At 35.3% G+C, this 57,671-nt stretch carries 46 protein-coding genes and 1 pseudogene (2 of these 47 cut by a window edge); 3 read left to right on the top strand and 44 right to left on the bottom strand.

Annotated features, from left to right (window positions below; all coding sequences use genetic code 11):
* Positions 1-448, bottom strand: partial view of an ABC transporter substrate-binding protein gene (locus tag ABG79_RS03885; protein WP_057977329.1) — the 5' end (the start) only. It extends 785 nt beyond the left edge of the window; only the first 448 of its 1,233 coding nucleotides appear in the window; the start codon lies at positions 446-448; its stop codon lies beyond the left edge, outside the window.
* Between the two features lie 182 nt (positions 449-630).
* Here ABG79_RS03885 and ABG79_RS03880 point away from each other — a divergent pair, with 182 nt between their 5' ends.
* A complete protein-coding gene (locus tag ABG79_RS03880; protein ID WP_057977327.1) occupies positions 631-1,320 on the top strand; it encodes a TVP38/TMEM64 family protein in 690 nt (229 codons plus the stop codon).
* Positions 1,321-1,347: 27 nt separating this feature from the next.
* On the opposite strand, the gene ABG79_RS03875 is transcribed toward ABG79_RS03880, so the two are convergent.
* From ABG79_RS03875 to ABG79_RS12675, 27 genes and pseudogenes are all read right to left on the bottom strand, one after another.
* On the bottom strand, positions 1,348-2,058 hold the full coding sequence (locus ABG79_RS03875) for an ABC transporter ATP-binding protein (RefSeq protein WP_057977325.1): 711 nt from the start codon (positions 2,056-2,058) through the stop codon (positions 1,348-1,350).
* On the bottom strand, positions 2,051-2,848 hold the full coding sequence (locus ABG79_RS03870; RefSeq protein WP_057977323.1) for an ABC transporter ATP-binding protein: 798 nt from the start codon (positions 2,846-2,848) through the stop codon (positions 2,051-2,053). The genes ABG79_RS03875 and ABG79_RS03870 overlap by 8 nt, the downstream gene beginning before the upstream one ends.
* A gap of 1 nt (position 2,849) precedes the next feature.
* The gene (locus tag ABG79_RS03865; protein ID WP_057977322.1) at positions 2,850-3,728 is read right to left on the bottom strand and encodes a branched-chain amino acid ABC transporter permease; all 879 of its coding nucleotides are present in this window, start codon (positions 3,726-3,728) and stop codon (positions 2,850-2,852) included.
* A 12-nt stretch (positions 3,729-3,740) separates the two neighbouring features.
* On the bottom strand, positions 3,741-4,619 hold the full coding sequence (locus ABG79_RS03860; RefSeq protein ID WP_057977320.1) for a branched-chain amino acid ABC transporter permease: 879 nt from the start codon (positions 4,617-4,619) through the stop codon (positions 3,741-3,743).
* Between the two features lie 45 nt (positions 4,620-4,664).
* A complete protein-coding gene (locus ABG79_RS03855) occupies positions 4,665-5,816 on the bottom strand; it encodes an ABC transporter substrate-binding protein (RefSeq protein WP_057977318.1) in 1,152 nt (383 codons plus the stop codon).
* 159 nt (positions 5,817-5,975) lie between these two features.
* A complete protein-coding gene (gene argH / locus ABG79_RS03850) occupies positions 5,976-7,292 on the bottom strand; it encodes an argininosuccinate lyase (protein ID WP_057977316.1) in 1,317 nt (438 codons plus the stop codon).
* On the bottom strand, positions 7,273-8,511 hold the full coding sequence (locus tag ABG79_RS03845; protein ID WP_057977314.1) for an argininosuccinate synthase: 1,239 nt from the start codon (positions 8,509-8,511) through the stop codon (positions 7,273-7,275). Before ABG79_RS03845 ends, argH begins: the two co-directional genes overlap by 20 nt.
* Before the next feature lie 211 nt (positions 8,512-8,722).
* The gene (locus tag ABG79_RS03840) at positions 8,723-9,595 is read right to left on the bottom strand and encodes a polysaccharide deacetylase family protein (RefSeq protein WP_057977312.1); all 873 of its coding nucleotides are present in this window, start codon (positions 9,593-9,595) and stop codon (positions 8,723-8,725) included.
* Positions 9,592-10,314: a WecB/TagA/CpsF family glycosyltransferase gene (locus ABG79_RS03835; protein ID WP_200956792.1), complete on the bottom strand. Its 723-nt coding sequence runs from the start codon at positions 10,312-10,314 to the stop codon at positions 9,592-9,594. Before ABG79_RS03835 ends, ABG79_RS03840 begins: the two co-directional genes overlap by 4 nt.
* 119 nt (positions 10,315-10,433) lie before the next feature.
* The gene (locus ABG79_RS03830) at positions 10,434-11,561 is read right to left on the bottom strand and encodes a glycosyltransferase family 4 protein (RefSeq protein WP_057977310.1); all 1,128 of its coding nucleotides are present in this window, start codon (positions 11,559-11,561) and stop codon (positions 10,434-10,436) included.
* A gap of 198 nt (positions 11,562-11,759) precedes the next feature.
* The gene (locus ABG79_RS03825) at positions 11,760-13,085 is read right to left on the bottom strand and encodes a nucleotide sugar dehydrogenase (RefSeq protein WP_057977308.1); all 1,326 of its coding nucleotides are present in this window, start codon (positions 13,083-13,085) and stop codon (positions 11,760-11,762) included.
* On the bottom strand, positions 13,085-14,296 hold the full coding sequence (locus ABG79_RS03820; protein ID WP_057977306.1) for an O-antigen ligase family protein: 1,212 nt from the start codon (positions 14,294-14,296) through the stop codon (positions 13,085-13,087). Before ABG79_RS03820 ends, ABG79_RS03825 begins: the two co-directional genes overlap by 1 nt.
* Before the next feature lie 13 nt (positions 14,297-14,309).
* A complete protein-coding gene (locus ABG79_RS03815) occupies positions 14,310-15,590 on the bottom strand; it encodes an oligosaccharide repeat unit polymerase (protein WP_057977304.1) in 1,281 nt (426 codons plus the stop codon).
* Positions 15,587-16,294 (bottom strand): leucine-rich repeat domain-containing protein, encoded by a 708-nt coding sequence (locus tag ABG79_RS03810; protein ID WP_057977302.1) that lies wholly within the window; start codon positions 16,292-16,294, stop codon positions 15,587-15,589. The genes ABG79_RS03815 and ABG79_RS03810 overlap by 4 nt, the downstream gene beginning before the upstream one ends.
* Positions 16,284-17,402, bottom strand: coding sequence for a glycosyltransferase family 4 protein (locus ABG79_RS03805; protein ID WP_242859304.1), 1,119 nt, complete (start codon positions 17,400-17,402; stop codon positions 16,284-16,286). Before ABG79_RS03805 ends, ABG79_RS03810 begins: the two co-directional genes overlap by 11 nt.
* A 42-nt stretch (positions 17,403-17,444) precedes the next feature.
* Positions 17,445-18,989: a murein biosynthesis integral membrane protein MurJ gene (murJ, locus tag ABG79_RS03800; RefSeq protein ID WP_057977487.1), complete on the bottom strand. Its 1,545-nt coding sequence runs from the start codon at positions 18,987-18,989 to the stop codon at positions 17,445-17,447.
* An 11-nt stretch (positions 18,990-19,000) separates the two neighbouring features.
* Complete coding sequence (locus tag ABG79_RS03795; RefSeq protein ID WP_057977300.1) at positions 19,001-20,119, bottom strand: DegT/DnrJ/EryC1/StrS family aminotransferase; 1,119 nt, start codon at positions 20,117-20,119, stop codon at positions 19,001-19,003.
* Positions 20,120-20,130: 11 nt separating this feature from the next.
* Positions 20,131-20,769, bottom strand: coding sequence for an acetyltransferase (locus ABG79_RS03790; RefSeq protein WP_057977297.1), 639 nt, complete (start codon positions 20,767-20,769; stop codon positions 20,131-20,133).
* Positions 20,770-20,777: 8 nt separating this feature from the next.
* On the bottom strand, positions 20,778-21,398 hold the full coding sequence (locus ABG79_RS03785; protein ID WP_152978201.1) for a sugar transferase: 621 nt from the start codon (positions 21,396-21,398) through the stop codon (positions 20,778-20,780).
* A 50-nt stretch (positions 21,399-21,448) separates the two neighbouring features.
* Entirely contained in the window at positions 21,449-22,678 is a 1,230-nt protein-coding gene (locus ABG79_RS03780; RefSeq protein WP_057977295.1) for a glycosyltransferase family 4 protein, read from the bottom strand.
* Between the two features lie 3 nt (positions 22,679-22,681).
* Entirely contained in the window at positions 22,682-23,743 is a 1,062-nt protein-coding gene (gene wecB, locus ABG79_RS03775) for a non-hydrolyzing UDP-N-acetylglucosamine 2-epimerase (protein ID WP_057977293.1), read from the bottom strand.
* Between the two features lie 68 nt (positions 23,744-23,811).
* Positions 23,812-24,552 carry an acyltransferase gene (locus ABG79_RS03770; RefSeq protein WP_057977290.1) on the bottom strand — a complete coding sequence of 247 codons (741 nt, stop codon included), beginning with the start codon at positions 24,550-24,552 and terminating at the stop codon, positions 23,812-23,814.
* Between the two features lie 151 nt (positions 24,553-24,703).
* On the bottom strand, positions 24,704-25,795 hold the full coding sequence (locus ABG79_RS03765) for a Gfo/Idh/MocA family protein (RefSeq protein WP_057977484.1): 1,092 nt from the start codon (positions 25,793-25,795) through the stop codon (positions 24,704-24,706).
* Between the two features lie 111 nt (positions 25,796-25,906).
* Positions 25,907-27,223 (bottom strand): nucleotide sugar dehydrogenase, encoded by a 1,317-nt coding sequence (locus tag ABG79_RS03760; RefSeq protein ID WP_057977289.1) that lies wholly within the window; start codon positions 27,221-27,223, stop codon positions 25,907-25,909.
* Between the two features lie 169 nt (positions 27,224-27,392).
* The gene (locus tag ABG79_RS03755; RefSeq protein WP_057977287.1) at positions 27,393-28,490 is read right to left on the bottom strand and encodes a DegT/DnrJ/EryC1/StrS family aminotransferase; all 1,098 of its coding nucleotides are present in this window, start codon (positions 28,488-28,490) and stop codon (positions 27,393-27,395) included.
* A 57-nt stretch (positions 28,491-28,547) separates the two neighbouring features.
* Positions 28,548-30,377: a polysaccharide biosynthesis protein gene (locus tag ABG79_RS03750; RefSeq protein ID WP_057977285.1), complete on the bottom strand. Its 1,830-nt coding sequence runs from the start codon at positions 30,375-30,377 to the stop codon at positions 28,548-28,550.
* A 318-nt stretch (positions 30,378-30,695) separates the two neighbouring features.
* Positions 30,696-31,126, bottom strand: a pseudogene (locus ABG79_RS12675) (DNA methyltransferase); the annotation flags it as partial.
* Between the two features lie 531 nt (positions 31,127-31,657).
* Here ABG79_RS12675 and ABG79_RS03740 point away from each other — a divergent pair.
* Positions 31,658-32,077 carry a hypothetical protein gene (locus ABG79_RS03740; RefSeq protein WP_057977281.1) on the top strand — a complete coding sequence of 140 codons (420 nt, stop codon included), beginning with the start codon at positions 31,658-31,660 and terminating at the stop codon, positions 32,075-32,077.
* 415 nt (positions 32,078-32,492) lie between these two features.
* Here ABG79_RS03740 and ABG79_RS03735 read toward each other — a convergent pair whose 3' ends face one another.
* The 11 genes from ABG79_RS03735 to ABG79_RS03685 form a co-directional block, all read right to left on the bottom strand.
* On the bottom strand, positions 32,493-34,727 hold the full coding sequence (locus ABG79_RS03735; protein WP_057977279.1) for a SpoIID/LytB domain-containing protein: 2,235 nt from the start codon (positions 34,725-34,727) through the stop codon (positions 32,493-32,495).
* Positions 34,728-34,823: 96 nt separating this feature from the next.
* Positions 34,824-35,759: a hypothetical protein gene (locus ABG79_RS03730; protein WP_057977277.1), complete on the bottom strand. Its 936-nt coding sequence runs from the start codon at positions 35,757-35,759 to the stop codon at positions 34,824-34,826.
* A 58-nt stretch (positions 35,760-35,817) separates the two neighbouring features.
* Positions 35,818-36,591 (bottom strand): hypothetical protein, encoded by a 774-nt coding sequence (locus ABG79_RS03725; RefSeq protein WP_057977275.1) that lies wholly within the window; start codon positions 36,589-36,591, stop codon positions 35,818-35,820.
* Positions 36,592-36,759: 168 nt separating this feature from the next.
* Complete coding sequence (locus ABG79_RS03720) at positions 36,760-38,463, bottom strand: phospho-sugar mutase (protein WP_057977273.1); 1,704 nt, start codon at positions 38,461-38,463, stop codon at positions 36,760-36,762.
* Between the two features lie 127 nt (positions 38,464-38,590).
* Complete coding sequence (gene galU / locus ABG79_RS03715) at positions 38,591-39,451, bottom strand: UTP--glucose-1-phosphate uridylyltransferase GalU (protein WP_057977271.1); 861 nt, start codon at positions 39,449-39,451, stop codon at positions 38,591-38,593.
* A 201-nt stretch (positions 39,452-39,652) separates the two neighbouring features.
* On the bottom strand, positions 39,653-40,705 hold the full coding sequence (locus ABG79_RS03710; protein WP_057977269.1) for a tetratricopeptide repeat protein: 1,053 nt from the start codon (positions 40,703-40,705) through the stop codon (positions 39,653-39,655).
* A gap of 243 nt (positions 40,706-40,948) precedes the next feature.
* Complete coding sequence (locus ABG79_RS03705) at positions 40,949-41,557, bottom strand: 50S ribosomal protein L25 (RefSeq protein ID WP_057977266.1); 609 nt, start codon at positions 41,555-41,557, stop codon at positions 40,949-40,951.
* Positions 41,558-41,838: 281 nt separating this feature from the next.
* Entirely contained in the window at positions 41,839-43,146 is a 1,308-nt protein-coding gene (locus ABG79_RS03700) for a TIGR02679 family protein (protein WP_057977264.1), read from the bottom strand.
* A gap of 16 nt (positions 43,147-43,162) precedes the next feature.
* On the bottom strand, positions 43,163-47,233 hold the full coding sequence (locus ABG79_RS03695) for a TIGR02680 family protein (protein ID WP_083490322.1): 4,071 nt from the start codon (positions 47,231-47,233) through the stop codon (positions 43,163-43,165).
* On the bottom strand, positions 47,220-48,386 hold the full coding sequence (locus ABG79_RS03690; protein ID WP_057977262.1) for a TIGR02678 family protein: 1,167 nt from the start codon (positions 48,384-48,386) through the stop codon (positions 47,220-47,222). Before ABG79_RS03690 ends, ABG79_RS03695 begins: the two co-directional genes overlap by 14 nt.
* 11 nt (positions 48,387-48,397) lie before the next feature.
* The gene (locus tag ABG79_RS03685) at positions 48,398-49,879 is read right to left on the bottom strand and encodes a TIGR02677 family protein (protein WP_057977260.1); all 1,482 of its coding nucleotides are present in this window, start codon (positions 49,877-49,879) and stop codon (positions 48,398-48,400) included.
* A 489-nt stretch (positions 49,880-50,368) separates the two neighbouring features.
* Here ABG79_RS03685 and ABG79_RS03680 point away from each other — a divergent pair, with 489 nt between their 5' ends.
* Entirely contained in the window at positions 50,369-51,835 is a 1,467-nt protein-coding gene (locus ABG79_RS03680) for an aminotransferase class I/II-fold pyridoxal phosphate-dependent enzyme (RefSeq protein ID WP_057977258.1), read from the top strand.
* Positions 51,836-51,853: 18 nt separating this feature from the next.
* Here the strand turns inward: ABG79_RS03680 and ABG79_RS03675 are convergent, their stop codons facing one another.
* The 5 genes from ABG79_RS03675 to ABG79_RS03655 form a co-directional block, all read right to left on the bottom strand.
* A complete protein-coding gene (locus ABG79_RS03675; RefSeq protein ID WP_057977256.1) occupies positions 51,854-52,678 on the bottom strand; it encodes a hypothetical protein in 825 nt (274 codons plus the stop codon).
* A 139-nt stretch (positions 52,679-52,817) separates the two neighbouring features.
* Entirely contained in the window at positions 52,818-53,471 is a 654-nt protein-coding gene (locus tag ABG79_RS03670; protein WP_057977254.1) for an MgtC/SapB family protein, read from the bottom strand.
* A 305-nt stretch (positions 53,472-53,776) separates the two neighbouring features.
* Positions 53,777-54,691, bottom strand: coding sequence for a transposase (locus ABG79_RS03665; protein ID WP_057977252.1), 915 nt, complete (start codon positions 54,689-54,691; stop codon positions 53,777-53,779).
* A 374-nt stretch (positions 54,692-55,065) separates the two neighbouring features.
* A complete protein-coding gene (locus ABG79_RS03660; protein WP_242859303.1) occupies positions 55,066-56,778 on the bottom strand; it encodes an NADH-dependent [FeFe] hydrogenase, group A6 in 1,713 nt (570 codons plus the stop codon).
* A protein-coding gene (locus ABG79_RS03655) for a complex I 51 kDa subunit family protein (protein ID WP_057977250.1) crosses the window boundary here: on the bottom strand, positions 56,771-57,671 show its 3' portion. Its footprint extends 395 nt past the window's final position; 901 of the gene's 1,296 nt are visible here — the last part of the coding sequence; its start codon lies off the right edge, out of view — the gene reads right to left on this strand; its stop codon occupies positions 56,771-56,773. Before ABG79_RS03655 ends, ABG79_RS03660 begins: the two co-directional genes overlap by 8 nt.

The following is a 57,671-nucleotide window of genomic DNA, read 5'->3' as shown; positions in this document are numbered from 1 at the left end:
AGTCAAAATTAACTTCTTTTGATTCCTTGTCAATATATCTTTGAAAATTTGGCAATTTATTTGTGAAGGGCCCAAATAAGAGTCCATTTTGCTTTGCTGAATAAAAATTCTCTCCATTTATCCAGACAATATCTATAGTTCCTTTATCAACATTAAATTGTTTTTCATTCAACATTTTGCTTAAAATATCTTCAATGTTCATAGGAACGCGTTTTAAATTAATATCATATTTTTGCTTTAGCTCTTTAGCAACATAATTATCTATCCACTTATTTATTCTGTCATCTCCTCCCCAGCCATAAAATGCAACTGTTGTTCCCTTAGATGATTTTATTATAGCATCCCAATCTTTAGAAAGCACGTAATCAGTTTTGCTTATTTTTTTAGAACAAGCTGCAAAATTAATCAAGTTTAATAAAATAAGCATAAAAACAAATATTTTTTTCATAAAGGTCCTCCTCAAATTAATTTTTCTGCAAATAAATTATATATTATATTTAAAGATTAAGTTAAACATATAGTTTTTTTCTGTCAAATAATGTTAAGTTATCGAAAAATTGAATAATATCGCAAATGAAAATATGATATCATTTAAATGTTATAAAAAGTTTAAAAACGGGGGTCTAAATAATGCAAAACAAAAATGAAACTTATTTTAAAATTGCACTTATTTTTATTTGTATTTTAATTTACTTACTTGTTTCACCTTTCAAATCATCTATTGATAAGGCATTTAGCGTTCTAAAGACCGTAAATGTAGATGCAGCCAAAGAATATATTTTGTCATTTGGTATTTGGGCACCTATAGTTTCATTTATGCTTATGATTCTTCAATCCGTAGCAGCTCCACTGCCTGCGTTTATTATAACATTTGCCAACGCAGGTTTATTTGGATGGGTTAAGGGAGCAATTTTATCGTGGTCAAGTGCAATGGCCGGTGCGGCACTTTGTTTTATTATAGCAAGATTTTATGGTAGAAGTGTAGTTGAAAAGCTGACAAGTAAATATGCACTTGAAAGTGTAGATGTTTTCTTTGAAAAGTATGGGAAATATGCGATATTAGTAGCAAGACTTCTCCCCTTTGTTTCATTTGATATAGTCAGCTACGCAGCCGGCCTTACTTCAATGAGCTTCTGGTCCTTCTTTTGGGCAACGGGACTTGGTCAGCTTCCTGCAACTATTGTATATTCTTACATAGGTGGAATGCTTACTGGAAGCTTAAAAATGTTTGTAACGGGACTATTGCTTTTGTTTGCAATTAGCACAATTATTTTTATGCTTAAAAAGATATGGAATGAAAAGAATAAACAGATGCATTAATAATTAAGGCTGCCATAAAAGCAGCCTTTAACTTATTTTTTTACCTAAATATGCTTCCTGAACCTTAGGATTTGAAGCAATTTCCTTTGCATCTCCCTCAAGTGTTATTTTGCCCTGTTCTAGAACATAGGCTCTATCAGAAATTTGAAGCGCTTTAAAAGCGTTTTGTTCAACAAGAAGTATTGTGTTCCCCATTCTTTTTAAGTCAAGTATTATGTTAAAAATTGTATCTACTAAAAGAGGTGCAAGCCCAAGGGATGGTTCGTCCAGTAAAACTATTTCCGGCCTTCCCATTAACGCTCTTCCAATAGCCAGCATCTGCTGCTCTCCTCCTGATAGCGTTCCTGCAAATTGCTTTTCCCTTTCCAACAATCTTGGAAATATATCAAAAACCTTTTGCAAATCCTCTTCTATTTCCTTTTTATCCTTTCTTAAATAAGCTCCCAAAAGCAAATTATCCTTTACAGTAAGATTTGCAAATACAAGCCTTCCCTCCGGAACTTGACAAATACCCTTAGCAACAATTTTATGTGGACTTAAGTTTAGTTTTTCATCTTTGTAGGTAATTTCACCTTCCTTAGGTTTAATTATTCCTGAAATTGTATTTAGCAAAGTTGATTTTCCTGCCCCATTTGAGCCTATTATCGATACAATTTCTCCCTTATTAACAACTATGTCTACGCCCTTTAGGGCATGAATACCTCCATAATAGACGTTAACATTTTTTACGTTAAGCATTATTAGCACCCCCTAAGTAAGCCTCTTTTACCTTTGTGTTTTCCTGTATTTCCTTAGGAGTTCCTTCGGCAAGTTTACAACCAAAGTTCAGAACTACTATTTTATCGCATGTCCCCATAACTAAATCCATATGATGCTCTATCAGTAAAACAGTTAAATTAAACTTTTTTCTAATAAAATATATTAATTCAGTCAATTTTTCTGTTTCATCAGGATTCATGCCTGCTGCCGGTTCGTCTAAAAGAAGTAGTTTGGGGTTTAATGCAAGTGCCCTTGCAATCTCAAGCCTTCTTTGAAGACCATATGGAAGGTTGTTGGCAATGAAGTCTTTTCTATCCGAAAGTCCCATAATTTCCATCAACTCTGTTGCCTGCTCCTTCAGTGCCCTTTCCTCTTTAAAAAATCTTGTGTTTCCAAAAATTTTTTCAGGCAAAAACCCAAAAATCATACTTTCTGCAATATTGTAATTTGCATTATACTGGCATGCAGTTAAAATATTTTCATAAACAGAAAGCTTTTTAAAAAGCCTAATATTTTGAAACGTTCTTGTAATTCCAGCATCCGCTATCTTGTATGTTTCTTTGTTTTCTATGTGGTTACCATCAAAAACAATACTTCCTGACGAAACCTTGTATACTCCAGTTATCAGATTGAATATAGTGGTCTTGCCTGCTCCATTAGGACCAATAAGTCCTGTAATACTATCTTTTTCAACTGTAAAATTTACATCATTAACAGCTACTATGCCTCCAAATTGTTTAGTTAGTCCGTTTATCTCAAGTAGTGCCATATTAATTTTCCCCCCTTGCCTTCGAAACACTGCGTTTAAACAATCCTTTTAAGAAGTTAAAGCTCAATTCCTTACCCCCAAACAAACCCTCCGGCCTTGCTGTTATAATAAATACAACTATTATTCCGTATACAACCAACCTCCAATTTGCAAAACTTCTCAAAATCTCAGGCAAAGCAATTAAAATTAGTGTTCCGACTACACTTCCTGTAATGCTCCCTAACCCTCCAAAAATGACTATAATAGTAAGTTCAGTGGACCTGACAAGACTGAACATCTTAGGCTGCAAAAAACCTAAGTAGGTTGCTAATAGCCCGCCTCCCAGCCCAGCATAAAAGGCACTTATAATTAATGACATCATCTTATGCTTGAATACATTAATACCGATAACGCTCGAAGCAAGCTCCTCTTCCCTAACTGCAATCATATTTCTGCCATGCCTTGAATTTACGATGTTTCTTAACAATATTACTGCTATAATATCGATTATTACAACTGTAGTTAATGTAGTCTTCAAAGGAAGACCAGGCCATCCTCTTGCTCCTCCGAAATATTGAACATTATCCAGAATAAGCCTTATAGCCTCACCAAATCCCAAAGTTGCAATGCAGAAATAATCACCCTTCAAATTTAAAGTAAGCTTACCTATAATGAAGCTGGCAAGAGCAGCAAATAATCCTCCAATAATTAAAGATGGAATAAGAGGCAGGTTCAGCTTAACCATCATAAAAGCCGTAGTATATCCTCCAATAGCCATAAATCCAGCATGTCCAAATGAAAATAACCCTGTAAAACCTGTTAAAAGCGAGAGACCAAGCACAGGTAAAAGATAAATACCTGCAAGAGTTAATATTCCCTTAATATAATACCAGCTAAGCATGACAAGCCCTCCTTATGCCTTATCCTCAGTAACTTTGCCCATAAGTCCCATTGGTCTTACTATGAGGATAAATATCAGTAGTGCAAATGCAATCAAATCTCTATACTGCGAAGAAATATAACCGGAAGTAATTGTTTCAATAATTCCTAATAAAATTGAACCAATAACAGCCCCTTGAATGCTGCCAAGTCCTCCAAATACAGCTGCTATAAATGATTTCAATGTTATATTCCCTATCTGGGGATAAACGGTGTATTTCATTCCAAACAAAACCCCAGCAAGCCCTGCTAAAAATCCGCCAAGTCCAAAAACTATTAGAATAATCATGTCGGTATTTATTCCCATAAGTGCGCTTGCCCTCATATTGTATGCCGTTGCCTGTATAGCCTTTCCTATCTTTGTAAAATCGATAAGATAAATTAAGAAGGCAAGGCAAACAGCAGAAATAACAAACATCATTAAATCGATTCTCCCTATGGCCATACTACCCAATTTAATCGGCTGAACTGAAAAAACTTCAGGATATGTTTTAAAATTTGGACCAATAGTTGCAATTACAATGTTTTCAAGGAATATGGATACACCCATTGCTGAAATAATAAAGTATAGAAATGGGGCTCTTCTATTTCTTAATGGTCTATAAGCAACTCTTTCTACAAGAACTGCTAAAATAGCAGCAGCAATTCCTGAAGCAATAAAAGCTACTGAGAAAGGAAATTTGTAAAGAGTCATAAAGAAAAAACCAAAATAAGCCCCAAACATTATTACTCCGCCGTGGGCAAAATTTGAAAAGTTCATAATGCTATAAACAAGCGAATAGCCAACTGCCATTAAAGCATAGACACTTCCTATAGACAATCCATTAATTAACTGTTGTAAAAAATTAAGCATCTCAATCCCTCCACAACTTAGGAAAGGTGGGAATAAACCCACCTGTTATTGAACTTGATATTTTTCTATGAACTTCAACGCTCCATTTTCAATCTTAATTATAGCTGCATCCTTGCCCTCAGGATTGTGCGAATCCTTCCCAATTTTTAGTTTTCCAGTGATACCCACTATATCAACAGTTTCAAGTGCATCCTTAATCTTTTCCCCTTCAAAGCTATTTGCCTTCTTTATTGCCTCTACTAGCATAGAACAAGCATCATATGCTAAATATCCATTAAGCTCAGGGTCTTTACCAAATTTTTCTTTATATTTATTCTTAAAATCCTGAACTGTTGGGTCATTATAATCAAGATGGTTAACATAATATGAACCTTCAATAGCATCCTTAGCCATTGAAATAAGCTGATCTGATGTCCATCCGTCACCACCTATAAATGTGGCCTTAATTCCAAGCTCCCTTGCCTGCTTAGCTGAAAGAGCAACCTCTTTAAAGAAATAGGGCATAAATATAACATCTGGATTAGCGTCCTTAATCTTTGTCAATTGTGCTCTAAAGTCCACATCACCACTCTTAAAACCTTCCTTAGCAACAATCTTTCCGCCCTTTTTAGTAAATGTTTCCTCAAAATATTGCGTTAATCCTTGTGAATAGTCGTCGCCTACATCATAAAGTATTGCTGCTTTGTTAAACTTTAATACGTCAATTGCATATCCTGCAGCAACCGCGCCTTGATAAGGGTCAATAAAGCAAACTCTGAAATTATAAGGTTTAACTTTGCCATCTACAACCGTTACCTTAGGATTAGTAGCAACAGTTGCAATATCAGGAACCTTCATTTCTTCAAGAACAGAGGAAATAGGAATAGCTTGTCCACTTGAATTTGGTCCGATTATTGCAATAACCTTGTCCTGTCCTGTTAATCTTCTTACTGCGTTAACAGCTTCAGTTCCATCTCCTCTTGTGTCATATTTTACAACTTCAATCTTCTTGCCTAACAAACCTCCATTGTTGTTTATTTCTTCAAAGAACATCTCAACAGCGCTTGATTCAGATATCCCCCAAACTGCTTGGTCGCCAGTTAGTGAACCTATCCAGCCTACCTTTACTACATCTGAACTTGCTTGTTTTCCCGAACAACCTGAAAATAAGCTGATAATTAATAATACTGATAGCATTAAAGAGACTAACTTTTTCATGTGACCCCTCCTTAAAATTGTATAAATTTACTATATCATTTTGTGCAACTTTTTTCAATATTCTAAATTGTCATAATTTTATAAACTTTTGTCGATAAATAATTTAATTTATTTTATTTTAAAGATTTATCGTCGAAATCGGAATGAATTTGCTGTAAACTACAGCATAGCTTTCTTAATTCCTTTGTTTACAATATTAAAATAGTCAATATATGGATATATATCATTATCAAAAAGTTCGCTAAATTTTTTTAGTTCTTCAATTGAAAGTTCATGAATGTTTCTATTTTTTTCTTCGCAAAATAAAACTATCCTTCCAACTATTTCATGTGCGCTTCTAAAAGCAACTCCCTTTTTAACAAGATAATCTGCAACTTCAGTAGCATTAATAAACCCTTTATTCAAGCTAATTAGCATTTCATCCTTATTAACTTTTAAAGTTTCAATAACGCCCTTCATAACCCTGATACAAGCAATGACAGTATCAATTGCATCAAATACAGGTTCCTTATCCTCTTGCATATCCTTGTTATATGCAAGAGGAAGAGCCTTCATAGTCGTTAACAATGCTACCAAATCTCCATATACTCTTCCCGTTTTACCTCTAATAAGCTCAAGGCTGTCCGGGTTTTTCTTTTGTGGCATTATGCTGCTTCCAGTTGAATATTGGTCATTTATTGTAATAAACCTAAACTGATTGCTGCTATAAATTATTAAATCTTCGCACAATCTGCTCAAGTGCATCATAAGTATTGAGAGCGCAGCTAAAACTTCAATTACAAAATCCCTATCCGAAACTCCATCTATAAAATTGTCTACGGGTTTTATAAACCCTAAAATATCACTTGTATATTCCATATCGATATCATGTGTTGTTCCTGCAAGGGCACATGAACCAAGTGGATTTTTATCCATATTGTCTATAGCATTAATAAGTCTTTTTTTATCTCTTTGAAGCATGCTGTTATATGCCGATAGATAATACTTAAATGTAATTATTTGTGCAGGCTGCAAATGAGTAAATCCTGGCATAAGATAAGGATTTTCAGCGCCCTTTTTACTCAAAGCAACTCTTAATGCTTCGATATAGTCTATAACATTATTACACGCATTTTTTAAATATAATCTCATATCAAGTGCTACCTGGTCATTTCTGCTTCGAGCAGTATGAATCTTTTTACCCAAATCTCCAAGTTTTTGAACAAGGAAATTTTCAACAAATGTATGAACATCTTCAAAGTCTCCATCAACTTCTATTTGACATGACCTTATTTGCTTTATTAATTCGTTTAAAGACTCATCGATTAGGCCAAACTCATCGTCACTGAATACTCCAATTTTTTTTAGCATCCTTGCATGGGCTATGCTTCCTTTAATATCTTCAAAAATCAACCTTTTATCGAAACCAAAGGACGAGTTAAATTCCTTCATCAATTCATTTTGGTCTTTGTTGAATCTACCACCCCAAAGTTTCATTTTCTATCATTCCCGCCTTCATTAATGAATTTATCTTAATTGGTAATCCAAATAAATTGATGAATCCTTCTGCATCCTTATGGCTATATATTTCACTGAATCCAAATGAAGAAATATTTTTATCATAAAGGGCATATTTACTATTAACACCTGCAACCTTTATGTTGCCTTTATAAAGCTTTAGTTTGACCTTTCCACTAACGTTCTCCTGTGTTGCTTCAATAAAAGCATCTAGTGCTTCCCTCAGTTTTGTAAACCATAGTCCATTATATACAACTTCTGCATATTTATGCGATATTAGTTCTTTATAATGAAATGTTTCCTTATCAAGCGTTATTGCCTCAAGGCTCCTGTGGGCCTCATAAAGAATAGTTCCTGCAGGCGTTTCATATACACCTCTTGATTTCATACCTACTAATCTGTTTTCGACTATATCAATGACTCCAATTCCATTCTCTCCACCTATTCTGTTCAATGTTTCAATAAGTTCGACAGGCTCTAATTCTTTTCCGTCAACCTTTTTTGGAATACCCTTTTCGAAGTCAATCTCTATATAAGTTGGAGAATCCTTTGCTCTTTCTGGTGGAGTCACTGTGTCATACATATCATCGTTATGTTCGTTCCAAAGGTCTTCTAAGTCCCCGCCTTCATGGCTTGTATGCCATAGATTTTTATCCACAGAATAAATTTTTTGCTTTGTAACTGGAACTTCTATGCCTTTGCTGTTCGCATAATCGATTGCATCTTCCCTTGACTTAATATTCCATATTCTCCACGGCGCAATTATTTTTATCTTCGGGTCAAGTGCAGCTATACCAAGTTCAAATCTAACCTGATCGTTGCCCTTTCCTGTGCAGCCATGACAGATAATATCCGCCCCTTCCATATGGGCAATCTCAACAAGTTTAACAGCCATTATGGGTCTTGCGAATGATGTTCCAAGAAGATACTTCCCTTCATACAAAGCTCTTGCCTTAACAGCCTTAAAAAGATACTCTGATACAAAATCCTTTTTAACATCCTCAATATAAACCTTGGATGCTCCGCTCTTTAAAGCCTTTTCCTTAACCTTTTCCATATCATCCCCTTGGCCAACATCAATGCAAACAGCTACAATCTCACTGTTGTAATTTTCCTTTAGCCATGGAATGATTATTGAAGTGTCCAGACCTCCTGAATATGCAAGTATTATCTTCCCATCTAAATTCCCCCTTTTGATTGTTTTTTATAATTATACATATTAATTTATAATTATGCAATAGTTGTGAAATAATTTTTTTTTAAGATTGTGTAATATTCGAACATCTTAAGCCCATCTCAACAAATAAAAAAAGACTAGCACCTTTTGATGCTAATCCCCTTGCCTAAACATTATTCCACACCTCATCATCAATGTCATTATCCCAAAAATCAATACTCGATTAACTCTATTACTTTAAGCTCCCATATTTCAAAATTTCATTAAGCACCTCCTTGCTGCTCAAATCGCTATATCCAGCAGGAAGCCTATACAATTTATTCGACTTGGAGGCTAATACATTAGCTGCTCTTTCCGTCGTCACAAAATACTTAAATCCTGCCTTTTTAGCTTCATCTATGACCTTTTTATTATAATGGCCAAAAGGAAAACAAAGTGTATCTGATTCTATACCAAATTCATCCTTTAATATTTTTCTTGATTCAACAAGGTCATTATAAATTCTATTTTCAAAATCATTTTGCCTTTCAATAGTCTTTTTAACAGGGTCGTAGGCTCGATATGCAAGTTTGCTTCTTTTGTCCAAATTTTCATTTATGTAAATATAATCATGGCTCGCGTGGGTGTGGGATTGAATTTCAACTAAACCCGTTGAAATAACATCCTTTATTTCCTCTGTGTTCATAGAAATACTATCCTTTGTAGCATTGTTTTTAATTCTTGATGTTATTACAAAATTTACAGTTGGAATGCGATATTTTTTTATTATTGGCATTGCATGTTTATAAAAACCCTTTAATCCATCGTCAAATGTAATTAAAACAGCATTTGCTGGAATTTTGCCCTTGCCATTAATAGCATCTATCGTCTGCCTTAAAGAAACAAAGTTAAAACCTTTTTCCCTTAATAGCATAATATCGGACTCAAATCTTTCTGGTGTTATTGTAAGCCTTGTTAATTTTTGCGGGCTGACATTATGATATGTTAAAACTATAATCTTATTTCTATAATATATTTTTTCTGACTTTGCATTAACACAATTTAAGTTAGAACTGAAAAGAAGCAAAATAATAAAAAAAATTACCAGACATTTAGACTTGCTCATTTTTTAAACCTCTCTTTTAATACCCTGTATAAAAATACTGGTAAAACACCCATTCTTTTATATCTCCAAGGTTCTTTTATCAATCTATATAGCCACTCTAATCCGCAACTTCTCATAAACTTAGGCGCCCTTTTGATGTTTCCAGACAAAACATCTAAACTGCCTCCAATTCCCATATATAACGAAACATTTAGCTTTTCCATATTATTCCTTATCCAATATTCCTGCTTTGGACTTCCCATAGCAACAAATAAAATATCTGGTTTTTTCTCGATTATATCCTTTATTACTTCTGCTTCATCCTTATAATATCCATCTCTTACTCCGACCACATTTAAGCCTTTAAACCTTTTCTTTAGCACCTCTACTGCAGTCTCAGCAACTCCCGGCTTAGCACCTAAGAAGTAAACACCATATCCCTTTTCAGCCGCCCTTTTGCAGATATTTACCATCAAATCAATTCCAGTAACTCTGCTTCTTATCCTGCCTCCGTTCAATATCGAAGCTATAACCACTCCAACCCCATCTGCAATTTGAAGGGCTGCACTATTTAAAAGCTCTTTTAAATTGCTATCCTCCTGCGCCTTCATAATCTTTTCAGGGTTTATCGCAACGATAAAAGAAGGTTCCTTTTCCAATATGATTCTATCCACCTCAACTAAGACTTGTCCCATATTCAAAGGACATACATCAACTCCTAGATAATTCTCCTTCAACATCCTAATCCTCCTGAGTGACATTCACTTGATTTCTTGACTTCTTGAGTTGTTTGTCAATTTAGCCAAGCTATTAAGCTATAACAAGTTTAACAGAGCACCCCTAAGTTTCGCCTTACAATTTATCTACCGTTGCCTGTTCTACCAGCACCTTCAATCTTCACATAAATATCCCTATACTGCTTAGCAAATTTCTCGACTGAATAATTTTCCTTCGCCTTTTCATGAAGCCTTTGTCCAAACTGCTGGCACTTTAAATCATCCCTCAAAAGACTCAATATCTTTTCTGCAAGTTCTTCCACTTCTCCATAGTTAACTAAATATCCATTAACTCCATCTTCTATCAATTTTGATACTCCTCCTACATCCGTCGCCACAACAGTCTTTTTATACTTTGCAGCCTCTAATATGCTTAATGGGAAGCTCTCGCTCTGGGATGTTAAAACTGTAAAATTTGAAACCGCCAAATATTCATCTGGTTTATGAAACCCAAGAAACCTTAATCTATGCAAAATATTTAATTCCTTGCTATAATTTAAAAGTTCACTTTTGAAAGAACCGTCCCCAATCAACAAAAATACAACATCGTCGTATTCCTTTAAAACAAGTTTAATAGCATCAAACAAAAACTTATGTCCCTTAATGGGATGAAGCCTCGCAACCATTGTTATAATTTTAGAGTCATTTCTGATTTTATATTTTTTCAAAATATTTTTCCTGTTTGATTTCAACAAAACATTGTTAAAGTCAATCCCATTATATACGACAAATATTCTATTCTCATCAAATCTTCTTTCAACAAGCATTTTTTTAAATTCATCCGACACAGCTATGTAATAGTCAAAATACCTTAAAACCATTTTATTTATATTTGAAAACACCAATGTCTTAAAAAAATTGCCTTCGTAATCCTTCATATAGTCGCTGTGAATTGTAGTAACAAAAGGAACTTTCAACTTTTGTCTTAAAAAATACGCCAAAAAATTTGCCCTTGCACCATGGCAATTAACTAATCTTACCTCTTCCTCTTTGCAAATCCTTACAATATCGTCAACAACCTTTAAATCAAATCTATTCTTCTGCTCAATCAGTCTTATATCAAGCCCCATCTCAATAGCTTCCCTATAAAGCTTACCATCCATAAGACATATTATAATATGCTCATCACATTCAGAATTTGAAACCAGACTCAAAAGATGAACCCTCGAACCTCCAACTTCCCCTCCACTTATAATATGCATAACTTTCATATATTTGTGCCAGCCTCCTGACTTTTATATATACTAAAATATTTATACCACAACAAATACTCATTAGCAACTATTGAGTGACATTCACTTGATTTCTTGACTTCTTGAGTTGTTTGTCAATTTGGACAAACATTTATCAACCAATCTTAGTATTCGATAATTAATGAAGTAAAACTTAATCTTAAGTGCCTGGCACCATTAAATAGTTCTATATAATATACCTTTTTCCTCAAAAAGGTCCTTTTTCCCCTCAAACAAATTTTTAGCGTCAAATATTACAGTGTTTTTGTTCAGCATTTTAATAAAATCTTCAACATCTATCTCGTCAAATTCCTTTTGTCTTGCAAGAACCATTATTCCATCTGCCCCATTTACAGCTTCCTCTAAAGTTCCAACTTTAAAATTATACTCTGTAACAACTGCAGGGTCGTATGCCAAAACCTGTGCCCCGCGGTTTCTTAAAATTTTAATTATCTCAATTGGTGGGCTGATTCTGTCATCGTTTGAATAATCCTTCATCGCTATTCCCAAAACTGCAACTTTTGCGTTTTCTAAACTCTTAAAAGACCTGTTTAACAGTTTCTCGAATATATTGACCATAACTACTGGTAAATTTGCATTTTTCTCGCGCGCCAGCTTCAATATATCAAGCTGCACGTCTAAATCCTTCGCCTTTGGCTCAAGATAATGATAGGCATTTGGGATGCAATACCCACCAACACCCGGACCCGGAGTTAGTAGATTAACCCTTTTATGCGTATTTGCAACCTTTATAACCTCAAAAATATTGATTCCCAAAGCCTCTGTAAACCTTGCAAACTCCTGCACCATCGCAATATTTACATCCCTTTGAACATTTTCAAAAACCTTTGCCGTCTCAACAACCTTCATGCTGCTGGCAATATGCACATCTGCCTTGCACACAACTTCCAACAGTTCTTTCGCCAATTCTGCACTTGCTTCATTTATTCCAGCAACAACCGTTGGCATATAAGCAAACTCCTCAAACGCCTTTCCCTCAGCAATTCTCTCAGATGAATATGCAAGGTAGAAATCCACCCCTGCCCTCATACCCGATTCCTTTTCAAGAATCGGAAGCAGAATATCCTCAGTCGTTCCTGGAATTACTGTGCTTCTTATTACAACTAAATCTTCCCTTTTCAAATTTCTGCCTATCAATGTGCAGCATTCAATAAGGTCCGTCAAATCGTGTTTCCCATCCCTTATTGGAATACCAACAGTTACAACTATATTGTTGCAGTTCTTTATAGCCCCTACTGCATCGCTGGTGGCTCTAAACCTTCCAACTTCAAGCTGTTCCTTCAAAATTTCCTGAATACTTCTGCCTTCAAATCCTTCCTTATGATGAGTTATTCCTTTATTTATTTCAACAACCAAACTTTCAACTACATCAACTCCATATACATCGCAGCCCCTCATAGCAAAGCTAAGTGAAAGAGGCAGCCCTACAAACCCTTGTCCAAATACCGCAACCCTTTTGAATCTTTCATCCACTCTATCCATCAAATCGCCTCCTTTGTTTCAAGAACAAACGCCTTAAAAATTAATGCCGTTAAAAGCCACGCAAAAACATTAAGCTGTGGTATAAACATCAAATTGTTGAAATTGTTCTGGAATAGATACGCAACCCAAAAACCTATTAAACTTAGAGCGTATACCTTATACCTTTTCGTTCCTTTATATACCTTAATTACCATATAAAACAACATCAAATAAATCAAGATAAAAACCAATCCACCGAATATTCCCATCTCAGCAAACATCTTTAGAAAAGAATTATGCGGACTCCAAAGTTCCTTCCTGACAAACAAAGCTGGATATCTTTCTATATATTCAGGGTAAAAATATCTGTAATTGCCGTTCCCAACGCCCAGCCAAAAATGTTCCTTAAACATCATATAAGCTGTTTTCCAGAGCTTAAACCTTGCGTCCTTTGCTATCTTCTCAACAGAGAGCATCGTAACAAATCTTTTTCTGGTAAAAGGATGTGCCATCAAAGGAATAATAAACGCAGGTAAAGAGAGTATAAACTTCTTATTAATCAACAATAGTATTACAAAAAGTCCTGCCAAAAACGCCAACCAGGAACTTCTGTTTAAACTGAAAAGCAAATTAAATATAAATAGCCCTAAAAACAAACTATCATTCAGGCTTATCCTTCTTTTATTTATCATTTCAACGATTGGATAGAAAATCACAATATTAACTGCTGCCCCCCAATAATTAGGGTTTACAAAAGTTGAATTCAGCCTGATATTCCTATTTACAGTATATGGCGAAAGTCCAAACACAAACTGAACTACTCCATAAGCTGCGGCTAACAACATAGCAATAAAGAACAAATTAAATGTCCTATTAATAGTCTTCTCATCAGCTATAATATAAGTAAAATAAAATAAAAATACATATTCAAAAAATCTCATACTCTCGCTTATAGCAGCACCTTTATTTACAGCTACAAAAAATGAAACCGCATTAAGCACCAAAAATATAAAAACAATTATGCTAAAAAATTGTATATTCCTATTCCTTAACTTAATATTCTCTAATCCATCCTCAAAAATAACATTTAAAATGCCGAACAGTATTAAAAATGAAGCAATAATAAAGTCAGCCGAAAGGGGTAAAATAGATATCTTTACCTTTAACGGCAATATTGGCACAAGCAAAACAAAAACATATAAAGTTATATTAAAAAGCTTCTTAAAAATCATAATTGCACCCTCTTTAGTCTCTAAAACTTTTAAGGAATAGGACGCTCATAATCATAGCAATTAAAAGTCCGTGTGTTTTCAATGTCGTCAAAAGCGAAGAATTAACAAGCGCTAAGAATGAACTGAATGAAATAAGAACAACGAATTTTCTGTTTACGTTATTTTCGCTGAAATATTCAAAAGCTAATAGTATCAGCGCCAGTATAATTGCAAACAAAACAATTCCAATAAAACCTAAATGCGAATAAGCATTTGCAATAAAATTAACATTAGCTGACATCTTTGGTTCATGATAAACATATCTTGATATAATAAATGGACTGTCCAAACTGTATATATTTTCGACAAACCTTTTCAAGAAACTGCTTGATAAATAAAGCTTTGGGTGAGATTTAAAAAATTCATAATAAACAAAGCTCAATGACTGAGGAACAAAAAAAGCTCTTCTAATCCCTACAGACATTACAAAATTATTTTTCCATAACAAAACAAAAGTAATGAATAAATTAAGTGCAGGCAGCATGAAATTCATAAGTCCACCCGAATAAATTAAAAAAACAAACAAATTGATTAATAGTGAAAACAAATAGAACTTTGAGCCGTTTATTGTAAATATCAAAAGCTGAACTGTTAGTGGAATAATCAATAAGTAATACTTTTTTATCTTTGTTATATATGCAATACTTGTTGGAATTACTACAAGTGCTGACCATTGAAGTATATATTTGAAATATGTTGGTATCTTCTCCCTTGATTCATATCTTATATTATACACTTCGTCAAGATTAATTAAATAATACAGCGAATGCCCATATTTTAAGTATGCAAAAATATTAACTATAAGAAAAACAGCAAACACAAATAACAGTATATATTCATAATTAAATCTTGTATTTTTTTCTCTTTTTGTTGAGAAAAAGTATTTGTAAGCTATAAAAAACAATTCAAGTATCAAAAACGCAGTCACAACCATATAAAAGTATTGTCTGTAATTATTCGACATCCAGTAAAAAACAGTAAATGGAACGAACAATAATACATATAGTATAAATGAATACGTTAAATAAATACTGTCGCTTATATCGTAATATAAATATAAAGCCCCTAAAGATACAGTAAATACTATTGCTTCAATAAGTTTAAAATAATTCAATGAAAGCGAATAACCTACCTGGTAGGTATAGTCCTGATAAATATAAAAATAAAAATAATAGCTGTAACAAAGCAGTATAAAATAGATTGCTAAGTTAAAAATATATGCTTTTCGTATCCTCAGCCTCTCTAAAAGCATCATTTGTTCCCCCAGTCAAGAAGTAGTTTAACTTTCAATTTTTCCACAGCACTAAAATCCTTTATATTATTCTGTGAAACATCTATCTCCTTTAAATTTATTAACTTCTCAAATCCTAGTATATTTTGAATCCTGTTGCTCGATAGATTCAATATCTCCAAATTTTTTAAACTGCTTATTTCACTAACATCAGTAATATTATTATTAGCTAAATCAAGCTTCTTCAATGTTTTTACATTCCCAATCCCCTTTATATCGCTTATATTATTTTCAAAGGCTATAAGCTCCTCTAACTTAGGCAGATTTGTTAATCCTTCTAAGCTTGAAATCTCATTATAGGCAACATTAATTTTTTTCAAACCCTTGAAATACCTCAGGTCAATAAGCGTTGTTATCCCTTGGTATCTCAAATCAAGTTCCGTAATTCCTCTAACATCCTTTGCAAAAATAATCCCCTGGTCTTTTCCAAGGTAAATTCTAATAACCCTTTCTAAATTTTTATCCTTAAACATAATAGGATTAATTCCATCTTCTCCTGCATCTGCTTCTAATTTAAATTTATTAGTATAATTTGCACCTGCTCTATACCTTTCAGGATATATTAAAGTTAAGGCAGCGTTATAAACAAAAATAGCAGCATAAATCGCAACAGCAACCTTAAAATATTTGCTTTTAATAATCTTTTCAATATTATACTTAACTTCCAACCATTTCACCTTCTATCTGTCTGTAAATAATAAGAAGCTTTCTTTCATTTATTTCCCAGTTATATTTTTCAACAGTTGCCCTGTATCCATTTTCGCCCATTTTAATTGCAATTTCTCTGTTATCAATCAAATAATCAATAGCCTCTGCAATATCTTTAGGTTCAACAGGATTAACCACAACGCCGCATCTTTCAGCTTCAACAATACTCGCCATCATAGGAAAATCGCTTGCAATAACTGCAGTTTTGCTCATCATATATTCAAAAAGCTTGATTGGCTCAGAATTTACATATCTCCAATTCTTAGGCTGCAAAAGGACAAACCCTGCATAAGCCTTCTTTAAATACTCTATAACCTCTTTATGCCCTATCCTTCCAGTAAACTCAACATCTTTTTCCTTTAAATTGTTAGCGACATAATCCATTACTCTGTCTTCGGTTTCCTTATCCCTAAAATTACCTATAAACAGATATTTAGCGTCTTTTTTAGAAAGCTTAATGGCCTCTAATGTTTTTAATATCCCCCTATCCTCTGATAGCCCACCAGCATAAACAAACACTGGTTTCTCGCTGTATGTTTTATTGATTTCCCCCTCTAAAACAGGGTAGTTTGTTATAAGCTCAACACTATTATTATACTCTTTAAACTTATTAACCAGAATATCATTAACCGTCACTATATAATCTGCATGTATTGCAATGCTCTTTTCGTAAATATAAATCATTTTTTTTGCAATTTCAAAAAGACCTCCGAAATGCTCAGCAAATGCCTCAGGATAATATTCGTGGGAATCGAATATTATTTTTTTGCCAAACCTTTTCTTTAATTTGACTGCAACCTGAAATGAATCGGGCTCATGGGCATGATAAATATCTGCATTTACTTCCTTTGCAATATTAAACATATCCCTCATGGGTCTTAATCTGTCATACCACGACCTTCTCTTTTTAAAGCACCTGACCTTTATGCCGTCCTCTGTTACAAAATCCTTATCACCAGGTGCTATCAAATAAATATCATCATAGTATTTCTTCAAAGAAAGTATTTCCTTATAATAAATCCTGTTGTCAAAAATATTATGACTTGAAGTTAACATGCAAATTCTCATAAAACCACCACCTTAAAATAAGTTAACTGACAGTCAGTTAACTTATTTAGCTCTTTTTCTTTTAAGTATCATATTTAAAGCATCGTCAAGTTCCTCAAGCTTTAAAACTATTAGCGATATAAAATATACAAAAATACCCGTCAAAACTGCTATTCCTAAAGTTAAAACCATTCCAATTAAACCAGTAAAAATAAATTTTAGTCCTATCTCTACTCCCTTAACAGCAAATCCCATCATAAAGGCTGATAAACTTATCTTTAATAGGGCTATTAAAATTTTTCTCCCTTGGACTCCATTAATCCTTCTGCTAAGCGCCATTCCAAGCAAAATGCTTGTCAATATCGCCGACATAGATGTTGCAAGGGCAAGTCCTCCAATTCCAAGATAACGAACGAATAAAAGGTTTAAAGTAATATTCAAAGCAACTCCAAATATTCCATTAATCATAGGAGTCTTAGTATCGTTAAGTCCATAAAATGCTCTGTTAAAAATGTCCCTGACTCCATAAAAAGGAAGTCCTAACAGCAAAAATGCTAACGCATATGCTGTAAGATTTACAGAATCCTCATTAAAAAGACCTCTTTTAAAGAAAATAGTCAATACATCATATCTTAATACAAAAAGCCCTACAGCTGCTGGAACCATTATAAGTAGTATGCTTGTTATTCCTTTGTGAATAAAAACCTTCATATTGTCATAGGCTTTGTTTGCACCTTCCCTTGATATTGCAGGGTATATAACCATAATAATCGATGCAACAAAGACGCCATAGAGCATGCTGTTAACGTTTATAGCAAAATTATATGCTGAAATATTCCCATTAGGAAGGCTGGACGCCATAGTCTTATCCACAATCGAGTTTATTTGATTCACAGTTGTCCCAATCAAAATAGGAAGGATAAGATACAGCATCTCCTTGACCCTTGTGTCCTTTAAATCTATAAAAAATTTATATTTATAATCGTGCTTTAAAAGATAAGGTATTTGTATGACAAACTGCATAGTATATCCAATTAATGTTGCTACAGAAAGACCATAAATACCATATTTTGCACCTAAAATAAGATACAAAATAATCGGCAGATCAAGCGCAATGCCGACCATTGCAGGTGCTTTAAACTCGTTTAAACTCTGCAGAATCGACATAAACCCAGCCGTCATACTCAATGCCAGGACATTAAACATGCTAATCCTTGTCAGAGCCACTGTTAAATTAAACTTTTCACCTGAAAAACCGTGGGCAATAACCCTTACAATTTGAGGCGAAAGCAGAAATCCAACTCCAAAAATAATAATTGAAATCAGGAATAATATATTCATAATGTTATTGGCAAACTGAATCATGTCCTCTTTGCCCCTTTGTGTCAGGCTTCTGCTTAGTATGGGGATAAAGGTAGTGTTTACAGCAGCACCAATAACTGAATATATAATAAGTGGAATTGTAAGCGACACAACATATGCATCGCTCTGCATTGTAGTTCCAAAGCTGCTTGCTAAAAGCATAGTTCTAAAAAAACCTAAAACTTTACTCATGATAGTTATAAACATAACTATACCTGCAGCCTTTGCTAAATTAACACCCTTCATTCTTCCCTCCATCACCTTTTGCAAATTCTTACTGCTTCTTGTAATTTTTCTGCTACATAGTTTGCTTCTTCATCGGATAAATCGTTGTAGAATGGAAGTGCAACGCATCTTCTTCCAGCATCAGCTGTTATTGGGTAATCCTCTTCTTTATAACCAAACATCTCCACCATATATGGTTGAACATGTATAGGCGTAAAATATGGTCTGCAGCCTATACCATTTTGTTTTAAATATTCCATAACCTTATCTCTGTCAATATCCCTTGCAAGCTGAACAACATATACAAAGTAGCTCATTACATCAACCTTAGGGTCGATATATGGAACTTCAACTCCATCTATTTTGCTAAGAATCTCATCATATCTTTTAGCAACCTTTAATCTCTTTTGTATTATCTCATCAAGCCTATCCATTTGAACGCTTCCTAAAACTGCGTTAATTTCGCTCATTCTATAGTTATACCCTAATCTTTCGTGATGCAACCAAAAACCAGTTATCGCCCTTCCTTGGCTCCTTAAGCTCTGGGCAATTTCTGCTACTTTTTGATTGTTTGTAACTATTATCCCGCCTTCTCCAGTTGTAATCTGCTTATTAGGGTAAAACGCAAATGCAGCAGCGTCAGCAAGGCTTCCCGCTCTAACTCCATCGTAAACTGAGCCTAGCGCTTCACAGCTATCTTCGATTAAATAGAGATTATGCTTATCCGCAATTTCTCTTAGCCTCTTCATATTAATAGGCTGACCAAAAACATCTACCGCTAAAATTGCCTTTGTTTTTGGTGTTATTTTCGACTCAATCTCCTCGATATTCATATTGAATGTCTTAGGGTCAATGTCTACAAAAACTGGCTTTGCCCCCTCCATAATAAAACAGTTAACCGAGGCTACAAAGCTGTATGGAGTAGTTATTACCTCATCGCCATTTCCAATTCCAAGTGCCTTAACAATAAGATTAAGCGCACTTGTTCCGCTGTTAACAGCAACTGCATACTTAACTCCAGTGTAATCTGCAATCTTTCTCTCAAACTCCTCTATCTTTGGACCTATGCTCAAAATTCCTGATTTCATGACCTCAACAACTGCGTCTATTTCCCTTTGTGTTATATCTGGTTTTGCAAGCTGAACCTTCATATTAAGCCTCCTCATTTATACTTTATCACCCTTGCAGGCACTCCAACAGCAACAGCATTATCCTCAACGTCCCTTATAACTGTCGACCCTGCCCCAACGGTTACGTTCTTTCCAATATTTATGCCGGGTATAATATTAGCACCTGTTCCTACATGGCTGTAATCTCCAATTGCAACATTTCCAGCAAGGTGAGCCCCCGGGGATATGTGAACATAATCCCCCAATACATTGTCATGTTCAACAACCGCCGAAGTGTTTATTATAACAGCCTTACCAATCCTTGCACTATTGTTTATTACAGCACATGCCATAACTACCGTTCCATCTTCAATAGTTACGTTTCCTCCAATTACTGCTGTAGGGTGAATGGCTGTAAAAAGGTTGATTCCTAAACTCTCCAGCCTTTTAACAACCCTCTCCCTTGTAAAATTATCTCCAATCGCTGGAACTGCGAATATTTCACCATATTCAGCCTTTAAATCCTTTAAATCTTCTACTTTTCCGAGTATTTTATACCCAAGAACTTCTCCAAAAGATGCATCATCGATAAATCCTAATATATTCAATTGGCAATTCTTCTTCATCGCAAGGAGTATATCAAGTATAACCCTTCCATGTCCTCCTGCTCCTACTATAACAATATTTTTCATAAAATCACCTATAGCTCATTCTTATCTTTAATTATGAACTTTTCCTTTTCTGCATATACACCCTCGCCCTTTAAGACCACTAAAAACGTCCTGAAGAATATCTTTATATCCAGCCAAAGGCTCCAATTCTCAACATACTGAACGTCATATTTAATTCTTTCCGGCCACGACAGGCTGTTTCTTCCGTTAACCTGAGCAAGACCAGTTACACCAGGCTTCATCAAAAGCCTTTTCTTTTGAAATTCGTCATATTTTTCCACCTGATACATCAAAGTTGGCCTTGGTCCTATTATGCTCATCTCACCCTTTAAAATATTTATAAGCTGTGGAAGTTCATCAAGGCTTGTTTTTCTTAACAAATTACCAACCTTTGTTATTCTTGGGTCATTTTCGCCTGTATAATATCCATCGCCAATCTTTTCGGCGTTCTTAACCATTGTTCTGAATTTATAAATCATAAAAGGCTTCCCATTAAGCCCTGCCCTCTCCTGTTTAAAGAATACCTCTCCCTTTGAGTCAAGCTTAATCAGGATTGATATTAATAAAAAAAGTGGAAATAAAATAATAAGAAGAATAAGGCTAAACATAAAGTCAAATAATCTTTTAATAATAAGTTGCAAGCTTTTCACACAACCACTTCCTTGTAAAATCTTTTCTAAAACACAATATTTCCAATAAATTAAAACAATGAATCAAGTTTATCAACCAATCTTGAAATGTCGTGGTTTTGTTCAACATACCTTCGTCCATTTTGCCCAAGTTCTCTTCTTTTATGCTCATCCATATTTGCAAGCTCCTTTAGGGCCGCTGCAAACCTTTCTGGAGACTCAGGTTCGATTGATATTCCTGCGTTAGCTTCCTTTACGATATCATTTACCGCCTTACATGAAAAAAGAATTGGTTTTGCACTGCATAGATAATCAAAAAGTTTATTTGGACTTATGCCGTATTTAAAAACATCCAAATCCTTAAGATTGAATAGGCAGATATCTATGCCGTCTAATAAAAATGGAACATCATACTTCTTTATAGGGTCATAGATTGAAACATTTTCAAGCCCTAATTCGTTTTTCATGTTTATCAATTTTTCCTTTTCAGGCCCATCTCCTATTAGTAGTATATCTATATTATTAATGCCTTCATCCTTTAAAATCTTTGCTGCATTTAATATTACATCGAGTGCATTTGCAGGGCCCATCGCGCCAAGATAAACCGCCTTTAATTTACCTGCATGCTCAATTAGTATTTCTTCTACTCTTGAGCTTTTTTCATTCTTTTGCAGGACTTCATCGTATCTTTTCACAACAACTCCATTTGGAATATATTCAACCTTGTCTCCGTAATTTCCAACTGAATTAATATAATCCTTAGCTCCAGGTAAAAGGACAATTATCTTCTCTGCCTTATCATAAATAAACTTTTCTATTGCATAAAAAACCTTTGCTGATATGCTATCTTTTCTCATAGCACCCATATCAATCAAAGTTTCCGGCCAAAGGTCTCTAATCTCAGCAATATACCTTGCACCAAACTTCTTTGCAAGATAATATCCACTAATGCAGGTAAAAGGATGGACTGAAGAAGCTAAAATTACATCAGGCCTTTCAAGTCTACTCAATATTCTATATGAATTCACTGCAAATGAAATCATATTCAAAAATCTTTTATAATCATTCGTCTTATACGGATATGTCCTTATCCAGAAAAACTTAACCCCGTTTATCTCTTCTATTCTGTATCTTTCACCTTCATTAAGCCTTTCAGTTCTTGTTTTTAAATCAAAACTAGATGCAAAAACAGTTACATCATATCCTCGACCTGCCAATTCTTCTGCTAAATCAAAGTGCCTTGTCCCCCCACCTATATATGGTGGAACTGCATAGTGATTCATTATCCAAATTCTTTTCATCAGCTACACCTCTAAGTTTTTTAATAATTCTGCTATATGTTCACTTGCTTTTCCATCTCCAAAATAGTTGCTCTTTTTAGTTTTGGGCTCAAAATTATTTATTGCATCCAATATTTTTTCATAATCGCTGTCAACGAGTATATTCCAACCGTCCTTTACGGTTTCAACCCACTCAGTTTCCCTTCTCATAGTTACGCAGGGAACATCTAAAAAGTAAGCTTCCTTTTGAACCCCGCCGCTGTCGGTAACAATCTTCTTTGCTGCACTTTCCAGCATAATCATATCAAGATACCCAACCGGCTCAATAATTTCTATATTTTCTCCAACGTCTATACCGTAATCAGCTAGAAATTTCTTTGTTCTTGGATGAAGCGGAAGAATTACCTTTTCTCCCGAATCCTTTAAGGCATTAAAAATATTAGTAAGCTTATCCTTATAATTAGTATTCTCAGCTCTATGTATTGTTACAAGTATAAATTCCTTTGAAGCTAAATTTAATCTATCTAAAATGTTTGATTTTTCCTTTGCTATTTCAATATTATACAATATTGAGTCAAACATTACATCCCCTACGTTGTAGACTCCCTTTTCTATTCCTTCGTTCTTTAGATTTTTAACCGCAGTTTCTGTAGGGCAAAACAATAAATCTGAAATGTGGTCTGTTAAAACCCTGTTCTGCTCCTCTGGCATTGCTTTATTGAAGCTTCTTAACCCCGCCTCAACATGAATAACAGGGATAAGCAGCTTGCTCGCAGCAAGCGCCCCAGCCAAGGTAGAATTAGTATCTCCATACACCAAAACAGCGTCCGGCTTCTCGTTTAAAATAACTTCCTCTATCTTAATAAGCATATTCCCTGTTTGGTTTCCGTGATTTCCAGACCCAACATTCAAATTATAATCAGGCTTTGGAATATCCAGCTCATCAAAAAATATGCTAGACATATTTTCATCGTAATGCTGACCTGTATGAACAATTATTTCCTTATGTTGCTTCCTTATCTCCCTCGATACCGGCGCCGCCTTAATAAATTGCGGCCTTGCTCCAATTACCGTCAATATCTTCATCTTCATCACCTTCCCATGAGTGACATTCACTTGATTTCTTGACTTCTTGAATTGTTTGTCAATTTCACTCATTGATTCTTTAATAGCTGCTCTTCAGGCACATCCTTAAAATACTTTGCTGGATTACCTGCAACAATTGTCCCGCTTTCTACATCTTTAGTTACAACCGAACCTGCTGCTACAAATCCATCTTCATAAATAGTTTTCCCGGGCAATATCGTTGCCTGCGCACCAATTCTTCCACCTTTTTTAACAGTTACTCCCTTAAAATGCTTAAATCTTTCCTTGGAGCGCGCTGCAAAATTGTCGTTGCTTGTTACAACACCGGGTGCAACAAAAACATAATCCTCAAGCGCTGAATAAGCAGTAATATAGACATTTGTCTCAAGCTTGCAGTTTGAACCAACCTTACAGAAATTTTCAACTGCCACCCCTCTTCCAATTATCGTCTTGCTTCCTATAGTTACATTTTCCCTTATTGTAGATAGGTCAGCAACGAGCGTGTTTTCTCCAATCTCGCAACCGCAGTAAATTATTACCCCTGCACCAATCAGGCAGCCGCTTGAAATCTTAGCCGGCGGCAGCTCCTTTTCATCCTTAAAAATACTGTTAACCGCCCTCATAGGCTGCTTTCCAATTACAGCATTATCGTCGATTCTTACATTATCTCCTATTTGAGTTCCTTTATGAATCACTACGTTATTTCCTATAATACAGTTGTTTCCAATCACAACATCGTCTTCTATAACAGCAAATCTTCCAACCTTGACATTCTCGCCCAATATGGCTTTTTCAGATATATAATTCATTTGTATCTCTCCTTTAAGTGACATTCACTTGATTTCTTGAGTTCTTGAATTGTTTGACAATTCAAGTTTCTAAAACACCAATGAATATTTTAAAAACAAGTAATTATATCGCGAATTTTAGCAGCATTTTGCAATTACAAGTTCATATTACTTACCAAATTCCCTTCATATCTAATGTTGAAAAATCGCCCATAGGGAATTTAACCGGCATGCCTGTCTTTTGTGACTTGTAAGCTGCAAGTATTATCTCCATTCCCTTTTTGCCTTCTTCGCCGTTAATTAGCGGTTCTCTGTTGTTCTTTATTGCATCGATCATATCTTTAAACAGCGGTGTATGTCCATGACCATATACTGTATCTGGGTCACCTTCCTGGTCCTTTAATATCTCCTCTTCGCTATCTTTTCCGTCTGCAAATCTCCATGTCTCAATTCTGTTAACCGCAAGTCCACCTATTACTACAGAGCCATTTTCACCAAAAATGCTCAAAGTTTCCTCAAGGTTCTTAGGATATACGCAGGCACTTCCTTCTATTATTCCAATTGCTCCGTTCTTAAATCTTACAACAATTGCTCCAAAATCTTCTGCCTCAATATCCCTTACAAATCTTCCAGTCTGGGCATAAACAGAGTCAATCTCTCCGCCCATCATCCATTGCAATAAATCTATATCATGTATGCACTGATTCATCAAAGTTCCGCCATCAAGCTCCCATGTTCCTCTCCATGGAGCTTGTGTGTAATAGCTCATATTTCTGTTCCATCTGATGCTTGCCATTCCGTTTATCAGCTTTCCAAATCTACCTTCATCAAGTGCTTTTCTTAGCATTTGAATCGGCTTATTAAATCTGTTTTGATGGCATACGCAAAGCTTAACATTTTTCTTCTTTGCAGTCTCAATCATCCTATCTGCATCCTGCGTTGAAAGTGCCATCGGCTTTTCAACAACAACATGCTTACCCGCATTCATGCAGTAAATAGCTATTTCAGGGTGATATCCACTTTCTGTAGCTATTGTTACTACATCTATATCCTCTTTCTGCAGCATCTCTTTATAATCTATATACTCATTAACCCTTGCCTCAGGGAATTTTTTTCTATACTCATCAGCCTTAGCCTTTGCCTTTTCTATGTCAACGTCGCATGTTGCAACCAATTCCGCCTCTTCATGGTTGTTTATAATTCCTTCAACGTGCTTATATGATATTCTACCACAGCCTATTATAGCAAACTTTAGTTTCATAATTTTTCCTCCCTCTTTTGTGTTCCTAAAACTTAATTTTTTGGTGCCTGGCACCAAAAATTAAGTTTTACTTTGCAGCAAGGCACTTTTGCTTTTGCAAAAGTGCCAAACATATTACAGCTTAATAATCTTATCCCTATTTTCAAGAACTTCCTTAGTTGCATTTCTTGTATCAAATACAACCTTGGCATTCTTTACAACAAAATCATAATCGTAGTTTGAATGGTCTGTTGTAATTATAACTATATCTGCATCTTGAATGTTCTTTTCAGTAAGCTCAACTGATACGTAGTGTTTACCTGCGTGAGTAAACTCTGGTATATATGGGTCGTTATACATAACAACTGCGTTTCTTTTTTCAAGATGTTCCATAATCTTTAATACTGGAGATTCTCTTAAATCATCTATATCCTTCTTGTATGCCGCACCTAATAATAGAACCTTTGAACCGTTAAGAGGTTTTTTGAAATCATTTAATATATGCGCTGACTTTTCAACAACGAATTCAGGCATGTAGTCGTTAATTTCTCCTGCAATTTCGATAAGCCTTGTATGGTAATCATACTCTCTTGCCTTCCATGTTAAATAGAATGGGTCAATTGGAATACAATGTCCTCCAAGACCTGGTCCTGGGTAGAACGCCATAAATCCGTATGGCTTTGTCTTTGCAGCTTCAATAACTTCCCATACATCTATTCCCATTCTCTCGCATAGAATTGCCATTTCATTTGCAAGCGCTACGTTTATATTTCTAAATGTATTTTCAAGTATCTTTTCCATTTCAGCAACCGCTGGTGATGAAACTGGGAATATTTCTCCCTCTAATACGTTTCTATACATTGTTGCTGCAATTTCTGTGCAGTCCTTTGTAACCCCACCTACTACCTTTGGTGTGTTCTTTGTCTTGAAGAACTTGTTACCTGGGTCAACTCTTTCTGGTGAGAAGGCAAGATAAAAATCTTCACCGCACTTTAAACCTGTCTTTTCAAGTATCGGCTTAACAACTTCTTCTGTTGTTCCTGGATATGTTGTTGATTCCAATACAACCAGCATTCCCTTATGAAGATATTTTGCAATGCTCTCTGTTGAGTTAACAACGTATGTTATATCCGGCTGCTTATATTTATCAAGAGGAGTTGGAACCGCAATAGCAACTGCATCTACTTCAGCTATCTTTGAATAATCAGTTGTAGCAAAAATCATTCCCCTCTTAACTAAATCAGCAAGCTCCTCATCCACAACGTCCCCTATGTAGTTGTGTCCTTGATTTACCATATCGCATCTTTTCTGCTGAATATCAAATCCTATTACCTTATAACCTGCCTTTGCCTTTTCAACTGCAAGTGGAAGTCCAACATAACCAAGTCCTACAACACCTATAACTGCAGTTTTATTTTGTATCTTTTCTAATAACACTTCTTTTGTTGACATTTTTAAACCTCCCTTTATGAGTGACATTCACTTGATTTCTTGACTTCTTGAATTGTTTGTCAATTTAGCACCCAAACCATAAAACAAGTAGCCCAATTCACTTTGAATGTCACTTTGTTAATTATTTATCAACTAAATTTTATCCCAAATTTCGTTTGTTATCAACAAATTAAGATTCGAATTCCTTTATCTTATTCGCAACGTATTTCTGCTGTTCTAAAGTCAATTCTGGATACAATGGTATTGCAAATGTCCTCTTGCTCGCGTATTCAGAATTTGGCAAATCCCCTTCCTTGTATCCTAAATACTTATATACATTCTGCAAATGCAGTGGAACTGGATAATATATTCCCGTTGCAACTCCATTTTCCTTTAGGAAGTTTATCAATTCTTCTCTCTTCTCATGCTGGATAATATACAAATGATATATATGCTTGTTGTATTCCCTCTCGGTTGGCACTTTGCAGCTTGTATCCTTTAAAAGTTCATTATATATATGCGCCTTTTCGTTTCTTTTATTATTCCACTCATCAAGATACTTAAACTTAACATTAAGTATTGCCGCTTGGAGCTCATCAAGTCTGCTGTTAAATCCAAGCATATCATGATAATACTTAACCTTGCTTCCATGGAATCTTAACATTCTAATCTTTGCAGCCAATTCATCATCATTTGTGACAATCATTCCTCCATCACCATATCCACCTAGATTTTTAGTTGGGAAGAATGAAAAGCATGCTGCATGCCCAATTGAGCCTGCCTTCTTGCCCTTGTATTCAGAACCTATTGCCTGGCAAGCATCCTCTATAACTATCAAATTATGCTTTCTTGCAATCTCCATTATCCTGTCCATATCACACATTTGTCCAAAAATATGAACCGGAATTATCGCCTTAGTCTTTTCCGTAATCTTTTCCTCTATTTTTTCAGCATCTATATTATATGTATCCGGTTCTATATCAACAAATACAGGCGTTGCACCAACCTGTGAAATAGTTTCAGCTGAAGCAAAGAAAGTAAAAGGCGATGTAATGACCTCGTCCCCTTCTCCTATTCCAAATGCCTTTAAAGTTAAAACAAGTGCATCTGTTCCATTTGCAACCCCTATACCATGTTTTACGTTGCAATATCTTGCTATATCCTCTTCAAGCTTTTTAACCTGTGGTCCTAAAATATAGTGTCCGGATTCGATAGTAGAAATTACTGCTTCCTTCATCTCATCCTTCATGGTTTCATATTGTGCTAACAAATCCAAAAGCTGTATCATATGTATCCTCCCCTATAAGTGACATTCACTTGATTTCTTGAGTTCTTGAATTGTTTGTCAATTCTCAACTCTTTTATACGTTTTAACAAATTCCTGCATTAGTTTAAATATTACCTCATCATTCTCATCCAAAGCATCTTTCAGCCTGTTTACCATCGTCTCAACCTGCTCAAATTCATATTCACCAGGTTTTCCAATGAAAATCTTTTTATGCTTCGTCTTCTTAAGCCCCTCTTCGGACATCAAAAGCTCCTCATATAATTTTTCGCCAGGCCTTAAACCCGTAAACTCAATCCTAATATCCTTATCAGGCTCAAAGCCCGAGAGTCTAATTAGCTCCCTTGCAAGGTCAACAATCTTTACTGGTTTTCCCATATCAAGGACAAATATCTCTCCACCCTCTGCCATAGCGCCAGCCTGAATAACAAGCTGTGCCGCCTCAGGTATCGTCATAAAATATCTATTTATCTCAGGATGTGTGACCGTAACCGGACCACCCTTTCTAATCTGTTCCTTAAACAACGGAATAACGCTACCATTGCTTCCTAATACGTTTCCAAACCTTACTGCGACATATTCAGTATTGGACACCCTATCCATCGCCTGAATAATCATCTCAGTAAAGCGCTTTGTTGCCCCCATTATATTAGTCGGGTTAACCGCCTTATCGGTTGAAATCAAAACAAACTTCTTAACTCCATACCTATCCGATGCCCTTACTACATTTAGTGTTCCTAATATATTGTTTTTTATAGCTTCCTTTGGGTTTGCCTCCATTAAAGGGACATGCTTATGGGCCGCCGCATGGAAGACAACGTCCGGCCTATGTTTTTCAAAAATCTCGTTTATTCTTCCCTCTTCCCTTATTGATGCAATTATAACCTCATGGTCAAGCTCCTTAAAATTAGTTTTTAATTCCATCGAAAGGCTGTATGCCCCATTTTCATATATGTCGAGAATCAAAAGCTTCTTTGGGTTAAACCTTGCAATCTGCCTGCAAAGCTCAGATCCAATTGAGCCTCCTCCTCCCGTTACAAGAACAGTTTTATCCTTTAGATAATGCGCAATCTCTTCAATGTTCAGCTCAACAGGGTCTCTTCCCAATAGGTCCTCAATCTCTACATCCCTAATCTGACTTATCGTTACCTTGCCGCCTATCATCTCATATATCCCAGGCAGCGTTTTAAGCCTGCAGCCAGTCTTGTTGCAGAGCCTTATAATCTCCGCCCTTTCATCCTTATCAGCCGATGGAATGGCAATAACTATCTCATCGATCGCCTTTTCCTTAACTATATCCTCCAAATCATACCTTGTCCCAAGAATCGGAATTCCCAAAATATATTTTCCCTGCTTAGACTTGTCATCATCTATAAATCCTACAGGCATGTATCCCATATCCAAATGCTTTTTCATTTCCTTCGCAACGATTGCTCCTGCATCGCCTGCGCCAAATATCAATATTCTCTTTGCCCTCTTATCGCCAACGCCCTGCATCATTTCAAGATGGGTAACAACTCTTCTTAAGAATCTTAATCCGCCCGATGCCATAATAGTAAGCGCCCACATAACAAAATAAACGCTAAGCGGAAGCCTGTTTCGCATAACAACTCCATAAATAAATGAAGCTAAAGTTCCAGAGGATACTGCTACAACAACTGACAATAGTTCATCTATGCTTGCATACCTCCATATGCTCCTATATAGTTTAAATACGTAGAAAGAAATTATCATAATGATAGAAATTGGAACAAACGACTCGATATATCTATTTAAATATGCCTTTGGAATATGCCACGAAAATCTGATAAAGTATCCAACAAAGATTGCAGCATTTATGAAAATTATGTCGCTCAGAAGTATAAGTCCTACCTTTAATCTTCTTTTCATCCTTAATTCCCCAATCTTTTTCAAAATTCACATAACCATTAATAATTATACCCCAATTGCAAATAATAGTAAAATGTTTTTGTGTTATTATTCATATCACAAATTTTAATTTTTTATTAATTTTATTGGTGACATTCACTTGATTTCTTGACTTCTTGAGTTGTTTGTCAATATCGAGTAGGAGCTGAATAATTATTTTATTCAGCAGTTCAACAGAATGTGCTAATGAATAGATTTCAGAAATTGACACAAAACCTATTTCTATATGGTATTTGTTGGTTAGTGCTGTGGATAATTTAGGGATTTATGCTGGAATTTAGGAAGGGCAGTAAGCTGTATCGGCTTCATCGTGGGATGTTCAACATTCTTTTTGGGCTTACCCAACTCCCAGATGGTTGACTGCTTGCGGTCGAATACCAGGAATGCTTGCCGTTTTTCTTCCAGACGAACATGATCGCTTAATGCTGCCGTTGATACGGTGATTGCCCAAGCATCAATGATTGCTTATTCCAAATACAAGTGTCGAAAAGGTAAAATCCAGCTGCATCAAAAGCCCGACAAAAGTTCAACCCCTTGGTGTCCTCGTGGAACAAATAAATAGGCGCGTCCTTCTCCATCGCTTTTTCAGTGAGGGTAAGCACATATAAATGAAACTGATAAAACTTCTCATCTGGCATATTGTCGTTCCTGATTTTTGCGGACGTGCCTACGTATCTGACATTGTATGGAGGTTCTGTTATCGAAAGGTTTGTCAGCGGTGACCGTCACGCATTGCTATCGTAGATTAGCCGAGAGAACACAAATACATCAGATTACCTCAGTAATTGTTCCAGATTTTTAAATAGTAACTATGTGATTTACTTCTTTAGCAGCTGTGTTCTTACCGTTTTTTTGCATTCTTCGCACAAAGGATGAGCTTTTAGTCTATTAAATAGTTTTCAAAAAAATAGGTATATTTTAATATTAAACTCGCATAATATATATTAGTGAGTGCATTTGTATGAACATACAAATAAATTTTAGGAGGTATTTTTATGACAAAAATCTTAAAAGCACTTCTAACTCCTGGAAAAATTGTGCACCTTCATGATCTATATCAGGCTACAAACTGCAAAACTTTTAAAGAACGTCACAATTGTCGTGGCTGTCTAAGTTCTTTACAAAGAAGAGGATTAGTTGTATCACTTGGCAAATGTCTGTGGAAGGGACTCTAACAAAATATAGAGCAGTAATATTTTTATTACTGCTCTACAAAATCACTAGTAAAGGAGGAGAATTTAATGGACACTATTACTGCGAAATATGAACTTATAATCTACAACGGTGGAGAACGAATTGAGTTAAATAAAATTAATACTTTCGAAGATAAAGTAGACTATTCAAAATGTAGCTCTAGAATTTCACAAATTTTATTATGTGTTTTAGAAATGAAAAAGCAGTTAGAAAGTAATCAAAGCTCTTCAGATATGGATATTTATACAAATGCAATCAATAAAGTAGCCCAAAATTTGAAGGTAAACAATACAACAATAATCGACAAACTCACAAGACAACTCGGCTTGTCCGCTGAACAAGCAAGAAAAATTATTTTTGATTATCTACGAAATGGTTCATCTGACTTTAGGAATTTACTTTTAAAGAAAGTTAGTAAAAATACAAAAGACTACGATATTTCTGCAATTGAAACAACACTTAAATAAATTACAAGTTAATACTTATAATATATAAGTATAAATTCAATCGAGTAGGAGCTGAATAATTACTTTATTCAGCCCCTCTCACACCATAGTTCATACCGTTCGATACACAACGGTTCAATAGAAATTAATTTGCAAAGCACAAATCCTTATTCGCCTTTTTTGGACATAATCTAAATTTGGGTCAGATTTTAAATCTATCGCAATATACCTAATCTGATTTATTTCCCATAACATATACTTTCTCTTTTATATATCTATAATTTTATCAGGCGTATCTGCATTTTTCTATGCGTCTATTTTTTGACACTTACAACGTTTTGGCGCTTACCTTTCACCGACAAGATTACACCCATACAGGCGCATATTAAAATTGGCCCAAGGAACCCTTGGACCAATTGTCAAACAATTCAAGAACTCAAGAAATCAAGTGAATGTCACCATTTATAGCGTTAACTGTTGCTTTATCGACAACACCAGTTACCTTGAGTTTCTTTGCCTTTTGGAGCTTCATGACAGCTGATTTAGTTGCACTTCCAAAGTAGCCGGTTGGATTGCCTACCTTATATCCAATGCTGTTAAGTGCAGCCTGCAGCTTTTTAACATCTTCACCCTTCATTCCAAACTTCAAGGTTCTTGTGAAATTCAATTTAGCTTTGCTAAATTTCTTTGCATCCTCAATTATCTTGCCGTAAAGCTTATCATCAACCTCGCCAGTTGCTTTTAATCCTTTTCTCTTTTGGTAGCTGACAACAGCATTATACGTTTTATCTCCAAAGTAGCCTGTAGGAGTTCCTATATTATACATCAACGTATTCAATGCCTTCTGAAGCTCTGCTACCTTTTCATTCTTACTTCCCTTCTTTAATATGAATTCGCTTCCCCTTGAAACCTCTTTAATAACATTAAACTTAGTTTCATAACTCAATTCCTTGCCTGAAGAATCATTCTCATCTTTAACTGTAACTTTTACAATATATTCCCCGACGTTTTCAGGCACATAATTTAATGTTCCAGTGTTTCCATAGTCCTGTTCATAAACTATATTTCCGTCCTTATATATTTCAAACTTGTATAAAAGCTCTCCACTTCCTCCTTCAGTTACAATGTTTAAATTTACAGGCTTTTTCTCGTAGACTATATTTTTATCTAAAGTTAATCCTGAAATGGCAAGAGGTTTGAATACCTTAAGTGAAACTTGTCTTAACTCATCAAAATCGTTTGTTGAGTTAATGTTTTTAATATAGGTCTTTAAAACATAATCACCTTCCAAAGTTAACTGGTAATTAAATATATATTCACCTGTATAAGATGAATTAGGATTAATTATTGCTCCATCTTTTATTAATTCAAACTTGTATAAAGTATCTGTGCTTCTTGTTTGGGTGATTATTTCAGCTTGCAGTGTATCCCCAGCAATTAACTTATCATTATTAACGTTTACAAACACAATATTGTTTGACACGTTTATTATATTTGCACCTTCGTAGTAAAATCTTAATATCTCATCATATTTTTGCCCTGCAAGCGCCCTATTTCTTGCCCCTATCTGGCTAAGTCCAACACCATGTCCATATCCTCTTCCTGTAAACGTATACAAATCGTTTGCTTCATCATACGAAATATCGAACATTGCACTTCTTAACGCCAGTGCTATTCTTGGCCACTCCTTTTTAAGGCTTTTTCTGACCTCGTTACCATTTACGTCCAAATAAATAATATCCATATTTGCAACTCGTCCACTTTCATTTTTTACTATGGACGACAAATCAATTCTCAAAAATTTTTCGCCTTCCAATAATACTCCCTTATTCTTAAGCCTTTTTTCAACCGTATCTTTAGTAATATCTGTATCAGAACCCTTTAGCTCGATTGCCCCAGGTGTTCCATTTGATGAAGTAAATGGCCAAATAACATTGTCAAACGGGTCAGGTTTAGAAATCAAATACGGCAATTGCACGCTCCATGCATTTCCTGATGCCTCAGTGTAGCCTCCATTGCTGGAGGAAAAATATGCAGAGATAATATTTTCATTATATGTCATCAAAACTCCCTTTGTATCATCAACAGCCTTTATAGAATTGACATAGCTCTCGTTATATCCTCTATAAACCTGGCAGTCAACCCCATCGCATAAATCATATCCATCCTTGCGGTGTTTTCCCTTGTTCGAAAGCGCATAACATCTTGCAGCAACCGCCTGTGCCTTCAGCGCCTCAATATGTGAGGATTCACCCATCTCATGCGGCACAACTCCCTTTAAATAATCCTCAACCCCAATAATGTTTATTGGCAATATTAAATTATTTCTTACCTTAAATATAAAACTACCTCTATATTTATAATTCCTGCTACCTGATTTTATGCTAATAGTCGTCTGCATCTGAACCGGAACAACCGACAGTTCTGTATATGTTTTACCGTTAAAACTAACCATCCCATTCAAAACAGACAAAGTTATGCTTGTCCCAGATGGCTGCAAAACGTTGTCCACCAAATAATCACCATTCAAAGTCAGCGTAACACTCGATGCCGCCATACTATCAAGCCCAACCTTTAAATCGCTGAAATAGTCATTCCTTACAGCTCCTAAAACCTGTAATGGGGAAATTAGCATTATAACGCACAGAACAAAAGCTATTATCCTTTTCACAGCCTCCCACCCCCTGATACAATTATATTGCATATTCTAACAACAAACAATAACATGCTTATTATTTAGACAATATTTTCAAATAAAAAGTTCAAACTACATTCCAAAAACCGACACTAATTTTAAAACATCTTTCAAATCCAAATTAGAAAGTAGTGCAGACTTTACCCTGTTTCTTGAATCCTCTGGCAAAGCCCTATATTTCTCCTTAACTGAAGCCACTTCCTTTTGATAAGAATAATCAGGATTTGAAATAACTTTATTTAAGGTAGATTGAATAATTGATATAATCTCCTTTTCTCTATTAGTTTTCATACTAGAATAAACCTTATTTAAACTAATGCTTACCTTCCTTAAAGAATTTTCTACCTCCTCGTCAAGTCTTTTCACCTTTACCGTCGTTTTCTTACCACTTTTTATTACACCTTTATTTTCAACAATAACTTTGCTCTCATCAAATAATACAACATCCTTATTATTAAACTCAAATGTAACAACTCCATCCCTAATTTCAAAACTCTTCACCTTAAATGGTGATTCTGAAATATCAATCTCTACCCCCCTACTAGATATGTTGAATCCCTTTTCCTTTATTCTTTCACCATATTGTAGCACAACAGAAGTAGGAATCATCAACCTTCCAATTTTTATTTTTTGAGGATATACTAGAATATTTTTATCCTCTATTATCACCCTTCCACTCATAAACAAAAAAACAATTCGTCCTTTTAAGTTTACATGCGATATGATTTCTATTTCATCGTCTTTAAAATCAACATAAATTCCCTTAACTTGTATATCACCAAATTCTTTACCATCGCCAACCAAGTATTTTATAGAACTGTTTATATCTTCTGAAGTTGCCCTTACCTTACCACCCTTTAATGCAGCATCTTTAAAATCATTAATCAACTTATCAGATGCCTCTACCTTAGGTAAATCATATTTAGTAATAGCAAGCCCATAAATAATTCCAGCAGTTAAAAAAATTATTCCAATTAAAACAGACATAAAATATAAAACCTTTTTCAAATTATCACCCCAATAAAACTCATTTTAAAAAAAGAGCCATCAAATGATGACTCTTCCCTTATCTTATCTTTACTACAACTGCATAATTAACTTTTTCTTTGCCTTCATATACATAAAAGTTAATTCCAAGTGAATTACCTTCTGTTAAGCTTCTCAACGATCCTAAAGTTACACCCTCTGGAGGATTTTTATCAAGCCCAAATTGCTTTGGAGTAACTGTCTTCTTAACATTTCCTGCAACTCTTACTATGTTCCCTGAAAGGTTAACATTAGAGTTTTTATTAGCCATCAAATTAAGGTGTGTTACTCTATCAGAATCCTTCATAGCTGATAGGTCAAATATGAAGGCATTCCCATTAACTTTTGGTTTTACAACCATTGTTCCATTTACTAAAACATCAATGCTCTTTAATGAAAGCTTAACATCCTTTACAACGATTGTCTTTGTCTTCACATAAGTATCATACTTAACTTTTGAACCATCTCTTTTAACCATTATAGTAATATGATATTTTCCAGGTTTAGCAATCTTTGCATTAAAACTAAACACCTTATTTCCATCTACTGCTGCTGAATAACCATTTCCACCAAATATATCATAAGTTTTCTTTGTAGCTTCATCTACAATATAGGCTCTATATTGAACCTTTCCTGAATAATTTGCCTTAACTGAAACAGGAATTAAATCAAATACATTGGCACTTGTTTTAACCTGTGCAGCAAATGAAACCTTTGGAACCTTAACTGATGCAGCAGAAGCAACAAAATTAAATGACATTGCAAAGAACGCAAAAGCTAATACTAAAGCAGCAAACCTTTTAAAGTTTTTCATCTTGAAACCCCCTTTCATTTGTTAATATGATATTAGCAAAATCCGAATCGTTGCACAAATGTAATTATTAGCAATGCAGTTATCTTTATCTTTTATAGTAAATTTTCTATATAAAAAAGGCTGTGCACTAATTACTTAGCCAACAGCCCCTTATCAATAATATGTCCCTTATAGTCCAATTTGTAAAATGAATTTTTCCTTTACCATTTTAATTTTTTCAAAAGCACTTGCCTCATCGTTATCACGAACCGCAAAATAGAATTTTATCTTTGGTTCTGTTCCCGAAGGTCTTGCAGTTATAACTGTTTCGTCTTCGAGTATTATTTGTATAACATTTGAAACTGGTAAATTTATAATCTTTTCACTACCTAGCAATAAGTCAACCTCTTTAGAAGTTAAATAATCTTTTACTTTAACTACTTTTAAATTGCCTATTGATGTAGGTGAATTGTTTCTTAATTTATCCATAATCTCGTTAATTTTCAAACTACCTTCAATACCTTCTAATGTAACAGATTTTAGATCTTCCTTATAATATCCATACTTTTCATACAACGATACAAGTCCCTCATAAAGACTCATTCCATTTAGCTTGTAGAATCCAGCCATTTCACAAATGAGCATAGAGGCAATTACTGCATCCTTATCTCTTACAAAATCACCTGCAAGATAACCATAGCTTTCTTCAAAGCCAAATATAAAATCCTTGTTTCCTTGTTCTTCAAATTCCTTAATCTTTTCACCGATATACTTAAATCCCGTTAAAACATCCATAATGTCTACATTGTAGTTTTCTGATATTCTTCTTGCCATTTCTGTTGTTACAATGGTTTTAATTACTACTCCATTTTGCGGAAGTTTTCCTGTTTCTTTAAGGTTTTCAAGTATATAATGAGTTAAAAGGGCTCCTGTCTGGTTTCCTGTTAAAACTACAAATTCCCCTTCCTTGTTCTTTACAACAACTCCAACTCTATCGCAGTCAGGGTCAGTTCCTATAATCAAATCAGCCTCTAATTCCCTTGCCATCTCGATTGCCCTTTTAAACACCTCATGCTCCTCAGGGTTAGGATACTTCACTGTCGAAAACTCAGGGTCTGGGTTCTCCTGCTCTTTAACGACGTAAACATTTTTATACCCAAGCTCCCCAAGAACCCTTCTTACAGGCTTGTTGCCTGTTCCATGAAGCGGTGTAAAAATAACCTTTAAGTCATCCTTAACCCTTTCAACGATATCCCTGTTTACAGTAAGCCCCTTCACAAGCTCAACATATTCTCTTTCAACCGATTCATCTATATAGTTAAATAGACCTAATTCCACTGCCCTGTCAAACCCAATAGTCTTAATATCGCTATAGTCAATTGAATTAATCTCCTTCAAAATGCCTTCAGCGTTCTCCTCAGTTACCTGGCCTCCATCCGACCAGTAGACCTTATATCCATTATACTGCTTTGGATTATGTGATGCAGTTATAACTATCCCTGCAGTTGCACCTAAATATCTTACAGCAAAGGAGAGCATTGGAGTTGGCTTTAACTCACTATACATATACGTTTTTATCCCATTTGCATTTAATACAAGTGCAGCCTCTTTTGCAAACAAATCGCTGAACCTTCTTGAATCATATGCAATTGCAACAGAACCTGAGCGTTCCTTCTTCAATATGTAATTTGCAAGACCCTGAGTTGCCTTCCTTACAGTATAAACATTCATTCTGTTAGTTCCAGCACCAATAATCCCTCTTAAACCACCAGTCCCAAACTCAAGTTCCTTATAAAATCTCTCTCTAATTTCAGCTTCATCTAGATTCTGCAATTCCTTTCTTGTTTCTTCATCAAACCCCATCCATTTGTTATACATATCTTTAAATTCCATTGCCTATACCTCCATTTACCATTTACATTATTTTCTATTTTATACGATTAATTCAGATTACACAACATTATAATAATAAAACAATAAAATTGATCAATGTAAATTTTGTATAAATTATTTATTTTATTTAAATTATTCCCTTTAAATATGACATGAATTCATCTTTGATTTCACTTCTCTTTAATGCAAATTCAATTGTAGCCTGCAAAAATCCTAATTTATCTCCCACATCGTATCTTTTGCCTTCAAAATTATATGCATACATAGCTTCTTTTCTTAGCATTTCTTTCAGTGCATCTGTCAATTGTATTTCACCATTTTTTCCTGGTTTAGTATTTTCTAAAATATTAAATATTTCTGGAGTTATAATATATCTTCCTAGTATTGCAATATTGCTCGGTGCTTCATCTATATTTGGTTTTTCAACTAAATCTGACACTTTATATAGTCTTTCATCAATTTGAACCCCGTTTACTATACCATATTTATTAACATCTTTTTTATCAACCTCTTGAACACCTAAAATACTTGTTTTATACATATTAAAAGTATCAATCATTTGTTTAAGACATGGAGTTTTACTATCTACTATATCATCTCCTAAAAGAACTGCAAAAGGCTCATTACCTACAAATGTTTTAGCGCATAAAATTGCATGCCCTAGTCCTTTAGGCTCCTTTTGTCTTATGTAATGTATTTGAGCCATATTAGTTATATTATCTAGCATCTCTAGCATTTCATATTTGTTTTTTGATTTTAATTCTAGTTCAAGCTCAATAGATTTGTCAAAATGATCCTCAATAGCTCGTTTGTTTCGGCCTGTTATTATTAATATTTCCTCTATTCCAGATTTAACTGCTTCTTCAACTATAAATTGAATTGTTGGCGTATCCACTATAGGCAACATTTCTTTAGGCTGAGCTTTAGTTGCCGGCAAAAATCTTGTTCCAAGTCCTGCTGCTGGAATAATTGCTTTTCTAACTCTCATTATTATCCCCCTTAGCAAATATGATTAAAACCTACAAATAATTATAGTCTATATATTAGCAATATTATAATAGAAAAAGAAATATATTTCCAGTTTTAAAATATACTTATAAGTTTATTTTGGGGACAGTTCATTTGCTATTCAACTCTTAAAAGTTTAATTATAAATGAACTGTCCCTTTACATTAATACATTAATACATTTATATTTGTTTTAGCCACTCAATTGCAACTTCGTCATTTGGGTTTATTTTTAGTGCGTATTCAAACTGTTCCTTTGCTTTTTCTATTTGGTTGAGGTAGACATAGCAGGCACCTATGTTTGTTATTATGCTTGTGTCCTTTGGGTTAAGTTTATGAGCCTTTTCAAAATAGTTTATGGCATCTTCTAGATAGCCAAGGGAGGCGAGGTTGAGCCCTATTTCATTATCGACTTCGGGGGTTTCAAGGGCTTGCAATAGCTCTTGAAGGTATAAAAGGGCTTTTTGGTGATTTTGAAGCTGCCTTAGGGCAACTGCTGCATAATATTTTGCATCGAGATTATTTGGGTTTGATTCTATGTAGGGTATTAGTATCTTAAGGGCATCCTTTGGAGAGCCTTGTTTTAGTAAATCAACAGCTTTATCGTAGTTTTCTATTGATTGGATTTTATCAAGGTATTCTTGGGCTTTTTTCGTTAAGTCTTTGTGGGTCTGAACCTTTCTTAAGTAGTGTTTTGCAAGGTCTGTGTCTTTGTCGAGGTAGTATTCGCCAAGATAAAAGTTAGGTATTTCGTAGTCAGGATGAGTTTCTGTAAGTTTTTTCAGGCTATCTAGTATTTCGTCTTGAATAAAGGATTGGTTTGTTTTGTTCAGGTATTCCATTAGGATGTATATTCTATTCATTTGGAATTCTTTTTTGGGGTTTAGTTCTATCAACGCATTAGCATAGATTGTTGCAGTTTTAGGATTAGACCTGTTTTGTTGTATCTGGTAGATTATGTAACTTTCTATGTTTGGGATGGATTGAAGTATTATTTTGTAGGTTGAATTTAGTTTGAAATCTTTATCCTGTCCAAGTATTAAAAGCATACCATCGATGATATTTGCGATAAGAAGTCTTTGTTCTTCCGATTGCAAAAGTTTGGCAGGTTCAACTGGGTAGTCGCCCTTGGGGAAAGTAATTGGCTGGTCTTTAAGATAAGCATTTACGTCCTTTTCTATTTCAATGAAAATAAGGTTGTGCGCTTGTTTTTTGAAGTATTCTTGAAAATTCATTCTATCACCTCGAATTATTTGATATGTTTAATATAGCAAATGGGGAGTGGATTTTCAATGGGAACACATGGGGACGGTTCATTTGTTATTATACTTTTTAAAAACATGGGGACGGTTCATGCGAAAATTCACTTTTTAAAGTAATATTTCAAATGAACTGTCCCCAAAAGTGAAAGTGTAATCTGAAATGAACTGTCCCCATGGAAGATAAAAAAAATAGAGCAGCAATTGCTGCTCCTAAAATTATTCAATTGTTCCATCAGCTCTAACAACTATTTGCTTTTCTACTTCTTCTGCCTCTTCAATTGTTTCTCCAACCTTGACCAGTGATGCCAGGATTGTGCTAGGTGGTTCAATTATCGATATTTCTTCAGCAACTTCAAGGTCAGCTACAGTTATTTTATCTTTTTTGCTGAGCCTTGAAACGTCGGCTACTAAATATTTTGGGACATTATCTACGCTGCATTCTACTTCAACTTCGTCCTGCATCTTTTGAACTATTGAATTGCTTGAGCGGAGATATTCCTCACCCTTGATAAGGACAGGCACTTTAGCATGAATTTTTTGTTTTTCATCAACCTTGTAAAGGTCAAGGTGCATGATTCTCTTGTTGATTGGATCCCTTTGAACTTCCTTAATCATAGCCTTGTAGTTTTTGCCGTTGATGTTAACGTCTATTATGCCATGGTCTCCCATTTTCCTAAGGGCGCTGTTAAGCTCGAGCTCTGCAAATTCCACCAACATATTTTGAATTTCTCTGCCGTAAAGATTGGCTGGAACATGACCTTCTCTTCTCAGTCTATTTGTATCTCCCTTTGTCTTGTGTTCCCTTAAATTTGCGGTTAGTAACATTTTACCCCTCCTTAAAGATTTATCCTTTAAGAAGTATTTCCAAGAATGGTGAAAATTAATCATACTATATAAAATTTTGTTTAGCTTGGGGACAGTTCATTTCAAAATTAACTCTGAAAAAATGGGGGACAGTTCATTTGCTATTTTAAAAATAAAGTTTAATTGCAAATGAACTGTCCCCATGTATTCCCATGGATTTAAGCTGAATTACCATTTTAAGGTTAAGTTGAATCGTGAATGAACCGTCCCCATCCATGCATGCCATCCCAATGAGTGAAGATTCATATTTCAAATGAACTGTCCCCATGATATTTGATGATGTCAGCTACGTATTCGTCAATTAAAAGCTCCTGATAAGCTGCAAAAGCATTTTGTTTTAGCAAATCGCCAAGCTGTTTAAGTTTGGGATTTTTAATTTTTTCAAGTTTTTTGAGGCGAGTGTCGTCTATTTTTTTGTTGGATATAATTTTTAGGTAGTCAGATGATTCAAAGTGCCAGAGTTTGATTTTTTCACCGTATCTTTCGATTAGCTTGTCTGCAATCAAAAGGCCTTCGGGGTCAAAGTCGCCAGAATAGTATATTACTTCTACGCTATCGCATAGTTTGTCAAGTAATACAAAGGATGCCAGCCTTATTTGGCCATAGGTGCAAATTAAAGAGGGGTTGTATTCCGAAGTTTTATAAAGCACTTCGCTGAATACCGTAGGGTTTTCAAATACATATACTATGTTGTTATTTGCGCTTACACTATCTACTCTTGAAAGGTTCCAAAGCGAAATTTGAACCGGTTCCTTTAATTTGCTGAAACCTTCCCAACCCGGGTGAACTTGTCCATTCTTGTAGCCTAACAAGCCGCTAATCATAGTAAAATTAGAAACTTCATCGTCAATTATTCCTGCTCTATATAGGGCTTCGGCGCGTTCTTCTGCATTCTTAGGAAAATCTATCCCTAATAAAAAAGAGATTGCGTATAAAAGCAGTTTGCCACATTCGCTGTCAGTATCAAATGTGTGTGGGTTTTTACTAATTCTTGAAGAAAAAATTGCCAGTCGCTCAATATTATTAACATCAAAGCTAAGACTGTTTATAGCATTCATTGTAAGTTGAAGCATGCTTTCTAATTCAGCTTTATTTTTCTCGTATTTTTGAATTATAAATTTATATGAGTTATCCTTGTTTTTCAAACTGCTCTCAAGCCAATTGTATGCTTTGCTTGCTTCATATTTTTTTAGTATCTCGCCAAAAAATTTTTCACGCATTTCATCGGATATTCTTTTTTCTTCTTTCTTAGAAATCAAATCCTCTCCAAAATATCCCATTAATACTTTTTCAAAATCAATTCCTGCAAATTTTGTGTTCTCTAGAGCATTAATTATTTTTTCAATCTTAACGCTTGCCGATTTTTTGCTGTAATAATCCCTTTTAAGGAGCCCTGACAGAGCCTCCTGTTCGTCAGGGCTTAAATTTTTTAATTCAATTGTTCCACCTAAATTGCCAAGCGACCTGTATTTTTCTCTTATAGCCTCGAACATTCTTTTATACGCTTTGGTGGATTTGAAATAATTAACACATTCCTTTGTTTTATCCACAAAATCACCGCCTAATTTATGAAACCAGTTCCTTAGTCTTTCCGTTCCAGTGGTATCTTATTACTGTAACAAAATCTGCGTTTTCAGGCCTTAAAAGTTCGCAAATTGCAAGGGAGGGAACTGTATCGTAATCTCCCCATAATATTTGGGAATTAATAACAAAATCAAGGTTTAAATCCCTTAAAAGCCTAAACATGTCCCTTATATTCTTTTCATCAACTCCAGCAAAAGCCTCATCAAGCGATATTATCCTTGGGCAGTCTCCTCTGGCACCTAAATATCTTGCATAAACCGCTGAGAAGAGCGGAACATACATTGCCATCGCCTTTTCCCCACCGCTGAACTGGTAAAATGCGTTGTTTGTCAGCTCCTTTTTATTCTGCCCCATCCTTTGGAAGTATAGCTTAAACTCAAACCATTTTCTATAGTCGAGTATCTCCTTCATTATGCTGTGGAATGTTACGCTTTTGCCTGAATCCTCCTGTATTCTTCTTGCATCAGCTATTTTGGAGCGGAAGTGTTCTGATAATTTGTTAAGGTCGCTCTCCTTCATTATGCTTCCTTCCTGCTTTAGTAAATCAACAAGCTCCTTTGTATCAAGCTGATTTTCGCCCTCTGCCTTTTTGCTGGTCCACCTTAGACTAAAGGAAAGTCCGCTTGAAGTATCCATTTTCTCCATTAGCTCATTCATCTTTTTAACCCATTGCTCACTGTGGTAAATCTTGGCTCTTATTTTTTTGCTTATATTATTAACAAGTATGTCCTCGAAAAGCTGCCTGTCGCTTTCCTTTAGAAGCTTTTCGTTTTCCTCTATTCCCTCTTTGATAAAATCGATTAGAGCATAAAAATCTACGTCCTTGCCCCTTACCTTTCCGGTTAAATAATGCCTTTTTGCCCTTGCAAAGGCTGCCTTTATTTCCTCGTCATCTGCTTCAATTTCCCGGTCAAAGAGAGAATCAATCTTCACGATATATTCTCTAAGGTGCTGATTGTTTTCCTGGAACTTCTGATATAGATTGCTTATATAATCGTCCTTTTGTTTTTCATCTATTTTAATTTCTCTTACCAATCTATGGGCAATTTTGATTGGCTCATCCTCTTTAGCTTCTTCTATAAACCCAAGTTTATATTCTTCAATAAAGGACTGTTTAAATATATCTACTATTTTTCCTTTTTCATTGATTTTCTTATTAATGCTACCTAATTCTTCGATTGCCCTTGTGTATAAATCATGGTTTCTTGCTCTTTTGTCTATTTCTTTTTCCTTTTCTACAGGATATGTTTTTAATATGTTTAGGCACTCGTCTATTTCCTTTTCTATTTCATCTATATTTGAAAGTTTCAGCTGCTCAAATAAATTGCTAAGGTTTATTTCGTTTTCCCTTAATTTTCTATCGAGGGAGGTGATGTCGTCTATTAAGTTTTGGACATCCTGTTCAATCTCTTCCCTCTCGTATATTTTAGAATTTGCCTGTTCGTTATTGTGCATTATATCAATATGAAGTTTTTCAAGGCTGTGAAGTAAATCTCTATACTTTTTAGCAGACGCAATAGCCTCTTCGTATATCTCTATGTCTGCCTTTAAATTTATTTTATGGGTTAGTTCATAAACAGATTGCTGAACATGCTTTAGTTTTTCATAAATTGTTCTTTCTTCTTTTTCCTTTAATTCTACGTCTTTTATTATTCTTTCGAGTTCGTATTCTGCTTCCTGTAGTTGTTTTATGGCTGTTAATAAATCATCGCCTTTAGGGAATTTATTGAGCTCACTTTTTAATGTGGCTATCCTTTGGTTTATTTTTTGTATTTGTTCTTCTTTTTCTATTATTTTTTCCTCAATATTGCGCTTTATTGTTTCTAATTCATTAATCTTTTCTTCACGGTATCTTTTTCTAGCTGATGAACCGATGAATTTTGGGCTGCAGCTGCTGCTTGTTTTACCCTTTAATATGCCGATCTGATACTCTCCCTTTTCGTTTATATATGTTGAATTATTTTCGTCAATTAAAATGCTTTGTATCACGTCGGTTATATCCTTTTCGGTTATGCCGTTTACGTCTATTTTGTCGGGCTTTAAAAATTCAGAAATATCATGCATCAAAATTTGTGGCGTTGGGAAAATGTATTTATCTGCCATATCTTTATCCATCTGGAATATTTTATCTTTGAATTTAGAAGGAACGATTAATGCATCCAAAAGCCCCATATCATTGAGTGCTTCCTCCACCCTTCCCATTATTTCTTGAGGTATGTCCTTAAAATCAACTGATTTATACAGCGGTATGAAAGGAATTCCTTCCTTTTCAAGCCTTTGTCTGTTTCTTATAACCCTTTCATCCCTTTCAGGTTCCGGATCTTTTTTGTTCCTCCACTCGGCAATTTCAGATTTTATTTCGTTTAGTTTATTTTCTTCCTGTTGCTTTTCAAATTGCAAATTAGCTCTTTCTTTAATAAGCTCTCCTTCAAAATGGTTGTATTCTTCCCTGATTATTTTAATAATATCGTCAAAGCTGCTTTTTTGGTTAAACTGGTTTACAGTTCTTGTGCAGCTTATAAGGACATCTTGGCTTGGGATGAATTCTTTATTTGAGTTTTTCCAGGCATATATTCTTTCGTTTAGCTCTTCCTTTGTTTCAATTAATAAAAGCTTTGAATCTTCAACTCTCTTTTCCTTTGTTATTCTTTCCTGCTTTTTAGATTCAAGCTCCTTTAAAATTTTGTCGTATTCCTTGTTTATTCTATCTAATTCTTTTAGTAGTTCTCTTGCATTTTCTATATTTTCATAATGCTTTTTGAATTTATCGTTAACAAAATTAAAATCATAGTTTTTGTCTGCGTTTGCTTTAATCTCATCCTTTAAAAACTCCTGCTCATCAAATGCAAAATCAACGGCGTATTCGTCCATCTCTTCGACTATTGCATCGAGCTTTTTGATTAAAATGTCGTGTTTATCGCTAAGCTCTTTAATTTCAGAGTAAAGTTTTCTTTCACGCGATTTTTTTAGGTCGAGTTGGTTTTGCTTAAGATGCTTTTCTTTTTTATAGTTTGAAATCAAATCTTCTATTGAGTGTATTTTTTCTTTTATTTTGAGGCTGTCGTGAACTTCTAGCTGCCTTTTTTTATCCTCAGCTGATTTTATTAGCATGCTGTATTCTTCTATTTTCTTCTCGGCTGCTTGGAATTCTTGTTTTGCATAGTCTCTTTTTTGCTCGAGTTCTTTTTTGTCTTTTATGAGTTTTTCTAATTCGTTGTTGCTCAGTATAAACGATTTTGCCTTGTCAATTAATATAAATTTATTGTATTTATCATAGGCGTCCTTAATCCTGTCGGCTGCTTTTTTGCTCTCCTTTAGCTCATCCAGTCTGCTCTTTATGTTGTCCATATTTTCAATAGCCTCAGACATTGGGCGCAGATCATCCTCTGAAAGGGGTTGCAGTGAATTTTCCATTATTTCATATATAACCGTTGGTCTAAAGTCCTTTGAAAGCTTCGGGGACCTGAGCTGCACAAGAAGCTTTATAAGCTCGTCGTATTCGTCTATGTCGCTAAATCCGAATAACAGGTCGTTGACCATTTTCATATAATCGCCCTGGGTTTCAACCACTTTGCCGCCTGTAGAGATACGGTTTTCAAGTTCCTTTTTAGTTAATGGTATCTTTTCGCCTATGTTTTTGTATAGATAAAAATTATGGCCAATTCTTCTGCCGTCGGTTATAGAAAAGCCCCAGGATTGGATTGGTTTTCCTCTTTGAGCCTTAAATCCCATGCCTATTGTTAGATAGTTTCCCGTGTCCTTCTTTTTAAATTCCATGTAAAGGTATCCGGTTCTTTCGTCATCTCCGTCTTCGTCATCTCCTAAGAGGTAATTTTCAAGCCTTCTTGCCTTTGAACCAAATGGGTCAAGCCTTTCGGGGCTTTTATTCCCGTCAAGTAGAAGGGGGATGAAACTTTGCATTGTAACTGATTTTCCCGAACCATTTGAACCTCTTAGGAGCAACCTTCCATCTGAAAAGGTAAATTCCTCTTCATCATAATACCAGAAGTTAGCAAGACCTGCTCTTTCAATTATCCATCTATTCTGATTCATCCATTGCAACCTCCTTCTGGATATCTGTGTAGAAATCGTCAGGATATACTCCAACTATTTTTCCGCACAGCGGCAATATTTTGATTTCTTTTTTGTCTGGTAAAATTTCAATCATATTAAAGCCGGACATGTAGTTTATTATCTCGTCGGTTAATTTATCTATTTGCATTTCTCTATATTCTTTGCTCCAACCTACTGAGTTTTGCAATTTTAGTTTTTGTATAAGCGATTGAAAATATGGTAATGAAACTTGGCACGTGTCGTTTTTGTCTGGCTTTAGCTGGTTTGCTGAAATCATGCTTTTTATAACCTTGTTCAATTGCAAAACTATGTCGCTTATAGATTTGTTTTCTGGGAATACATCTTTGTAATTTTGATTTTGTGATAAAACAGCCATAGCGCCGTTTCTGTGAACATGCAGCTCCCAGCCGAGGTATTTTTCAAGGTCGTTTTCTAAGGAGCTTTTTTGTTTCTTGATGTAGTCGTAATCTGGGTCGTCCGTTCCTTCGTTGTATACTATTGGGGACATTATGAGCCTTCTGTAAACCCTGTGGCGCCTTATTATACCTCTGTCTCTGTCAAGGTCTAGCTGCTCTTCATTTTCAAGGTCTTTGTAGGATTTATAATTTAGTATATTTGTTGTAAAATTTCTTACAAAGTATCTTGAAAGACCGGTGCTCTCGTAGAGCACTTCCGATGTTGCATCCTGTGCAAAGCTCTGCTCGTCCCCGTCATCTACCTTTATCATGCCGATGTCGGTAGCAAAACGCATAACCTTTATAAGGCTGCGGCGGTGCCTGTATAAAGTCCAGTCCACCTTTTCGTCGCCTTCAAAGTTCCCTTGAATGAAGTCGGTTATTTCTGATAGGACGAATTGTTCATCCTTGCCCTTGTCCTCAAGGAACATAAGTAGAAGGCATAAAAATGCGTATTCTATTGGGGAATGGAAGGTGCTTATGCCCATCCATTCTTCAGCTTTTCCTGGAAGTTTCTCAAGTTTTATAAGGTAGGGGTTTATTATTATTTGATAGCCAAGTTTTTCTGTTATAAAGGATTTAAATTCATGGATGTGGTCTTTTATTTTATAGTAGAGCTCTTTGTCTTCATCTTTGCTTATCCAATAGTTTTCAAGTAGAAGTTCGAGTTCCTTCATATTTGTCTCCTTTAATCCTCAAATAGAATGACATAGGGTGGCATTGTAAATGTTCCATCTTCACAATTAACTGTGCATAGATGATTTTTATTTTGTGGTTCAAGTATTCTGTATTTTCTGCCGGTTTCGGTTTTTGATATTTTTTCATTGGAATTTATACCCTTTGATAGCCAGCGCAGAAGTATTCCTCTGACGTGAGGGGAAATTGTTGGGAGGTTAGCAAATTCTATTTTGCCATCGGCTATATAGCTGTTGATTATTTTTTGTTCTTCTTCGCGTATTTTCATTATCTTTTCAAGCATAATTATTTTTCTCTGGCTATTGTTTTTTATTGGGGATTTTAGTGATTTTTCTTTGTAGTTTTTGATTCTTGGTTTAAGGGTTATTATGCTTGGTTCTTCGTCGTATATGCTGGAGTTAATGCTCTCGGTTTTTCTTGGTGTGGTTATTTTTATGTGCTTTGTGTTAAAAATTCCAAAGCATAGGGATGATAGTTTGTGGGCTTCGTTTATATCCTTGCATTCTAAAAACATCTTGGCAAGTTTTTTGTATTCTTCTTTGCGGTTAGCAGCGCTGTTTCTGCTCTCTGAAATTTGCGATGCGTAACGCGTTATTTTTCTTATTATGTCGTTTGTTGTATCGAAAAGCTTTGCAGCCTCGCTTTCGTGGTTTTCGTAGTCGAGGAACCAGTTTTTTAGATTCTGCCATTTGCCGTATACATTGTCTTTGATTTGCTCTGAGCTAGTATCAAATTCAAACCTTGGGATTGAACTTTCGTATTGTATTATCTTGTCAAGCACCATTTTTTCAGTAGTTGAGTCGATTGATTGCAGGATTGATTCTATGGCAATGGCGTTTTGCTGCAGGCCCTTTATAAAGTCCCTGAGGTAGTCGATGAACTTATCTTTGTAGATTAGAAATTCGCGCGTCTTCATCATTTCTTCAGCACGCAGGGTGTTGAAGGTGTTTATGTAGTCAGTTGAGTTTTGAGTGAGCCTTTTAAAATAGTTGTTTAAATCCTGCCACCATGCGTCTGCTGACTTTTCGTCTTGATTTATCATTGTTTTGAATTTTTGAAGCTCTATTTTTATTTTTTCGAGTAGCGATGGCTCAAGCGATGCGGTTTCTACGTGAAGATTTTCTAATGTTATAGTTAGTCTCTCTATTTCGACGGAATACTGGGAAATCTGGTATCTGAATTGCTTGTTTTTATACTCCTCCAGCGTTGAAACCTTGGATGTGTCCTGTATGGGTATTAGATTTTTCCATTGAACAAGTGTGTCAAGGTCCTGTTTTAGCTGCTCCATTGTGTAGTTTGAAAATTCGCTGTGGTTTGTGAGCTCCTCATAGATTTCTTCTTTATATATCCACTGCTTCATCTTTTGATATTGCAGGTAAAAATAACGCATAATCGCCCTGTATCTTGAGGCATTCTCGGCCGTTAAATATCTAACTTCATCAATCTGCTTTAGCAGCTTATTCGTAATCTCCACCTAATTCACCACTTTCAAGTTTTTGTATTAAGTATTGACATTATTTTTGATGTTTAGTCGCTTTCAATGAATATATTAGCAGAGATTTTGGGATTTGTATATGGGGACGGTTCATTTGCTATTTAAATTTTTTGCTGGTGACGGTGCTTGGGGTGTTATGGGGACGGTTATGGGGACGGTTCATTTGCTATTTTAATATTAAACTTAAATTGCAAATGAACTGTCCCTAACTATTTCCCAATGCCTAAATTTAAACCAAAGTTAAATTTCACATGAACCGTCCCTCAAATTCCTTCATTTCCGATGCTTTTGAAAAGTAATATATCAAATGAACTGTCCCCGATCATCCCCGATCACAACTCAATTGTATAAGTATAAATTTTTTGTCAAAAATATAATATAAATTTAACATAAACTCATTGCAATTATTAATCTATTGTTCTATAATTATATTCGTTTTAAATTGATAGAAAGAAGGTGCATAAAGAGTTGTATAAGATGGATCAAAATCAAACACCAATTTTTGACGCTTTAATGGAATATCACAAGAGAGATACTATTCCCTTCCATGTTCCCGGACACAAAAGGGGCGACGGAATGGACAATAAATTTAAGGATTTTGTCGGTTCTAACATTTTATCAATTGATGTTACTGTTTTTAAGTTGGTTGATAGTCTGCACCATCCAACGGGTCCAATAAAAAGGGCTATGGAGCTTGCAGCTGATGCTTACGGTTCTGATATGGCATTTGTTTCAATCCATGGAACATCTGGTGCTATTCAGGCTATGATTATGAGCGTTGTTCAAGAGGGAGAAAAGATTATAGTTCCAAGAAACGTTCATAAGTCAGTTACGGCTGGAATTATTTTAAGTGGTGCAAGGCCTGTGTTTATGCAGCCGGAGATTGATAAAAATATAGGCATTGCGCATGGTGTAACACCTGAAACTGTTGAGAAGACAATTAAGATGCACCCAGATGCTAAGGCTGTATTGATAATCAATCCTACTTACTATGGGGTTGCAACTGACATTAAAAAGATTGCCGACATCGTCCATTCTTATGATAAGATTTTGATTGTTGATGAGGCACATGGTCCTCATTTGGGGTTCAATGATAAGTTGCCAATATCTGCTATGAATGCTGGGGCCGATATCTGCGCTCAAAGCACTCATAAGATTATTGGTTCAATGACTCAAAGTTCATTCTTACAAGTTAGGTCTGGAAGGGTTGATATACATAGAGTTCAGCAGGTTATGAATCTTCTGCAAACAACTAGTCCATCTTATCCTTTAATGGCTTCTTTGGATGTTGCAAGAATGCAGATTGCAACTAAAGGAAAGGAACTTTTAGATAGAGCCATTGAACTTGCTAATTATGCTAGAGAAGAAATAAATAAGATTCCTGGATTATATTGTTTTGGAAACGAAATATTGGGACAGCCGGGTGTGTATTCGCTTGATCCTACAAAGATAACTGTTACTGTTAAGGGACTTGGACTTACTGGATATGAAGTCGATCAAATACTTGCCGATGAATATCATATACAGATGGAACTTTCAGATTTATATAATATTCTTGCGGTTGGTTCGTTTGGCGATACGAAGGAAAAAATGGATGCATTTATAAAGGCTTTAAGAGAGATAAGCGAAAGGTTCTATGGAACAAAACCTGCAAAGGTTGAGGTTTTAGATATACCAGCTGTCCCAGAGCAGAGAATTACACCAAGACAAGCATTTAATGCCAAGAAGTGGGCAGTGCCACTTAAGGACAGTATTGGTAAGGTTTCTGGTGAATTTTTGCTAGCTTATCCTCCAGGGATTCCAATTGTTTGCCCAGGCGAAGTTATTAATCAAGAGATTGTTGATTATGTGCAGGCATTAAAGGATGCAAATCTCTATGTTCAAGGAACTGAAGACCCAGAAGTTAATATGATTAAAGTTGTTGATATGGAATAAGGCTGCAAATTCGCAGCCTTAATTTCGTATTAGATTAAGTTTGTTTTGAATATTTTGGTTATCTTGTGATTTAAGGAATTCTATGTATTTAGACTCGCTCATATTTAATATTCTATCGTAAATTTTGAGAATATTTATCAGTTTGTCTAATGTCATTTCCAGCCTTGTGAGACGTGGGGATAGTCCGTTTATTTTGTTCTTTATGCTTTTCTTTTTCTTTGAAGTTATTTGTTTTAGTGTATCGAAGTAGGCTCGCCCTTTGTTTATTTCGTTTATTCTATTCAGGTTCACAAGCAGCATTTTTCTATATATTGGTAGAATATCATTTAATAATTTTGAACTCATTATCAAGTTTTGTTCTGCAAGTTTTGAAGCTTGATTCACAAATTCCATAATGGCTAGATTGTTTTGCTTTTTTATTTCGGGAAGTTTTTCAAGAATGCTTATGATTATGTCTACCCCATTTATCCCTTCGTCTTTAAATGATTTTAGAAGTTCTATTGAATCGTTATAATTTATAATTTCCTTTTTAATCTCCCTATCAAGAGTAATTGCCTTGCCAAGCCTTTTTAAACTATCTTCGTCAAATAAAAGTTCAAGATAGTAACCAAGTGTCATGACTTCCTTCTGTATTCTTTTATCGTTAACTACTTCTCCTTCATTGGTTAAGATTAAATAGCCTGTTATTTCTTTGTTGAAAAATCCAGCATCGTTGAACTCGATTATTCTATATAATTCCCCTTCAAACTCAATTGGTAGGGACATTTTTGCCGATTCTTTTGAGTTTCTGAAGTTTATGATTGAATTTTTGTATTTGCCTAGCTCTGATGTGTATATTTTCATGGTATGCCTCCTCTTGTGTGGGTTTTGGTTTGGGTTGGTTTGGGTTGGTTTGGGGACGGTTCATTTGGTATTTAATTTTTGCTTCAATTTCCAATGTTGAGGGACGGTTCATGCGCAAATTGAATTTAATTATCAATTTTTAAATGATTTTAATCTCTTTAATTTCTGTTATTTTCATTAGCATTTCAAAAATCTCCTGTGAAGTTGATTCATTTGATGCCTTCAAATTCAAATAAATTATTGCCTCCTCATCTTCACCACCAGAAATTTCAACTCCTACGATGTTAATGCCTTTTTCACCAAGTTTTTTACCTATACTCCCCATGACACCTGGGATGTTTCGAACAACAACCTGTAAATTATAGTATTTATACTCCTTGGAAATTTTTTGTTCAAGAAATTTAAAGCCTTTTAATGCAATAAATACAAAAATAGTCGCAATTGTGGCTTCTATAGTAAACCCAGAACCTATCGCAAGGCCAATACACGCAACAGTCCAAAGGCTTGCAGCAGTTGTTAGTCCTTTAACATTTACGCCTTCTTTTAGTATTGTTCCGGCACCAAGGAAGCCAATACCGCTTATTACCTGGGCTCCAAGACGCATTGGGTCAATGGCTGTCGGGCCATAAAGATTTGTATAATTAAATGAAATAATTTGAACTAGTGCTGAGCCAATGCAAACAAGTATATGGGTTCTTAAACCAGCAGGTCTGTTTTTATGCTCTCTTTCGTATCCGACTAATCCACCAAGTAGCATTGCAACGGATAACCTTAATATGGTCTGAGTTATCATTTGATCACCTCGCTAAAAAAGAGCTAATGTGAGTTTGGGATGGTTTTTAATTGGGGCGGTTCATTTGCAAGTTAATTATATTTTTCAAATTAGAAATGAACCGTCCCTAAGAATTCTCCCAATATTCACCCATAATTCACCGCATCATCGTTTCTAAAGCGTTAAAATCCCTTTTTTTACCCCGTCATCAAATTCTAATAGCTTTAATTTATGCATTTAATAATGATATTATACTACTTGTCCAATCTTTATAGAAGTATCTCAATAAAATTTTTGGAATTTCAAAAAAATTTAGAATTAAAGAATTATGCACATTTATAGTGTTCTTGAATGAATTTATTAATAATGCCTTGATAATCATCTTTAATAAGCTTTAATGCGAGTTTACACAACGTCGAAATGCGCGATTGCGTAATATTGCCCATATAATTGCATATTTCCTTCTGACTCATATTGCAGAAGCTGCTTAAAAACAACACACACAAAGCCTTGAAGTGCGTTGCCCTTCTGTTATATTTCAAATTTATTACTGTAGCTGCCGTTTGTAATTCTTCTGCTAAAAATTCCTTCACCTCCTCTGGTGATTTATCTCTCTCTAAGATTCTTCTTTCGCTTCTATACTCTGTCTTTTCTCCAACGAATTCTACCTCAAGCTTAATCGACTCGTCTGAACAATTATTCAAAAATTCCAAATAGTTTTCTCGCGAGGTCTGAGAATTATTGCCAAACATGGACATTATAAAATCTTCTTCTAATATTTCAAATCTGTCTTTTTCAAGTCCTAAATAAGCTCTTAAGCTTGAAAATCTATATTCTTTGATGTTGTTCTTTGCATATGGCAAATCTTCGACATTTCTGTGAATATAGCCGCTCAATGTTAAAATATATTCATCCCTGTCAACTATTTTACTTTTAAATCTGTCTTGGAAAAGATGACCATGTCTATTGTGAATTTTGTTAAAATTCTGGGCATAGGATTGATTTATTCCGTGCATAATCCTTGAAATATCAGCTCCGTTTGCGTCGATTATAAAATGGGCATGATTATCCATTAGGCAATAAGCATAAACTTTAAAGTTATATTTATCCTGGTAATTCTTAACTGTCTGAAGGTAGCGAACCTTGTCTTCATCGTTTTTGAACAGGTCTACTTCGCTTATGCTCCTCACCATGATGTGATAAATGGATTCATAGCTCTTTTCTCGAGCAGTTCTTGGCATAAATATCACACTCCTCCAATTATTATAATCATCTGATATTTTTGCCATAATAACAAGATTTTATTCTATTTTTTGTTCATGTGGTTCATGTGGGACGGTTCATTTGATAATTAACTTAAATTTTTATAATTGAAATGAACCGTCCCTATCTACGGCTTCCTTATACGGCTTCCTTTAAATTCCATCTCACGATATACACACTTACCATTGGCTAGTGGTTCCCACTACCAAGCCCACAGCGGACTTTCACTGCCAAGCTGTCGCCCATACCGGCACACTAAAAAACGGTTCATGATTTAAATTGTTCATGAACCGTCCCTAATCACTCTATCAGTTTTCAATGTAAATTTTAAATATCAAATGAACCGTCCCCATCATCCCCTTGCGCGGTAATGCGTGTGCAGCAGATGATGCGACCTCTCCCCAAGGGGTTTTTCCAAAAATTCGTCGTAAAGCTGCTTTATCACTGGGTTTTTATGCGATTGCCTAATAGGCATATTTGCGTCAACCTCATAAATAGACTTTATTCTCTCATTTCGCACCCTGTTCACCGTTCCAATAGGTTGTCCTCCACCTCCTATACAACCGCCAGGGCAGCACATAACCTCAATAAAATGATACTCTCTCTCGCCGCTTTTTATCTTATCAACCAAATGCCTTGCATTGCTAAGGCTATTAGCAACAGCTATTTTCACCTCCAACCCATCTATATTTATAACCGCTTCCTTTATTCCATCCAACCCTCTTACGTCCTCAAAATCCAGCTTCCCAAGTTCCCTCTGCGTCACAACTTCATAAACCGTTCTTAGCGCAGCCTCCATAACTCCACCTGACGCTCCAAAAATAACCCCCGCACCAGATGTTATCCCAAAAGGTGCATCAAACTCACTTTCCACAATCTTCTTTAAATCAATCCCTGATTCCCTTATCATCCTTGCAAGCTCCCTTGTTGTCAAAACAACGTCCACATCCCTAAATCCGCTGGAATTCATCTCTTCCCTTGCAGATTCATACTTCTTTGCAGTGCATGGCATTACTGATACTACAAATATTTTATCAGGCGATATACCCATTTTTTGTGCATAATAGGTCTTTGCAAGCGCTCCAAACATTTGCTGCGGTGATTTGCATGTTGATAAATTCGCCATAAATTCAGGATAAAACGTCTCAACAAAATTTACCCATCCTGGGCTGCACGACGTAAACATAGGGAACGGGCCGCCATTTTTTAATCTTTGCAAAAATTCATTTCCTTCTTCGATAATCGTTAAATCAGCTGTAAAATCTGTATCAAACACTCTATCAAATCCAAGCATCCTCAGCGCAGTTACCATCTGCCCCGTTACTATGCTGCCAGGCTCCATTCCAAATTCTTCACCTAACGATACCCTAACTGCAGGGGCTGTTTGAACAACAACGTGCATTTCTGGGTCACCAAGTGCCTTCCATACCTTCTCTATTTCCGATTTCTCATAAATAGCACCAACCGGACATGCTAATGAACATTGTCCACAATAAACACAAACCGTTTCATTTAGCGGTAACTCAAACAATGTGGCTATCCTATATTCGTCTGATCTATGAGAATATGAAATAGCCCCAACTGATTGAATGCTTTGGCATACTTCAACACAACGTCCGCATTTAATGCATTTGCTCAAATCCTTTACTATAGATGGGCTTGACTCATCTTTAGGCAGAATTTGATAAGTTCTTTCAAAAGGCAATTCCTCTATAAAAAACTCTGCTGCATATTTTTGCAATTCACACTTTTGATTCCTTATACACTTTAAGCAATCCATAGGATGGCTGGCAAGTATCAATTCCAGCACGGTTTTCCTTGCATCCCTTGCCGCTCTTGTGTTTGTAAACACCTCCATGCCCTCAAAAACTTTAGTTGAACACGCTGTAAGAAGCCCTTTTGCCCCTTTTACCTCAACAAGGCAAATTCTGCAATTGGCCTTTACCGATTGGTCCTCATGATAGCAAAGCGTTGGAATCTCGACTCCTATCATCTTTGCCGCCTGTAAAATCGTTGTTCCTTCTTCAACGCTGACTGGTATATTATTTATACTAAGATTAATCATTTTCAACACCTCCAAAGTTGCAAACATTCGCCCTGCACTTTTTATTTATATGTTCCACAAACTCATCCTCAAAATATTTTATTAAGCTAAGATGAGCTGTTGGCGCCGTTTCACCAAGTCCGCAGAAGGCTGCGTTTTTCATTATATAACCGACTTTCTTTATTATTTGCAAATCATTTTCAGTTGCATTGCCGTTTGCAAATTTGTTAACCAATGCAAGTAATTGCTTATTCCCTTCTCTGCATGGGGTGCATTTACCGCATGATTCATGGTAGAAAAACTCTGTAACGCACTTTAAAAAATCAACTGCACAATTCGAATCATCCACCACCAATATTGCACCTGAACCTAATGTCAGCCCTTTGCTTTTTAATTCTTTATAACAAAGTTTAGTATCAAGCATTTCTTCGGGAATACATGGGCCTGATGAACCACCAAGTTGGACAAACTTAAGTTTTCTTCCATCAGGAATCCCACCGCCTATATCGTATATAAGTTCCCTTAAAGTAATTCCAAATGGAACCTCAAATACTCCCTTGTTCACTAAATTTCCCGATAAGCAAACAAGTTTAGTTCCGCCGCTAAATTCCGTTCCATAGGATGCAAATTTTTCTCCACCTTCTTTTAGAATATATGGGACATATGCGAAAGTTTCAACATTATTTACAAGAGTGGGCATACCCATGTAACCATGATTTTTTATAAAAGGAGGCTTCATCCTTGGTCTGCCAGAATTACCCTCGGTTGATTCAACTAGCGCAGAGTTTTCTCCGCATACGTATGCGCCTGCGCCTGATATAATTTCTATATCAAAGCTAAATTTTGTCCCAAGTATATCGCTGCCTAAAAAACCTCGCTCCTTAGCTGCTTTTATGGCCCTTGCAACAATTTTT

It is taken from the genome of Caloramator mitchellensis, assembly GCF_001440545.1.
Taxonomy (GTDB): Bacteria; Bacillota; Clostridia; order Clostridiales; family Caloramatoraceae; genus Caloramator; species Caloramator mitchellensis.
The sequence above is the reverse complement of the archived record's forward strand: the minus strand, read 5'-3'. Positions and strand labels throughout refer to the sequence as shown.

What these genes read in the sequence shown, in the direction of transcription:
- ABG79_RS03880 (WP_057977327.1), top strand. Translation starts at nt 631, where the DNA reads ATGCAAAACAAAAATGAAACTTATTTTAAAATTGCACTTATTTTTATT.
- ABG79_RS03875 (WP_057977325.1), bottom strand. Translation starts at nt 2,058, where the DNA reads ATGCTTAACGTAAAAAATGTTAACGTCTATTATGGAGGTATTCATGCC.
- ABG79_RS03870 (WP_057977323.1), bottom strand. Translation starts at nt 2,848, where the DNA reads ATGGCACTACTTGAGATAAACGGACTAACTAAACAATTTGGAGGCATA.
- ABG79_RS03865 (WP_057977322.1), bottom strand. Translation starts at nt 3,728, where the DNA reads ATGCTTAGCTGGTATTATATTAAGGGAATATTAACTCTTGCAGGTATT.
- ABG79_RS03860 (WP_057977320.1), bottom strand. Translation starts at nt 4,619, where the DNA reads ATGCTTAATTTTTTACAACAGTTAATTAATGGATTGTCTATAGGAAGT.
- ABG79_RS03855 (WP_057977318.1), bottom strand. Translation starts at nt 5,816, where the DNA reads ATGAAAAAGTTAGTCTCTTTAATGCTATCAGTATTATTAATTATCAGC.
- argH (WP_057977316.1), bottom strand. Translation starts at nt 7,292, where the DNA reads ATGAAACTTTGGGGTGGTAGATTCAACAAAGACCAAAATGAATTGATG.
- ABG79_RS03840 (WP_057977312.1), bottom strand. Translation starts at nt 9,595, where the DNA reads ATGAGCAAGTCTAAATGTCTGGTAATTTTTTTTATTATTTTGCTTCTT.
- ABG79_RS03835 (WP_200956792.1), bottom strand. Translation starts at nt 10,314, where the DNA reads ATGTTGAAGGAGAATTATCTAGGAGTTGATGTATGTCCTTTGAATATG.
- ABG79_RS03830 (WP_057977310.1), bottom strand. Translation starts at nt 11,561, where the DNA reads ATGAAAGTTATGCATATTATAAGTGGAGGGGAAGTTGGAGGTTCGAGG.
- ABG79_RS03825 (WP_057977308.1), bottom strand. Translation starts at nt 13,085, where the DNA reads ATGGATAGAGTGGATGAAAGATTCAAAAGGGTTGCGGTATTTGGACAA.
- ABG79_RS03820 (WP_057977306.1), bottom strand. Translation starts at nt 14,296, where the DNA reads ATGATTTTTAAGAAGCTTTTTAATATAACTTTATATGTTTTTGTTTTG.
- ABG79_RS03815 (WP_057977304.1), bottom strand. Translation starts at nt 15,590, where the DNA reads ATGATGCTTTTAGAGAGGCTGAGGATACGAAAAGCATATATTTTTAAC.
- ABG79_RS03805 (WP_242859304.1), bottom strand. Translation starts at nt 17,402, where the DNA reads ATGAGAATTTGCATGTTAACTTCAAGTCATAATATTTTTGACAACAGG.
- murJ (WP_057977487.1), bottom strand. Translation starts at nt 18,989, where the DNA reads ATGAAGGGTGTTAATTTAGCAAAGGCTGCAGGTATAGTTATGTTTATA.
- ABG79_RS03795 (WP_057977300.1), bottom strand. Translation starts at nt 20,119, where the DNA reads ATGAAGGTTCAGCTTGCAAAACCAGATATAACACAAAGGGAAATAGAC.
- ABG79_RS03790 (WP_057977297.1), bottom strand. Translation starts at nt 20,769, where the DNA reads ATGAAAAATATTGTTATAGTAGGAGCAGGAGGACATGGAAGGGTTATA.
- ABG79_RS03780 (WP_057977295.1), bottom strand. Translation starts at nt 22,678, where the DNA reads ATGAAAAGAATTTGGATAATGAATCACTATGCAGTTCCACCATATATA.
- wecB (WP_057977293.1), bottom strand. Translation starts at nt 23,743, where the DNA reads ATGAAGATATTGACGGTAATTGGAGCAAGGCCGCAATTTATTAAGGCG.
- ABG79_RS03770 (WP_057977290.1), bottom strand. Translation starts at nt 24,552, where the DNA reads ATGAATTATATATCTGAAAAAGCCATATTGGGCGAGAATGTCAAGGTT.
- ABG79_RS03760 (WP_057977289.1), bottom strand. Translation starts at nt 27,223, where the DNA reads ATGTCAACAAAAGAAGTGTTATTAGAAAAGATACAAAATAAAACTGCA.
- ABG79_RS03755 (WP_057977287.1), bottom strand. Translation starts at nt 28,490, where the DNA reads ATGATACAGCTTTTGGATTTGTTAGCACAATATGAAACCATGAAGGAT.
- ABG79_RS03750 (WP_057977285.1), bottom strand. Translation starts at nt 30,377, where the DNA reads ATGAAAAGAAGATTAAAGGTAGGACTTATACTTCTGAGCGACATAATT.
- ABG79_RS03740 (WP_057977281.1), top strand. Translation starts at nt 31,658, where the DNA reads ATGGACACTATTACTGCGAAATATGAACTTATAATCTACAACGGTGGA.
- ABG79_RS03725 (WP_057977275.1), bottom strand. Translation starts at nt 36,591, where the DNA reads ATGAAAAACTTTAAAAGGTTTGCTGCTTTAGTATTAGCTTTTGCGTTC.
- ABG79_RS03720 (WP_057977273.1), bottom strand. Translation starts at nt 38,463, where the DNA reads ATGGAATTTAAAGATATGTATAACAAATGGATGGGGTTTGATGAAGAA.
- galU (WP_057977271.1), bottom strand. Translation starts at nt 39,451, where the DNA reads ATGAGAGTTAGAAAAGCAATTATTCCAGCAGCAGGACTTGGAACAAGA.
- ABG79_RS03710 (WP_057977269.1), bottom strand. Translation starts at nt 40,705, where the DNA reads ATGAATTTTCAAGAATACTTCAAAAAACAAGCGCACAACCTTATTTTC.
- ABG79_RS03705 (WP_057977266.1), bottom strand. Translation starts at nt 41,557, where the DNA reads ATGTTACTAACCGCAAATTTAAGGGAACACAAGACAAAGGGAGATACA.
- ABG79_RS03695 (WP_083490322.1), bottom strand. Translation starts at nt 47,233, where the DNA reads ATGAATCAGAATAGATGGATAATTGAAAGAGCAGGTCTTGCTAACTTC.
- ABG79_RS03690 (WP_057977262.1), bottom strand. Translation starts at nt 48,386, where the DNA reads ATGAAGGAACTCGAACTTCTACTTGAAAACTATTGGATAAGCAAAGAT.
- ABG79_RS03675 (WP_057977256.1), bottom strand. Translation starts at nt 52,678, where the DNA reads ATGAAAATATACACATCAGAGCTAGGCAAATACAAAAATTCAATCATA.
- ABG79_RS03670 (WP_057977254.1), bottom strand. Translation starts at nt 53,471, where the DNA reads ATGATAACTCAGACCATATTAAGGTTATCCGTTGCAATGCTACTTGGT.
- ABG79_RS03665 (WP_057977252.1), bottom strand. Translation starts at nt 54,691, where the DNA reads ATGCCAAGAACTGCTCGAGAAAAGAGCTATGAATCCATTTATCACATC.
- ABG79_RS03660 (WP_242859303.1), bottom strand. Translation starts at nt 56,778, where the DNA reads ATGATTAATCTTAGTATAAATAATATACCAGTCAGCGTTGAAGAAGGA.